Source organism: Henriciella sp. (assembly GCF_029936995.1).
Taxonomy (GTDB): Bacteria; Pseudomonadota; Alphaproteobacteria; order Caulobacterales; family Hyphomonadaceae; genus Henriciella.
Map to the genome: position 1 here is coordinate 1 of NZ_JAPYRE010000010.1, position 54619 is coordinate 54619.

The following is a 54619-nucleotide window of genomic DNA, read 5'->3' on the forward strand; positions in this document are numbered from 1 at the left end:
GAGCGCCTGCATGGCATGCAGGAGGTCAGCGGTTCGATCCCGCTAGGCTCCACCATCATCTTTTTAGTCGCACCGTTGGTATGGCAGATAAGTGGCCGATTGATGCGGTCGGTTTTGATCCTGGAATAATGGCTGTATCCCCCGCCGGAACATGCCACCTTCTTACCTCGTTCCTATCTCGAAGATACGGAGCGAGACGCAAGAATGTCCCACAAACTGACCCTGCAATCTGTCGAAACAGTTACGCATGACGTGAAGCGTTATACGTTCGACAAGCCGTCCGGCATAGCCTACGCGCCTGGACAGGCCTTCAATATAGGTCTGGATCGTGAAGGCTGGCGGGATGACAAGCACCCTTTCACGCCGACGAGCCTGCCATCGGAAGGGGCGCTTGAATTTACAATCAAGATCTATCCAGAGCATGACGGGCTTACAAAGCGTCTGGCAGACCTGAAGCCTGGTGATACAGTCCTTGCGGATGACCCTTGGGGAGCAATCAAGGATGAAGGGCCTGGCTGGTTCATTGCTGGCGGCGCTGGTGTCACGCCTTTCATAGCCATTCTGCGGGAACGACTTGCGCGAGAGGGTACGCTTGAAGGGTGCGAACTTATCTTTTCCAACAAGACCGAAGCTGACATCATCCTGCGTGACACATTTGAAAAGATGCCGGGGTTGAAGGTCTATTTCACCGTTACCGATCAGCCCGACAGCTCGCTTCCGCAGGGCAAGATCGACAAGGCCGTGCTACAACGGCTCATCACGCCGGGTAAAGGCAAGTGCTATATTTGCGGGCCTGATGCCATGCTTGACGATATTTCGGCTGCCCTGAAAGAGATAGGTGTGGAGGAAAAGGATATCATAACCGAGGAATTCGATTGAACCGATATGCAAAGCGCGATGATCGTCTGTTCACCTGGCGCGCATGTATGTGATCAAACGCTCTCTTTTGGTCTGATCGATAGCTTGAAGCGGTGAAGTGCAGCCACCACCTCTATAGAGACACTAGGCCCGGCGCTTAAAAAAGAGTCGCCGAAACCGGGGCTCTGCCGGGCATGATGTGTCGTGGCCCTGTCTTTGAAGGAAGGAGCATGCCATGACGACAGACCTTGAACATCAAGCCGAGCAGCTGTTTTCGGCAAAGGATCTCGTCTATGTCCGCCGTATAGCGGAAGATGAGATCAACGAATTGCCCGAAGAAGCGCTTGAGACGGTTAACGACCGTGCTTCGCTTTTCGTTCTGGCCAATGGCGAAGGCCAGCAGCTAGCCGTTGTCGAGGGGCGCGATGCTGCATTCGCGGCTGCCCGTGCCCATGAAATGCAGCCTGTCAGCGTTCACTAGATTCTGACACAAACAACAAATGACAAGCCCGGCAGGAATGCCGGGCTTTTTTTGACTACAGAATTGCCGGAATCACACGATCCGGCGGCTTATGGCCATCTGCGAGGGTCTTGATGTTGATGATGACCTTTTCACCCATCTCAACGCGGCCTTCTACTGTGGCTGACCCCATATGTGGCAGCAGGATTACGTTTGGCAGGCCGACCAGCTCCGGATTGACGATCGGTTCACGTTCGAAGACGTCGAGGCCGGCACCGCCAATCTTGCCAGCGCGTAAGGCGCGCGCCAGTGCCGCTTCATCAATGACCTCGCCGCGAGCTGTGTTCACGATGAAGGTATCCGGCTTGAGCAGGTCGATGCGACGGGCATTGAGAAGATGGAACGTAGCCGGCGTGTGCGGACAATTCACTGAAATAATATCCATGCGCGCCAGCATCTGGTCGAGGCTTTCCCAATAGGTTGCCTGAAGTTCTTCAGTGATCTGACGGTTGACCGGCTTGCGATTGTGATAATGGATCTGCAGCCCGAAAGCCCTGGCGCGGCGCGCAACGGCCTGCCCAATCCGCCCCATGCCGATAATTCCCAGGCGCTTGCCAGATAGACGGCGCCCAAGCATCCATGTTGGCGCCCAGCCATCGAATTTCCCGGCCTCCAGCAGCTGGATGCCTTCATGCAGACGACGGGGAACTGCCAAGATTAGGGCCATAGTGACATCGGCTGTGTCGTCAGTCAGGACGCCGGGTGTATTCGTGACTGTGATGCCCCGTTTCATGGCGTCTTCAGCCGCAAGGTTATCAATTCCGGCCCCGAACTGGGCGATATGGCGCAGTTGCGGGCCGGCTTCGGCGAGCAGCTCCGCATCCACCACGTCTGTCACTGTCGGTACAAGGACATCGGCGCGCTGGACGGCGTCGACCATCTGTTCCCTCGTAAAGGGAACATCAGTCTCGTTGAGTTCGGTGTCGAACAGTTCTTTCAGGCGGATCTCTACGGGATCCGGCAGACGTCTCGTAACGATCACCTTCAGCCGCTTGGCGGTCATGAACGTTTCCTTTCCTGCAATTGCGCATAGCAGAGCATTTACTGATCGCCAATGCGACGCGGCACGGTTCGCTTTACCGCTGATTCACCATGACGCGCGATGATGACTTCATGAAACTGCTTGCCTGCCTCATCGCTTCGGCCTGCCTTATCCTGACTGTATCCGGCATTGCAACAGCGGCGCCGGAGGCTGAGGCAGTACGAATCAGCCAATTTTCCGGAAAGCCCGTGCCGCGTTTCGAATCGCTTCGCTATTCTGCCGTTCATGGACGTCGCGGTCCGTCCAAGGATCACGAAATCGTCTGGCGCTATGAGCGTCAGGGCATGCCTGTACTTGTCGTGAAAGAGACAAGAGACTGGCGGCAGATACGCGATGCGGACGGTGACGAGACATGGGTGCAGGCACGGATGCTCAACGATTCGCGTCACGTTTTTGTGCTTGCCAAGGCGATTATGCGCAAGCGCCCGAACGAGCTCTCACGCGGGGTCGCCTCGATCCAGAAGGGTGTTGTCGCTGCGCTGGACAGTTGTGAAAATGGCTGGTGCAAAGTGAAGGCCGATGGTTTTCGCGGATGGGTGAAGAAGAGCGCAATATGGGGAATAGAGACCCAGACCAGCGGTCTTTGATGTGTATCGCGAGATAGCGTTTCACGGCCCTGTTTGCTTGACATTCCAGCTTGAGGCAGGCTCATGGCCTGTTTCGAATTAGCCAGTCAGGGGTGCGTATGAGCGGACCACACGAATTCCACACGCCAAAGTCTTCCTATTCGAAGGAAGACCTTCTCGTTTCAGGCCATGGCCAGCTTTTCGGCCCTGGAAATGCCCAGCTGCCTGTGCCGCCAATGCTGATGATGGACCGGATTACCGAGATCACCACAGATGGCGGTGAGTTTGGCAAGGGAAGCGTAGTCGGCGAACTCGACATTACGCCAGACCTCTGGTTCTTCCAGTGCCATTTTCCGGGTGATCCTGTCATGCCTGGCTGCCTCGGGCTTGATGCGATGTGGCAGGCGGTGGGTTACTGGCTCGGCTGGTCGGGCTCCCCGGGAAAGGGCCGCGCGCTCGGTGTCGGTGAAGTGAAATTCACCGGCGAAATTACGCCGGACAACAAGCTTGTACGCTATGTGATCGACATAAAACGCGCCCGCCGCGGGAGGCTGAATCTGGGCATCGCCGATGGCCGGGTCTATGTTGATGGAGAGCACGTATATACCGCGCTGGACATGAAGGTCGGCCTGAAGAACGTGCTGGAAGGCGAAACCGGAATCCCCGGTTCTTGACGCCACGCCCGCCCGGTCCTAGCCCGGAGTGAAACTGGAAATTACGCGAATTATCGCAAGGGAGTGATCATGGCCGACGAGTGGAACATGCCGTCAGGCGAGCTGATGAAGGGCAAGCGCGGCATCGTCATGGGTGTTGCTAACCAGAACTCCATTGCCTGGGGCATCTCCAAGCAGCTTGCAGCCCAGGGCGCGGAAATCGCTTTCACGTATCAGGGAGAGAGCCTCGAGCGCCGTGTACGCCCGCTGGTCGAATCCATCGGCATGGACTTCATGGTCCCGGCCGACGTGACCGATGATGAAAGCATGGATGCCGCTTTTGCAGCTGTGAAAGAAAAATGGGGCAAGATCGACTTTCTGGTTCATTCCATCGCCTTTGCCGGCAAGGAAGAGCTGCAAGGTTCCATGGTCGAGAAGACAAGCCGGGAAGGTTTTCGGCGGGCCATGGACATATCGGTCTATTCCTTTATCGATGCGGCCCGCCGCGGGGCCGAGCTGATGCCGGATGGCGGCGCCATAATCTGCATGACTTATCTCGGTGCGGAACGCACCGTACCTTCCTACAATGTCATGGGCGTCGCCAAGGCTGGTCTCGAAGCCTCGATGCGCTATGCGGCTCGTGATCTCGGGCCACAGGGAATCCGCGTTAATGCCATCTCGGCCGGTGCCATGCGGACGCTCTCCCTGGCGGGTATCAGGGGCGGCAAGGCGCTGATGGGCACCGGGCGTGACTGGTCATTCCTCAAGGAAGACACAAGGATGGAAGGCGTTGCTGGTGCAGCGCTATACCTCCTGTCTGACCTTGGTCACTCGATTGCGGGCGAAGTCATGCACGTTGATGCCGGTTTCCATGCGGTTGGCGTTCCGGACGAACCGGGAGAATAAGGCGCTCAGCCCTGAACAGCTGCCCTTACGCCTGCAAAGACGTCCATGCCAAACGCGCCTTCATAGGCGTCTTCAGGTGTTAGTCGCACAGCGGCGTCTATGGCTTCAGCATCAGGCCCGATGAGAATACGCCATTTTTCTGATCGGACACCGTCCAGAATAGTTGTTGCAGCTTCTTCTGCGCTGGTCAGTCCTGTATCGCGGAACTGTTCGCCGCGGGCTTTGGCTGCTTCGTATTCTTCACCCGCTCCACCTACGCCGGAATTGTCCCCGAATTCCCGTAGCGTATTCAGCGCGATCTGGGTGGCGATGTGGCCCGGCATCACAACGCTGGCCTTGATGTGTGGCGCATTGATCCGAAGATCCGTGATCAGTGCTTCGGTAAAACCTTTCACAGCGAACTTTGCAGCTGAATAGGCTGTATGCGGAGTCTCGGGCCCGAGGCTCGCCCAGAAGCCGTTGACCGAACTGACATTGACGATGTGGCCTTCCTCGGCAGCGAGCAGCATGGGCATGAAGGCGCGCGCATTATTGTAAACACCATACCAGCAGACATTGAAGGTCCGCTCCCAATTGGCGCGTTGGTCGGCCACGAAGCTGCCGCCACCACCAATTCCCGCATTGTTTATAAGCAGGTGGACATGGTCAATCTCGTGGGCCGCACGCACATGCTCGGCGAATGCATTGACGGCAGTTTCGTCTGAGACATCCGCCCTGAAGCTTGTCACACGAACACTCTGCGGCGCATGCTTAATGGCCTCTGCCACCGAGACAGCCATGTCTTCTTCGGAGATGTCACAGATCGCAACGCTGCATCCGGCCTCGGCGAGCTGGCGTGTCATTGCCCGGCCCATACCTGCGCCACCGCCCGTTACGACGGCGACCTTGCCGCTGAAATCTTTCATGATTGTCCTCCCGTTTGATCTTGTTCTTGTTATTGGAGATTACTCTTCCTTCGCCCTCGCGCACAGACGTGACGGCGAGGAAGGCTGACGGGAAAGGAACAAGTCCTGAGCGTGGCGGTTGCCCCTTGCATGGACGAGACTGTCCGGCTGAAGGAGAACATAATGTCCGATATATTCCTGATTGGCGCGACCGGCGGGATCGGCCATCGTCTGGTGCCGATGCTGATAGAGCGGGGACATAGTGTGACCGGGCTTCACAGAAAGCCGGATCAGGCCGAACCTCTTCGCCAGGTGGGTGTCATGCCAGCCCTAGGTGATATTATGGAGCTCAGCGCAGATGATCTTGAGATGATGCTGCAGGGTTCCGATGTGACTGTCTTTTCGGCAGGCGCAGCCGGCAGTGGCTGGGACCGGACAACAGCAATCGACGGTCAGGGCCCGCTCAAGCTCATAGAGGCCGCGCGCAGGACCGGGTTGAAACGTGTCTACCTAGTCTCCGTCTTTCCGGATGCAGGGCGCCGGCGAGACACAAGCGATGGCTTCGAGCATTATATGGAACAGAAGAAGATGGCGGATGTCGCTCTGACCGAAAGTGGACTCGATTATGTCATCCTGCGTCCGGGCACGCTCCAGCATGAGGACGGCGACGGCAGGGTGAAAGCTGGTCACGCTATTCCATACGGTAATGTGGCCCGCGGGAATGTCGCCAGCCTGCTCGCCGAATTGATTGATACTCCTTCTGTGCGCCGGGAGATTATCGAGGTCACGGATGGGGACATGCCTGTTGAAGATGCCGTGAAGGCGCTGGAGCGCCGATAGGCTGTAACGCGCTTGTCCGGGTGGGCAGCAAAGCCTGTGGTCTGCCCTCAGCAGCGGTATCCGGGCCACCGCACTTTCATTAATCATCAGCAGATTTTCTGCTTCGAAGCCTGCGCAAGACAGAAACCTTGCAATTCGCATAATGAATAATTATGAAAATATTCATTATTCATTATGCGGGGTCGCATGAGCATACGCATCTTCATCTGGGTTGGGCATCCAAGTGCCCAATCGCTGTCCCATGGCATGGCAGATGCCTATCAGGTCGCTGCAGAAGCAGAAGGAGCCGAAATCCGGCGGATGCATCTCAACGATATGAGTTTCGATCCCGACCTGACTTACGGCTTTAAACAGAGAAAACCGCTCGAACCATGTTTGGAGACATGGCGTGAAAATATCGTGTGGTCCAATCACCTTTGCTGGGCTTACCCTTACTGGTGGGGTTCAATGCCAGCCAAGATGAAAGGCGTAATTGACCGGGCATATCTGCCGGGATTTGCGATGCGCTATCACGAGAAAGGCCCTTGGTGGGACAAGCTGTTGACTGGGCGCTCAGCCGACATGCTCATTACTGCCGATAGCCCGGCCTGGTATGACCGGCTTGTCTATGGGCGGCCTGGGCGCAACCAGGCGGAAAACCTTGTGCTCAAGTATGCGGGTATCAAGCCTGTGCGGGCGCTGCATGTCGGTGCGGTCAAGCAGGCCCGGCCGGAAAAGATCAAGCATTGGCTGAAACAGGCTGGTGAACGTGGCAGGGTTGCTGGGCGCCGTGTCATTGGTGCATGATTGGCAGAGGTGCTTCCTCTCATTAAGACCTGAAGCATGAAAACGTCATCTGCGACCCACGAACCACTTTCCGGCTACGAGCAGCGACCTGAAGCCGAGATGCAGGCCCGCGCGATCGCGTTTCATCAACAGCTAGAGACCCGCAGGTCCGTGCGGGATTTTTCCGATAGGCTGGTGTCGCGTGAGATCATTGAGGCTTGTGTCAGGGCCGCTGGAACTGCGCCATCGGGGGCCAATCATCAGCCTTGGTTCTTTGCCTGTGTCGGGTCGGCGGAAAAGAAGCGCGAAATCCGGGAAGCTGCTGAAGCGGAGGAGAGAGCATTTTATGCGGGAAAGGCGGGTTCGGAGTGGCTGGACGCACTGGCACCCATCGGTACCGATGCTGAAAAGCCATATATGGAGATCGCTCCCTGGCTTATCTGCATTTTCGCCCAGCGCCGCGGTGGCGCCGAAAGCGGAGAGGACCGGAAGAACTACTACATTCATGAGAGTGTTGGCATCGCAACGGGATTGCTGATCGCCGCCTGTCATGAGGCAGGCCTCGCCACACTGGTTCACACACCCAACCCGATGAGCTTTCTCAATGGTCTATGTGGCCGACCGGCTACTGAGAAACCATTTCTCATCCTTGTGGCTGGCCACCCGGCTGAAAGCGCAATGGTGCCGAAACATGCGCTGAAGAAGAAGCCACTTGGCGAGATTGCGGACTTTCTCTAGCTGGACGACGGCGCCACAATTTCTGTGCGCGGCCCTGTGAAGTGTATGTACAGACGGCTACCTTTTCTGGCACCGGGCTTTTCCCCGCGGACTGTCAGGCTATAGGTGCCGCGCATTGACGTTGGGATGCGACCTGACAGCTTCCCTTCGCTGCCGATCTTTGTCGTCTTGTCACTCTTTCGAACAGCTAGCCCGCTTGCGGCCCAGCCTTTCAGACTGACAGCTTGCTGAATTTCAGATCCTGCCTCTATCCGCAATGGGACGTGCCGGGAGAATTCCCCATCCTGGCGTACGAAGACCTGTGTTACCCAGACCCCATCCCTGCGTGTTATGACGCCAAGCCCGATGTGTGAGATATCGTCGGCCAGAATGGACTGGCGATGGCTTTTGCTGTTCATTAGGCCGTCATGCAGGCGTTTGACGACCGTTTCCGGGTCATATGGCCCGCGGATGGCGGCAATGTTTTCACGCTGAACACTGGAAAGAAGCGTGCGATCAAAGGCTGTGATCCGATGGCCGGCTGAACGTTGGTCACTGCCCTTGTGGCTAAAGAAGTCGTTCGCGGCCATGTCCAGACTGTGCCACCTGGCAGCAGGTGCCAGTTCCGGACGCAATATCAGGGGCGGGAGGTCGCGGGCAAGCCGGGCTTTGTTCACATGCGCAAGGAAGGCGGCTTCCATCACAGGATCTATTCCATACCCGCCAGGCAGGTCTTCCAGGCAGGATTTTCCGTCCTCTACATAGCTGGCAACCGAGACGGCGCGTGACTGTGAGGATAGATCACACGAAGCGTCCGCATGCAGCGCATAGGCGGCGCTCATCAGCGATGCTGCGATCATGAGAGCCAGTGTCTTCATGGCAGGTATTGTAGTGAAAATGGTTGCTATAAGATGTTTGCCGCAGTCAGGCGGGAGAGGACCGGGGCAAGCATTCGCTCGATCGCTGCGTCACTGGGCGTCACATCCCCATAGGCGGGCAGGCCTTCATCAGCAATGACAAGGTCTGCTTCAAACTTGGCTGGGTGGGTGTGGCGATAATGGCTTGCCCGCACGGTCTGTAGATACTGGCTTATGACGCTCTCCACATTCCGTCCGCGTTCAACCACGTCACGTCTGATGCGTCTGGCCAGCCTTAAATCATCGGGCGTATCGACATAGATCGACAGATCGATCAGGGGTCGCAAATCTCGTACTGACAGGGCGTGGATGCCTTCAAGTATGATGACAGGGGCCGGGCTGATCCTGTGCGTTTTCTCAGACCGGTCATGATGGTCATAATCATAAACGGGCTGGTCGATCGCCTGGCCGTCCTTTAGCGCCGAAATGTCGTTGACCATATGGTTCGTGTCTTTCGACGCAGGGTCATCATAATTGACCTGGGCAATAATCGCCGCGCGCTGTTCCTCTGTGTCGCACGGCCCGTAATGGCGCATGGGATGGTAATAGCCATCCTCGTGAAAGATCACGGCGTTTTCCGGTGTCAGTTTGGCGATCAGGGCGTCGGCAAGCGTGGACTTGCCGGATCCTGAACCGCCGGACATGGCAATGAGAAAGGGCGGGGGCTCCATCATATTCCCATTTAGTCGCCTCCTGACCGGATTGGAAACCCGCCTATGATAGCTCGCGCTGCAATATGAACAAAAAGGGCGCCCCTTCAGGAGCGCCCGGAATGTTGTGGCAAGAGCCGGTGATTATGAGCAGCTATTGGCGGCTAACCATGGGTCCACGCAGGACATATGTGTCTGTATCGAGTTCGACGAGTACATCGAGATAGGCCTTGTCATTGAAGTTGATGCTGTCGGCGTGCATCCGCATCAACTTGCCGCCAGCCAGCCGGTTTCCGGCATCATCCGTCAGGTTCCATCCCGCTGTGCGGAAGCTGTCTTCATTGACGTTTGGCGTGAAGCTTGTCGCCTGCGTGATCTGCAAGGGCAGCGGAGATTCAAGCTCTCCGTCGACAGTTGTCAGCATCTGGACGACATAAAGCTTGCCATTACCCTCAGCGATACCAATCCCTGTGTCTGTAAAACCTTCCCGGTTGATATTTGCGCGATTGGCACTGTCTGAACGTATGGCTTCGTAAACTGCTTTCGGACTGGCCGTAGCATCAAGCACGACGATATTTGCGCCCGTCGCGCTGGCCAGGACCTGGCGGTCGAGCGCGCGCATCCTGTAGATGTGGCTTCGTCCTTCAAGGTCGCTATGCCCGGCATAATTGCGTTGAGCCATATCCAGCGCATGAGCACGCGCGGCCTGATCAAGCGAAGCCCGCCGTTCCAGAGGAGTAAGGTCCGCGGCTTCACGTGCCGAGTTGGTCATGGCGAAGACGTCATCTTCTTTCTCGATCAGGAAGGCATCTGCCTGATCGAGGCAGGTTTCGACTTCGGAGACGTATGAGACCAGTGCGTCAGCATAGCCGTCTGACAGGTCGCAACCTTCCTGGGCGGCGGCTGGTAGTGCGGCAAGCGTACTTCCCGCTGCCGCCAGAGCCAGCAGCGGAGAGGTGCGGAGTTTGTCATAAATCTGTAACATGCCCGTCATGAAGCCTTCATGACAGTTTTGTGTCAATTAAAATACGACATGGAAAAGCAGGGAAAATTTTTGTGCGTGTGCTGAACGAGCTGTATTCATTCGAAAATTCAGCCGCACGCATTAAATATTTGTAACAAAAAAGGCCGCCCGGTGAGGGGCGGCCTTCTCTCTATTTACATAAAAGTCTGACGAATCAGGATTTATTCAGTATCCGCACCTTCGGTGGCGGCTTCCTTGTCCTTGCCGGTTTCCTGGTCGACTGCCTTCATGGACAGGCGCACTTTGCCCCGGTCATCAAAACCCATCAGCTTGACCCAAATGGTATCGCCTTCCTTGACGAGATCCTTGGGGTGGCCAACACGCTCGTCTGCCATCTGGGAGACGTGGACGAGGCCGTCTTTTGGACCAAAGAAGTTCACGAAGGCACCGAAGTCCTTGATGGAAACAACCTTGCCTTCGTAGATTTCGCCAGCTTCCGGCTCTGCCGTCAGTTCGCGGATACGCTTCTTGGCGGCATCAATCGACTCCCGATCAAGCGCGGAAATCTGGATCGTTCCGTCATCCTCGACATTGAGCTTGGCACCTGTTGTGTCGACGATATCACGGATCGTCTTGCCACCGGAGCCGATCACATCACGGATCTTGTCGACTGGAATGTTGACGATCTCCATCTGCGGGGCGTTCTGCGAAAGCTCGCCACGCGATTCAGACAGTGCCTTGTTCATCTCGCCGAGAATGTGCGCACGCCCGCCTTTAGCCTGGTCGAGGGCGGTTTGCATGATCTCGCGCGTGATACCGGCGATCTTGATGTCCATCTGGAGAGACGTCACGCCAGCCTCTGTGCCGGCAACTTTGAAGTCCATGTCGCCGAGATGGTCTTCGTCACCAAGAATATCGGACAGGACAGCAACGCCGTCGTCTTCCTTGATGAGACCCATGGCGATCCCGGAAACCGGACGGGAGATCGGCACACCGGCGTCCATCATGGCCAGGGCGCAACCGCATACAGTGGCCATGGAGGAGGAACCGTTTGATTCCGTGATCTCGGAGACCAGGCGGATCGTATAGGGGAACTCTTCCGGCTTGGGCAGAACAGCGCTCAGCGCCCGCCAGGCAAGCTTGCCGTGGCCGGTCTCGCGGCGTGACGTGCCGCCCATGCGGCCTGTTTCACCGACGGAATAGGGCGGGAAGTTGTAGTGAAGCATGAACTTCTCTTTCCGCGTCCCGCCAATGCCGTCGATGAGCTGTTCATCGTCGGAGGTGCCCAGCGTGGCAACGCAGATCGCCTGCGTTTCACCGCGGGTGAAGAGCGCGGAGCCATGCGTGCGTGGAAGGAATCCGGCTTCGGCCGTGATCGGGCGAACCTGGTCGAGGGCACGGCCATCAATCCGTTTGCTGGTCTTGATGATGTCGCCCCGGACCACCTTGGCTTCGGCTTTCTTGAAGGCGGACTTGAAGACCGCTTCGTCCATGCCGTCGGGTTTTTCCTCGGTCGTGACGAGGGCTTCTGCAGCCTTTTCGCGGGCTGCGCCGACAGCTTCCTGGCGTTGCAGCTTTTCGGTGATCTTGTAGGCAGCCGAAAGGTCGGAGCCAACGAGGTCCTGGATCTGCTTAAGTTCGGCGGACAGGTCTTCTGCCTCGAACTCGAACGGTTCCTTGGCAGCTTTCTCAGCCAGCTTGATGATCGCGTCGATCACCGGCTGCATGGCTTCGTGGCCAGCCATGACCGCGCCCAGCATGACGTCTTCCGAAAGCTCCTTGGCTTCGGATTCAACCATCATGACCGCGTCGCCTGTACCGGCAACAACGAGATCCAGTTCGGACTCTTCAAGTTCGTCAACAGTCGGGTTGATGATGTAGTCGCCATCCTTGTAGCCGACGCGGGCTGCGCCGATCGGGCCCATGAAGGGAGCACCGGAGAGTACCAGCGCGGCGGATGCGCCAATCATGGCGAGAATGTCGGGATCGTTCTCCATGTCATAGGAGATCGCGGTCGGTACGACCTGGACTTCGTTCTTGAAGCCCTCCACAAAAAGCGGACGGATCGGGCGGTCGATGAGGCGCGATGTCAGCGTCTCTTTCTCTGTCGGGCGGCCTTCACGCTTGAAGAACCCGCCGGGGATGCGGCCCGATGAATAATATTTTTCCTGATAGTTGACCGTCAGCGGGAAGAAATCCTGTCCCGGTTTGGCCTCTTTGCGGAATGTCGCTGTCGCGAGGACAGTCGTCTCACCGTAAGTGACGAGGACGGCCCCGTCAGCCTGACGAGCGACACGGCCCGTCTCGATCGTCAACGTGCGGCCGGCCCATTCCAGCGACACGGTTTGCTTGTCAAACATGTTCAATCTTTCTCTTGCATACGAAAAGCCCGCCAGGACCGCATGTCCGGGCGGGCTGGTGTGGGGTGCCTAGCGGCGGATCCCCAACTCTGCGATGAGGGCCTTGTAGCGGTCCTCATTCTTCCCCTTCAGATAGTCGAGGAGTTTACGACGCGTGGCGACCAGGTTGAGCAGGCCGCGGCGCGAATGGTGGTCTTTCTTGTTGGTCTGGAAGTGCTCGGTGAGGTTGTTGATCCGTTCTGTGAGGATTGCAACCTGGACTTCCGGAGACCCGGTATCGCCATCGTTCTGGGCGAATTTCTTGATCAGTTCGGTTTTCTTGTCTGCCGTGATCGACATCGTCAAATACTCTCGTTCGTCTGGCCCCAGGGGCCGGTTACATATTGCCCGCTATCCGGGCGCTCTTCAGGGGAGGGCGACGGGGACCAACTGACCGGGATGTCGTCCAGCTGCAGATCAAGTCCAAGACGCTCGCCTCAAGGCCGGCGACATCGCATATCTAGCCGGTTTTGGAAAGGGGCAGGGTGTGGAAATCGCTGTGGGGTTTCGCTGGTCGACGCCACGCTCTACGACCTTGAAGTAGGTATGAATGCAGGAGTGGAAATGGGCCGTCTGTTCGAGGAACTGGACTATCAGGTAACACCAATTGGAGCCATCAGCCTGCGCCGGCGGCATATTCTTTCGCTGGGCTGCGATGTTCATGAGATCATGCTCGGTGACGAGCATCTCATGTCGAGCCTTTTTACCGCATCCGAGATCGCGCTGGCGAAGCTGGGGCTCGCTGCTCTTGCGGACGGGCCATTAGCTGCGTCTGGAGATTGGGACGTTGTCATTGGCGGCCTGGGGCTGGGTTATACGGCTGCTGCCGCTCTTGAAGATCACCGGATTGCCCGCCTCAGGGTCATTGAAATGCTTTCTCCGGTTATAGAGTGGCATGAAAAGCAGCTCGTTCCGATCGAACCACCACTTACGGATGATCCGCGCTGCCAGTTGCAGGAGGGTGATTTCTTCGGACTGGCTGCCTCAGAGGAGGGTTTCTCCATGGAGGAGCCCGGCCGACAGCATGATGCCATCCTCATCGACATCGACCATACCCCCGACTGGTTGCTGGATGAACGCAGCGGAAGCTTCTACAGTAAGTCTGGGCTGGAGAAGCTTTCCCGTCACCTCAAACCGGGTGGAATCATGGGGCTCTGGTCGGACGCGAGTGCCGATAAGGCGTTCATTACTCGCATGAACGGGGTGTTTGCAGACGCATGGAGTGAACCTGTAACCTTTCACAACCCCCTTCAGGACAAGCCATTCACGCAGACAGTGTACCTCGCCAAGAAGGGCGGTTGAGCCTGTTTAGCGAGTGGCCCAGACGCTTTGTTTGTTCGATTGCCACTGCTTGCGGTGCAGGAGAGGCTCAGCGTCAGTGAATGTGGGATAGCCAAGGCAGAGATAGCCTGTGAACCGCCAGCTATCCTCAGCATCGAGGATGCCAGCGAGTTCGCCGGGTTCGAGGATCGAGACCCAGCCGAGCCCGATATTTTCCGCTCGCGCCGCAAGCCATAGTGTATGCATCGCCATGACGGTGGAATAAAACAGCGTTTCAGGCATCGTCTGCCGGCCGAGTCCCCGGCCTTCCTGTGGCTCGGTTTCTGTGAAAAAAGCCAGATGTTCAGGCGCTTCGCGTAATCCGGCGAGCTTGAGTTTGAGATACTCTTGCCGGGCTTCACCGGTATAGCTGGCCGCTGCTTCCTTGTTGCAGCGCTCGAAAAGCTCGGATACGCGGGCACGGCGGTCTTCATCCCTTATGCGCAGTACTCGCCATGGGCGGGAGTTGCCGACCGAGGGCGAGAGTTCCATCGCTTCGCCCAGCCGGGTCATGACATCTTCTGGAATTGGGGTGGATGAGAAATGGCGAACATCGCGCCGCCATTTCATGATCTCAATCAGGGTTTCAGACTGGTCTCTGGAGAATTGCATACCATGCCTTGTGCGCACGGAGTGCAATCTGTCCAGAGCCAGAACTGATTGCGGGTACTAGCTGGCGGTCTCGACTTCATCCAGGAACGGATAGTCAGTGTAGCCTTCTGCTCCGCCGCCATAGAAGGTGTCGGAGTCCGGGGTGTTGAGCGGTGCATCCTTTTCAAGGCGTTCGACAAGATCCGGATTGGCGATGTAAGGGCGGCCAAAGGCAATAGCATCGGCCTTGCCGCTGTTTACGCGTTCAATTGCGAGGCTGCGGCCAAACCCGTTATTGGCGACATATAGGCCGTCGAAATGACGGCGCAGCTCGTCCAGCCCCTCTTCGGGGGCATCCCTGTCACCACCCGTCTGGCCTTCGATGATGTCGAGAAAGCCGAGGCCAGCCTCGTTGGCTATCGTATAGGCACGGGAGAACAGCGCGACTGGGTCGCTGTCGGATACGTCATTGGCGGTGGAATATGGGCCGAAGCGAACACCTACGCGTTTTGGGTTCCAGACACTTGTGACGGTCTCTATGACCTCTTTCAGAAGCCGTGTCCGGTTCTCTATGGAGCCGCCATATTGGTCGGTACGCTGGTTGGAGCTGTCGCGCAGGAATTGGTCGAGCAGATAGCCATTTGCGGCATGGATCTCGACTGCGTCAAAGCCGGCCCTTTTCGCGTTTTCGGCCGCCTTGCGGTAATCTTCCAGAAGGCGCGGAATTTCCTCGGTTTCCAGGGCGCGCGGTGTTGATGTTTCGACAAAGCCCTGCCCGTCAAATGTGCGGGACTTGGCCGCCACGGCGGAGGGTGCAACCGGGGACTGGCCGTCCGGTTGGAGTGACGTGTGTGAAATACGTCCGACATGCCAGATCTGAAGCGCGATGTGTCCACCCTTGGCGTGTACGGCATCAGTGACGAGCTTCCAGCCCTTGACCTGTTCCTCGCTATAGATCCCCGGTGTCCAGGCGTATCCCTTGCCTTCCGGAGATATCTGGGTGGCTTCGGTTATTATGAGGCCGGCGCCGGCACGCTGCGCATAATACTCCGCGTTCAGAGCATGTGGCGCGTCCGTGCCCTCTGTGGACCGGTTACGTGTCAGCGGGGACATGAAAACCCTGTTGGGCAGGGTGAGGTCGCCGAGGGAAATGGGTTCGAAAATTTTCTCGGTCATGTGTTTCAATTATCCTTCCTGTTTCAACGCGCCTTCAGATGGGAAGTCGTAAGCGTGGTGTCGCGCCCTGGTCTGAAAAGACTGCGGTATAAGAGATGTTCCGCAACTGCATGAATGGAAGGCCCGTCATCCGGGGGTGATCAGGCAGTGCGGACCTACATCTGGAAGACGCGCACTGGCTGGAACCGTCCAGCACGGACTTCGCCCATAGCAACTGCCTTGTCGCCGGCCATGGCCAGAGCAAGGCGATCTTCCGGGTCCGGATTCTTCTCTGCGCGCCAGCGTTCGACCACATGCGGCATCAGCATCACTTCACGTCCCTGCTGTATCGCAGCGGCGTCTTCGTCGCTGATCTCGACGTCCGGGACATCCTCCAGGACTTCCTCAACCGGCAGCAAGGTTTCGAGCAGGGCCTCGCGTTCGGTCATGGCTTCCAGTTCGGCCAATGTTATCGCTTCATCCTCATGCATGACGCCGACACGTATCCGGCGCAGCTTTGAGACATGCCCGTCGCAACCAAGCGTACCAGCGAGGTCACGGGCCAGTGCCCGGACATAGAAGCCCTTGCCGGAACGGACATGAAAGACGGCATGGTCAGTATCTGGAATCTCCACAAGCCTGGCTTCGTGAACGAATACCTGACGGGAAGGAATTTCGAATTCTTCGCCATCACGCGCAAGATCATATGCACGTTCGCCATCGACCTTGATGGCGGAATACTTCGGCGGGATTTGATCGATCTCACCTTCGAATTTTTCCAGCGCGGCTTCGATCGCAGCGCGTTCGGGGCGCGTTTCCGAGCTCCGGATGACCTCGCCCTCGGCGTCCAGCGTGTCGGTCGTGCGGCCCCACTCAATGCTGAAGACATATTCCTTGTCGGCATCCATCGCCCATTGCACTGTCTTGGTCGCCTCGCCGAACGCGATCGGCAGGATACCGTCGGCCAGCGGGTCAAGCGTGCCGCCGTGCCCCGCCTTCTGGGCATTGAACAACCGTTTCAGGATGCCGACCACCTGGGTTGATGTGACGTCCACAGGCTTGTCGACATTTAGCCAGCCATGCACTGGCAGGCCTTTCTTCTTGCGGTTGCGCGCCAAGGTATCCTCCGTCTTGCCCGTCTGGCGGTTCGAACGCCGGGGCGGGCTAAATCAAGCAGGTCAACACAAAATCAGGAAAGCGGGCTAGTCGGCCCGGCGTACGGCGTCAATGGGGCGATGAGCGCTTTGTGTCAGCGGCTAGATGCCTTGTGCCAGATGCTGCCAGACGATCAGCGCCCCGATAATGATCAGCACGGCGCCGCCGGTGGCCTCAGCATAGTGGCCCATCCAGCTGCCAGCCTTGCGTCCGATCAATACGCCGAATGTCGCCATGGCCGTTGTGATGATGCCGATGACGATCACGGCGGCAACAATGTTTACATCCATGACTGCGAGGCTGACCCCGACAACGCTGGCATCGATACTGGTTGCTGTTGCCGCAAGGGCGAGCCGGATCCAGCGTGTGCGTCCGGCATCACCTGGGGCGGTTTCTATGGCGGTCACGGCGTTGGCAGCGGTTTCATCCGCGCTGTCACCACGGAAGGCCTCGAAGATCATGTGAAAGCCGACGCCAAACAGAAGCCCGAAGGCAATCCAGTGGTCGATCGGTTGCATCCATGCGGCGAGTACCAGGCCCACCATGTAGCCGATGACGGGCATTCCAGCTTCCATCGCGCCGAAGACAGCACCAATTCTCAGGGCGTCCAGGAAACGTCCGCTTCCGCTGCCTGCGCCCTTGCCGAGGGCGGCAGCGAACGCATCGACAGAAAGGCTGAAGCCAAGCGCTATCAAGGTCAGGAAACCGCTCATGCCGGCAGGTTTAGGCGGGCAATGGTGGCGGGCGCAAGTGGGCCATCGTTTCTTTACAGGAAGATGTGGTTAACGTGACCAGCCTGCACACGTCAGGAGAGTCGATGACTATTGCCTAGTCGTCCAGGTCACGTTTGACTTCGGGACTGTTGAAGATCGCATCCATGTGGCTTGCTTCGTCATAGGAGTGATCTGCAATGAAGTTCAGTCGCGGCGTGAACTTCATGTCAATACGCTGGCCGAGCTTGATACGAACGAAGGAAGAAGCGCGGTTGAGCGCCTTGGCCAGTCGGTCCTGCTCGTTCGGGTCGGTTTCGCCGAGCGGGGAACAGAAGACATTGGCATGTTTCAGGTCGGGGGAGGTGCGAACCTCGCCTATCGTGATGTTCGCGCCATTGAGGTCCGGATCGCGGAACTCCTCACGCATCATAATGTCAGTCAGGGCATGCCGGATCAGCTCACCAGCGCGAAGCTGGCGCTGGGAAGGCTCAAGCGCGGCCGGGTCTTGTCTCTTCCTGTTGCGTGCCATGGGATAATCCTTCCATCAGCCGGCTCCTGAAGGCCTTTGCCGTAGCCTTGTTGCCTGTAAACCACTTGTTCGGCACGATTACCGGGTCGGCACCATAAAAGGTGATAAGCGTATAGCCACGGCGCAATCGCACATCTTTCACCCCAGGCCATGTAATGCGGGTTTCCACCGCACCTCTTTGGATGTGCAGACCTTGTGGGGTCAGGTCAATCTTTGTTTCAGTATCGATCTCACCTGCGCGCCCTGCCTGATGACGATAGGCCCATCTAACAAAGATCAAATACCAGACGATGCCGGCCATCGCAGCCATCATCGTCGAGATAAGCCAGATCCAGTATGCCGAGAAGGGTGCCTGATCCAGCATATGGCGGGAGACCAGAGCCATGCTGGCCGAGATAGCCGGCGCTGTTACACCTGCATAATAGAGCGAGGTCGGCCCGATATTGGAAGAGCGAGTCTCGTTAACCAGGCGCTTCATGTCCTTGTCGCGCAACTGGCCAGAGATGTGTAATGCAGAGGGGCTCTGTTCCATGGGACTACGAACGGCTTTCGCAAGAGATGTCACAAGGCCGAAGTTGCCATGTGAAGTTTAACCGGAAATGGAAAAAGCCGGGAGATTTCCCGGCTTTCACCACGGCTTCAGTCAATGCGTCGATCTGTTAGTCCAGCTTGCGCTCGACCATCTCGACTTCAAAGCACTCAATCTTGTCACCTTCGCGGATGTCTTCATATTTCTCGAAAGCCATACCGCATTCCATGCCGGAGGTGACTTCCTGGACTTCGTCCTTGAAGCGCTTCAGCGTTTTCAGCTTGCCTTCGTGGATAACGACATCATCCCGCAGCAGGCGGACGCCACAGCCACGCTTGACGGTGCCTTCCGACACCTTACAGCCTGCAACCTTGCCAACACGGGTGATGTTGAAGACTTCGAGGATGTCGGCATAGCCGATGAAGGTCTCGCGTTTCTCCGGGGCAAGCATGCCTGAGAGCGTATCCTTCACATCATCGATAAGATTGTAGATCACCGAATAGTACCGGATCTCTACCCCTTCTTTTTCCGCAAGCTCCCGTGCCTGCTTGTTTGCCCGCACATTGAAGGCAAACACAGGTGCATTCGAAGATTTGGCCAGAAGGATGTCGCTTTCGGATATACCGCCAGCGGCACCATAAATGACATTGGCGCGAACTTCGTCATTCGACAGTTGTTCGACAGATTGGGTAATCGCCTCAACAGAGCCTTGTACGTCCGCTTTCACCACCAGCGGCAGATCGGAGACGTCCTTGTCGTCCTTCATCGAGTTCATCAGGGACTCGAGGGAGGCGCGTGCGGAGGCGACACCGGATTTCTGACGCTCAGCGCGGCTGCGATACTCGGTGATTTCGCGCGCGCGCGCTTCGCTGTCGACAACATTGAACATGTCGCCCGGTTCCGGTGCACCGCTGAGCCCCAGGACCTCGGCGGGGATCGCCGGACCGGCTTCCTTCAGCTGTTGGCCACGCTCGTTGATAAGCGCCCGGACCTTGCCCCACTGTTTTCCCGCAACCACGATCTGGCCACGCTTCAGCGTGCCGCGATTGACGAGAACAGTCGCGACAGGGCCGCGGCCCTTGTCTAGCTGGGCTTCTACGACGATGCCGTCGGCATCCCGGTTCGGGTTGGCCTTGAGTTCAAGCAGCTCTGCCTGGAGCGTTACGGCTTCGGCGAGTTCTTCCAGACCAGTCCGTTCGGTCGCAGAGACACTCACGGCCTGCACATCACCGCCCATAGCTTCAACCTGGATGTCGTGCTGAAGCAGCTCCGTCAGGACGTTCTCCGGCTTGGCGTCCGGCTTGTCACACTTGTTGACGGCAATGATGATCGGGACTTCTGCCGCCTTGGCGTGTTTGATGGCCTCGATCGTCTGCGGCATGACGCCATCATCTGCTGCGACTACCAGAATGACGATGTCCGTGACATCGGCGCCGCGGGCCCGCATCGCGGAGAATGCGGCGTGGCCCGGCGTATCCAGGAAGGTGATCCGGTCGCCGGATTCCAGCTGAACCTGATAGGCACCGATGTGCTGGGTAATGCCACCGGCTTCCCCGGCAACAACGTCCGTAGAACGAAGGGCGTCGAGAAGTGAGGTCTTGCCGTGGTCGACGTGGCCCATCACCGTCACAATCGGAGCGCGGGACTCCAGATCCTTCGGATCGTCCTCGTCACCTTCAAGACCGATTTCGACGTCGGATTCGGCAACACGCTTGACCGTGTGGCCAAACTCCTCGGCGATAAGTTCGGCCGTGTCGGCATCGATGATGTCGTTGGCACGCATCATCTCGCCTTGGCGCATCATGTATTTCACGACGTCGGCAACGCGCTCATTCATGCGCTGGGAAAGATCCTGCAGCGTGATGGATTCCGGCAGTGTAACTTCGCGGGAAACCTTTTCGCCTGCTTCGTCGCCGGACTGGCGGCGTTCGCGTTCGCGTTCACGTGCCCGTTTGACCGAAGCAAGGGAACGCTGGCGCTCACCATCGTCACCGAGCGCGCTGGCGATCGTCAGCTTACCCTTGCGGCGTTTGCCGCCGCCTTTGCCCTTGGAAGATCCGCCATCGCTGAAGTCACGGTCATTATTGCCGCCTTTGCGGGATTTCTTTCCGCGGTTCTGTGATGGTTCCGGAATTGGCATGTCAGGCGCAGGTGCGCCCGCTGGAGCGGCGCTGCGGTCCTGGCGAGACTGCTCCTTTTTCTTCTTGGCTTCAGCTTCCTCGCGCGCCTTGCGCTCTTCTTCCTCAGCCTTACGCCGGGCTTCAGCTTCCTCGCGTTCTTTGTCTTCCTGGACTTTGCGCTCTTGCTCGGAAAGCAGGCGCTCGCGAGCAGCTTCCTGACGCTTCTTTTCGGCCTCGCGCTGCTGTTCGGCTTCACGGCGTTGCAGCAGCACTTTCTGGCGCGCAACCAGTTCTTCTTCCGTGATCCCCAGCTTTTTCGCGGCCTCGGCAAGCTTGGACTGCTTGTTGCCGCCAGACGCAGGCGCAGATCCTCCGCCAGCAGGAGCTTTGCCGCCACTGCCCTGACCAGCCCCGCCAGGTCCAACGACGCGGCGTTTCTTGGTCTGTACGATGACCTGTTTGGACCGGCCGTGACTAAAGCTCTGCTTGACCGTACCGCTTGATCCGCGGGACACCGTCAGGGGCTTGCGTCCGCCAGTATTGTTGCCTTTGTCTTTCGTATCGCTCATGCGACTCCGTATACCTGCGTTTTATCCGGCCGGGCCATTCCCTGCCGTTGTGTCTGTTTACCGTTTCCGACCGGAGAACCAGTCTCGTTCCGGTGCTGTCCTGAAACCCGTAAGCCGTTGATAGGCTCTTCCAAACGAGTCCGACAGCGCGCCTTCCTGAAGCAGGGCATGTATCACATGCGCCCTGCCAAAGGCCATGCCCAATTCAGCAGACGTAAGGGCGCCTGCCGTATTGGGCATGTCATACATCGCCTTTGCGAGAAAATGAACCTTGTTCCGTCCATCCTCGCTGCCATCGCTTGCTTCAATCAGATAGCCAGGCGGTTGTTTCCTTAGATAGTCACGAACCTGGTCGAATCCAATGATAGCTGCACCTGCCTTGCGCGCCATGCCAAGATGGCCAATGCAACGCTGAACAAGCTGGGCTTCGACAACCCCCGCCAGATCGTCTGCCGGAACAGTTTTTGTCTTGAAAGCCCTGGAAAAAATATTCCGGCTCGCAGCTTCGTCGACACTCGCACGATCCGCCTTGACCCACGCTCCGCGTCCAGGAAGCTTTCCTGCGACATCGGGAACCGCCACACCATCAGGCGAGCGGACAAAGCGGATCAGCCTGTCCTGTGGCAGGCTTTCACGTGAGACAGCGCACTGGCGGCACGGTGTGCCGCCAGTACCTGATTCAGCGGACGCCTTCAGGCGCCTTGCGGGCTCATTCCTTTGGCTCGGCATCGTCGCCGTCCTCTGGGCCTGCTTCGTCGCCCGTAGCCGTTTCTTCGGCAGCCAGCGCATCAAGATCGAAGATCAGGTCATCTTCGGCTATTTCACCGCTTTCCTCGCTGGACTTGCCGATTTCACCAAGAGCAGCAAGCGCCCGGTCTTCCTCGGAAAGGTTGGATTCTTCACCAGCAGCCTGTGCGGCCATTTCGGCCTGAAGCGTTTCGAGTGCTTCCGGCTCGATCCAGCCGGCTGCGACACGCGCACGCATGATGAAGAGCTGGGCGTCATCCTTGCGCATGTCGCCTTTCTTGAGAATGCCGTCCTGGAAGACCGGTTTGCCGTCCGGACCGGGCTCTCGCCAGCCAGTGATGTCGTCAGGCACGAGACCGGCAACATCTTCGACCGAGGTGATGTCGTTCTCACCGAACTTCACGGCAAAGCCGACTGTCATGCCTTCAAGATTCATCATCTCGTCACTGACGCCCAGCTCCTTGCGCTTGGCGTCCTGCTCTGCGGCAAGATTGTCGAGATACTCGCGGGCACGTTCCTGAATCTCGTTGGCAACATCCAGATCGAAGCCTTCGATGGAGATGAAGTCTTCCGGCGAGACATAGGCGATTTCTTCGACACTCTCGAAACCTTCAGAGGCCAGAAGCTGGGCCAGTGTCTCATCGGCATCGAGGGCTTGCATGAAGAGTTCCGTGCGAGCCTGGAAGTCCTTCTGGTAACGCTCGGAGTCGGCCGTTTCGGTAACCAGGTCGATCTGCCATCCCGTCAGCTGCGAAGCGAGACGGACATTCTGGCCGCGCCGGCCAATGGCCAGCGGGAACTGGTCGTCTGCGACGACGACTTCGACACGCCTCTCATCCTCATCAAGGACAACTTTCGAGACTTCTGCCGGCTGCAGCGCGTTCACGATAAACGTGGCTGCATCGTAATTCCATGGAATGATGTCGATTTTCTCGCCTGAAAGCTCACCGACAACAGCCTGGACGCGTGCGCCACGCATACCGACACAGGCGCCGACCGGGTCGATCGAGCTGTCATTGGAGATAACACCAATCTTGGCGCGCGACCCGGGGTCACGCGAACAGGCACGAATCTCGATGACGCCATCATAAACTTCCGGAACTTCCTGAGCGAACAGCTTGACCATGAAGTCAGGATGGCCGCGCGACAGGAAGATCTGTGGGCCCTTGGTTTCGCGGGAAACCTTGTAGAGATAGGCGCGCACGCGGTCATTCGGCTGGAAGTTCTCGCGTGGGATGCCGTCATTGCGGCGAATAATGCCTTCGGCGCGGCCAAGATCCACGATGACGTGGCCATACTCGACGCGTTTTACGATGCCATTGATGATCTCGCCAACACGGTCCTTGTACTCATCGTACTGGCGCTCACGCTCGGCATCACGCACCTTCTGCATGATGACCTGTTTGGCCGTCTGGGCCGCAACACGGCCAAAATCGAATGGCGGCAGTTCTTCCTTGATCTCGGAGCCGATCTCATAGGCATCGTCCAGCTTCTTTGCATCGCTGAGTGAGACCTGCTGGGCAGGATCTTCGATGTCCTCGTCGGCGACGACAGTCTGGACGCGCCACAGTGTCTGCTCGCCAGTGTCGGCATCGATCAGGGCACGGATATCGTGTTCCTGACCGTAGCGCGACTTCGCGGCCTTCTCGATGGCTTCCTGCATCGCCTCGATGACGATGGTCCGGTCAATCGCCTTCTCCTCTGCGACCGCCTTGGCGATCTGCAGGATTTCCAGCCGGTTGGCTGATACGCCGACTGCGCTCATCTCATTGCTCCACTGTCTTCGTCGTTATTGTTTTCATTCTCGTTATCTCCGGAATCATCAATGTCGAGGCCGGAGAAATTCTCGTCGTCAGGCTGGGGTGGCAGACCGCCTGCAGCCTTTGCCGCCTCGATCAGTTCGTCGGTAAGCACAAGGCTGGCCTTCGACATCTCGTGAACCTGGGCGACAAGTTCGCTTTCATCATCGAGCTCTATCGCCACGCCATTTTCGTCTTCCCGTTGTATCACACCCTGGAAGCGGCGTCGGCCCTCGATTGGCATGGCGAGCTCTACCTTGGCCAGGTGGCCGGTCCAGCGGCCGAAATCGCCGGGTCGTGTAAGCGGGCGGTCAATGCCCGGCGTCGAGACTTCAAGGCGATAGGGGTCAGAGACCGGATCAGCGGCTTCGAGTGCCGGCGAGATTGCGTGCGAAAGCTCCGCGCAATCCTCGACATTCGTTGGGGCGCCGCCGGCTTTTTCTGCCATGATCTGCAATGTTGGGCGCTTGCCGCCCATCAGGCGCACACGAACAACCTCCATGCCGAGCCCTTCAGCAAGCGGCTCGATCAGGGAGAGAATGGTTTTTTCCTGCTGCGTCAGCGCGATCACGGGAAATTGTCTCCGGACAAAAGAAAGCGGCGGACCCGTTTCCGGACCCGCCGCCGATATTTTTCGACTTGGCACCTGAAATAGTCTTTTCAGGCGATTTTGTCTAGAGAAGTTTCAGGTCCACCGCGGAGGTCTTGTTGCGGCGCTCGTCCGTATAGAGCTCGTAGGAAACAGGGGCGTCCTCAGCGAGGGTGCGCATGCCCGATTTCTCAACGGCCGAGATGTGGACGAACACATCAGAACCACCGGCGTCCGGCTTGATGAAGCCATAGCCTTTTTGGTCGTTGAACCACTTAACTTTTCCGGTTGCCATAATGGCTACTCCAGTCTTCTCCCCGTGCCGGACCCGCACCGTGCGGACGGTCACGAAGGGTCTCGAAATAACGGGGGAAGTGAAGTCAGGGCCGTCGGTCCGACGGGGTCTTGGCATTCAGACCGACCGCAATATTCGATTTTCACAGTATGCCTGAAGCAAAAGACCTGTGCAATCACGATTACATGACAGCTGCCTTTAAGTTTCGTTATGAGGCCATCAGGATTAATTCGTGCGGAGCCGGAACTCGTAAAAAACCGGCTTTACATCGCCGAGATTCTTGGTCTCGTAGCGTGTGCGATAGTGGTCTTCGGGTGGTGTACGCCAATCATCAGCCCGGCACGCCAGCCAGTCGAAGCGGTCATCGGCCAGAAACTTCTCCAGTGCCTCGTCGGCGTAGGACCGGACATCCGTGGCAAACCGCAAACGGGCACTCGGCTTCATTACACGGCAGACAGCATCCAGAAATTCCGGCTGGACGATACGGCGCTTGTGGTGCTTTTTCTTGGGCCAAGGGTCCGGAAACAGGATGAAAATCCGGTCCAGACAGGCGTCTGGCAAGCGATCAATCAGCAGTCTGGCATCTTCATTCCAGAGGCGCACATTGGTTAGACCACCTTCTTCAATCCCTGACACACATTTGGCGAGACCTTCTATAAAAACCTCGCTGGCAAGAATGCCTGTCTGTGGGTTGGCTGCTGCCTGTGAAATGACGTGCTCGCCACCCCCGAAGCCGATCTCGAGCCAGAATGTCTCTATGCCGGATGCAAACAGGGTGTCGACCTGCGTGATCTGCCTGGCTTCATCCGGAATGGCCAGTTCGGGCATACGCTCTTCGAGCAGGCGTTGCTGGCGTGGAGAAAGCGGACGACCGCCCGTCCGCCCAAAGGTGCGGATCGCAGGTGTTTCAGCTGAGTTTCGGGGGCCGTCAGACATGGAGGTCTTTTGCAAAGAAGAGGCCGGTTGCGCAAGCACCGGCCTCATTCGCTAAGTCATTGTTGCGGCCGTTTAGCCGGCCAGGTCTTTCAGGTCATTTACAAGGTCGGTCTTCTCCCAGGAGAAAGCACCTTCATTGTCAGGCTGGCGCCCGAAATGACCATAGGCCGCCGTCTGAGCGTAAATCGGACGATTGAGACCGAGCGCGGTACGGATACCGCGCGGGCTGAGGTCCATGACATCCATGAGACGCTTTTCCAGCTTGCGCTCGTCGGTGTTTGACGTGTCGTGCAGATTGACGTTCAGCGACAGCGGCTGGGCCACGCCGATGGCGTAGGACAGTTGCAGCGTGCAGCGCTTGGCGAGACCTGCTGCGACCACGTTCTTGGCGAGATAGCGCGCAGCATAGGCTGCTGAGCGGTCCACTTTGGACGGGTCCTTGCCGGAGAAGGCACCGCCGCCGTGAGGCGCCGAGCCGCCATAGGTGTCCACAATGATCTTGCGGCCGGTAACGCCGGCATCCCCATCGGGGCCGCCGATCACGAAGTTGCCTGTCGGATTGACGTAGAACTTGTCTTCCTTTGGCAGCCAGCCTTCTGGCAGCACTTCTTTTACGATCGGACGGACAAGCTCGCGCATCTCATCGGCCGAGACGCCATCCCTATGCTGGCTGGACACGACAATCGCGTCGATACCGACTGGCAGGCCATCGCGATAGGCCATGGTGACCTGGCTCTTCGCATCGGGCTCGAACTCCGGGCGTTCGCCGGAGTGGCGGAGTTCCGCCATACGCTTGAGAATGCGGTGTGAGAAGGAGATCGGAGCTGGCATGAGCTCGTCGGTCTCATCGCTGGCATAGCCGAACATGATGCCCTGATCGCCGGCACCTTCTTCGGTGTATGTACCAGTGCCCTCGTCAACGCCAGCGGCAATGTCTTCTGACTGCCCATGCAGCCAGTTGTGCAGCTTCAGCTTCTCCCAGTGGAAACCATCCTGCTCATAGCCAATATCCTTGATTGCGTTGCGTACAACGTCTTCGACCATGTCGTCAGTGATGGTGTCGGGACCACGCATTTCGCCCAGCAGCGCGACTTGGTTCGTCGTTGCTGCGGTTTCACAGGCAACGCGTACACGCGATGGGTCATATCCTGCTTTCAACGCTTCCCGGAAATAGAGATCGACGACCTCGTCAGAGACGCGGTCGCACACTTTGTCTGGGTGGCCTTCAGAAACACTTTCGCTCGTGAAAAGAAAATCTGTTGGTGTCAAAACAAATCCCGGTTGTTAGAGTGAATGGATGGGGGCTCCATAGGGGTTTAGGGGCCTCCCGGCTAGACTCACTCAGGAATTAGTTGAGTTGACTGCAGCTGCTGCACGGATTGTGGCCAGTAGCGATTTGCGAAGACTTTCATCCTCAATCTGCTGGAAAGCCGCCAGTAGCTCCATGGCCTCCTGGTCCATAAGGGGCAGGGGAGCTGCAGGTTCCGCGTCTTCATTAAAACCGCCCTCCGGCAGGCCGAGATAGTCCTCTGCGCCCTCATAGAAGTAGAGGACTGGAATATCGAGAACCGTAGAAAGCTCGTAGAGCCGCCCAGCCGAAATCCGGTTGACACCTTTTTCGTATTTCTGGACCTGCTGGAAGGTCAGGCCGAGCTTTTCTCCCAGCTGTTCCTGGGTCAGACGCAACTCCCGGCGTCTCCATCGCAGCCGCTGTCCTACGAGGTGGTCGATCTTGCTGGGCAGCTTACTCTCTGACATTCTGGCCTTCCGCGGGAAACACTACAATCATGTGCTCTCTACCGTCGCCATGACAGGAAGGCCAGTACGGCAAAGCCCGTCAATGTCAGCCAGAACAGTGCCGGCCCGAATTTCTGATAAGGCGTTGTAGATAATGCTTTGGGCAGTGCAGCGCGAACCACTGAAGATTCCCATCCCTGCGGATCATCATCCATGCGTGCGCCACGGGCTGTCTCCCGGCCCATACCGTCCACAACAGCTGTGGCACCGCGGCTCGCAACACGGGCCATCGGCAGGCCGCTTTCGATGGAGCGGTACCTGTTTTGGGCATAATGCTGTGCAGGGCCCATACCGCGCCCGAACCAGGCATCATTGGATATCGTGACAATCCATTCTGCGTCACTTCGCTGAGGTCCGGCTTCCCGGATCACTTCCGGGAAGAGGCCTTCGTAGCAAATCAGAGCGATAAAGGGCGGAAGATTGCCAGGAAGAAGAACCATCGGTTCGGTCCCGGGCGTAAAACCGCTTGTCGCCAGTTGCTGCATCGCGCCTGGCAGGAAACCGGACATTGATTTGCCGAAAGGTACGATTTCGCTGGCAGGAAGCTCGCCGAACGGGACTAGGCGATGCTTGTCATACAGGGCGATCAATTCAGCGCGCCCGTTTTCCGCCTGCAGGACCGCCAGGCTGTTGAAGAATGTACTTTCGTTTCCGTCGAAGCTGCGCCGGTTGGTTCCGGCAATGAGTGTACGCGCTCCAAGATGGGTGGAAATCGTATCGAGGGCATAATTGTTGGAAAGCAGCGCGAAGGGAAGGGCACCTTCGGGCCAGATCACGACATCGCCGGCTTCGCTTTCAACATTTTGAAGAAAACTGCCGTATCGTTGCAGGACCTGTTCGCCGATACCGCTATATTTCTGTGCCTGCGGTACGCCAACGTCCATCAATACGACGTTTTGACGGCTCATTTCAGGGGGCTGCGAAACACGTTGTGCGCCCCATGCCCATCCGAAGCCCAGAAGGATGACAGCAACCATGGCGGGGGTGGTCCGCAGTATTATGCTACGGCTTTCGCGTGTGTCGACCAGGGCTGCCGGTGCCGTGCAGACAAATAGCGTCAACAGGGTCAACCAGTAGACACCCCCAAGGGATGCGGCCTGGGACATTGCACCTCCCGGTGCCCATGTGGTGCCGAAGATGTTCCAGGGAAAGCCGCCGAACAAGTGCCCGCGCAAGAGTTCACAAAGCGCCAGAAAGAGCGCGAGAATGAATATGCGAGACGGTGAGGCAGACCAGAACGCCCCGGCCAGGCTTGTCCCGGCACCCCAGATGAGGGCCATGCCGCCCGGCAGGAGCAATAAGGGCATCCAGAGAAAAACGGCGTGCTTTTCTGGCTCAACGAGAAAGGGTGCGGCTGTCCAGTACATGCCAACCAGAAAGAACCCGAAGCCGAACGCCCAGCCGCGCATGAACATGGCCCGGCCCCAGCGTGGCAGGGTGCGCGCGCCGTCCATCATCCAGATCAGTGCGGTGACGGATATGACAAGTGCTGGTGTGATATGAAACGGCGCAAAGGCCAGCGCTGCGAAAGCCCCCAGCAAGGCGGCAACGCCACAAGCCATCCAGCCAGATAGTCTTGCGAGGGCTTCATGGACGGGCCCTAGCGCTGAAAACCCGTAGCTGCGTATTCTCTCGCTCAAGCAATTTCCTCGGCAGGCAACTGACGCACAATCAAGCGTTCAATACGCCGGGCATCGCCTTCAAGGATCTCGATTTCCGCGCCGTTAGGATGGCGCAGGACTTCTCCCCGAAGCGGTACTTTACCTGCGATCGCGAAAGCGACACCGCCGAGTGTGTCGACCGCGACATCAAGGTCGGGAATATCGAGATTGATGCCAGCCTTGTCCATGAAGTCGGAAATTTCCATACGGGCATCCGCTTCCCATGCATGCCGGCCGCGGCGAACCACCATGGCCGGATTGTCGTCGTGTTCGTCTTCAATGTCCCCGACGATCTCTTCCATGAGGTCTTCAAGGGAGAGCAGGCCGTCGGTGCCGCCATACTCGTCGACAACCAGGGCCATGTGAATCCGGCTGGACTGCATTTTCACAAGAAGATCAGACAGACGCATGGAAGGGGGAACAAACAGAATGTCCCGGCGCAGCCTTTCCAGGGGGCGGTCCATACCGTCGCCCCCGCGCGCGATCTCGCCGACAACGTCCTTGATGTGGACAAGGCCGATCGGGTCATCCAGCGACTCCCGGTAGACGGGCAGCCGTGAATGGGACTCTTCGGCGTACAGCTGAATTAGCGCCGGCAGGTCCGTGCCCAGTTCCACACCCACGATTTCAGCGCGCGGCACCATGACATCGGCGACGCGGGCCTGTTCGAATTCGGCGAGTCGGAAGCGCAATTGCTGGGGCGAATGGCGTGTGGGCATGAATTCCGGAACGTGATGTTCCGGTTCCGGGGTGCGCCGCCTGCGGAAGCTGAATAGCCGCGGACGGCGCCGTCTCTCTCGATCAGTACTGTCGGTCATTTCCCTAACACTCAGGATTGGGGGGAGTATGGATCAGCGATGCCGAGGGTGGCAAGCGCCCTTATTTCCAAATCCTCCATTTCACGGGCTTCTGTGTCTTCCATGTGATCATGGCCGAGAAGGTGCAGGTAGCCGTGGATGAGAAGGTGGCTAAGATGGTTATCGAGCGTGATGGACCTGGTCTCGGCGTCAGAGCTGGCGATGCCCAGTCCGACCGCGATATCCCCCAGGAACGGCGCTTCCAGCGGATCTGCCGGAAAGGAGAGGACGTCGGTCGGCCTGTCCTTGCCGCGCCAGTCCCGGTTGAGCTGGTGCATCTCAGGGTCATCGGTAAGCAGAAGGGCAATCTCGCCGGGTGTGCCTGCGATATCGAAACCGGCAGACAGCGCGTTGAGGCAATGTTCCTCGATCTGCGGGATGGCCTTATGCCAGCCAGCCGCCTCAACGCGCAGATCAAGCATGATGCTCATCGGTCTGGTCCGGAATCCCTGTCATAGGCACGTATGATGCGCGAGACGAGTGCATGACGGCGGACATCACGCGCGCTGAACTCGACAATGCCAACGCCTTCGACGCCTTCCAGTATGCCGAGGGCATGTCTGAGGCCGGAAGGTGTATTCTTCGGCAGGTCGACCTGACCGGGGTCGCCGGTCACGACCATGCGGGAATCACGGCCGAGTCGTGTCAGCACCATTTTTGTCTGGCCAACCGTGGCGTTCTGGGCCTCGTCCATGATGACGAATGCATTCTTGAGTGTGCGGCCACGCATGAAGGCGAGAGGGGCGACCTCGATAATCTTTTTCTCTCGCATGCGCTCTACCTGATCCGGTCCCAGGACTTCGTTGAGCGCATCCCAGATGGGACGAAGATAGGGCTCTACCTTTTCTTCCAGATCCCCCGGCAGGAAGCCGAGATTTTCCCCCGCTTCGACAGCAGGGCGGGTGATGATCAAACGTTCCTTGGTCTTCTTGCGCAGCTCAGCCGCGCCTGCAGCGACAGCCAGGAACGTCTTGCCGGTGCCGGCCGGGCCAACGCCGAACACAAGCTCCGTTTCAGGGCGCGTCAGCTTGTCGATATAGACGGATTGTGTGGTCGTCTGCGGCATGACCGGCACGCGCAGGCCGGTCAGCGAGCCATAGCTTTCTGCTGGGGCGCGAGCCTGGTCGATGGCACCTTCGAAGACATCTTCCCCTGCCTGGGGATTTGTCTTCAGCATGCGCTCGAAGGCTGCGAGTGTGGCTTCGGCAGCGCCAACCGCATCAGCCGAGCCGGACAGCCGTATGCTGCCGCCCTGGCTTTCAGCTTCCAGCTTTCCGTCGATAAGTGCCATCTCCAGCTTCATCAGATTGCGATGCTGGGGGCCGCAGATCGCCGGGAGCTGAGCGGGATTATCCGGTGTATAAAGGCGGGTGACGTTGCCTTTCACTCAGGCGGCCTCCACCGCAGTGGCGTATTCACCTGTCAGTGAATTGAGGGTGGCCCCGACAACTTTTACGTCCACGATCTGGCCAATGAGATGGTCTGGCGCATCGAAGTGAATCGCCTGCATCCATGGGCTGCGTCCGTGCATCTGGCCGGGGTTGCGGCCTTTGCCAGTAACAAGAACCGGAATTGTCTCGCCAATCTTTGAAGCGTTGAATTCGCCCTGTTGCTCACGCAGGAGCGCTTGCAGGCGCTGGAGGCGCTCGTCCTTCACCTCCTCCGGGACGTGGCCGAACATATCGGCTGCAGGTGTGCCGGGACGCGGGGAGTATTTGAAGGAGTAGGCGATTGCATAGCCCACTTCACGCACGAGGTTCATCGTGTCCTCGAAATCCTGGTCGCTTTCACCCGGGAAGCCGACGATGAAATCGCTCGCCAGCGCAATGTCAGGGCGGGCTTCTCGTATACGACGCAGGCTGTCGAGATAGCTTTCAGCGGTGTGGTCGCGGTTCATCGCTTTCAGGATGCGGTTTGAACCGGATTGCACTGGCAGGTGCAGGAAAGGCATCAGCTCCGGCGTATCGCCATGCGCGGCAATCAGGTCATCATCCATGTCGCGCGGGTGGCTGGTCGTATAGCGGATGCGCTCGATTCCGCCGATTTTCGACAGGTGGCGTGCCAGCTGTCCGAGGCTCCACTCGTTGCCACCTTCAATCTCCGGCGGCGCGCCATGCCAGGCGTTTACGTTCTGGCCGAGAAGTGTGATCTCGCGTACGCCCTGCGATGCGAGGCTGCGAGCTTCGGCGACGATGGCATCAACCGGCCGGGACAGTTCTGCACCACGCGTATAGGGCACGACGCAGAAGGTACAGAACTTGTCGCAACCCTCCTGCACGGAGAGGAAGGCGCTCGGACCATCGGCTTCACGCGCTTTGGGCAGCGCGTCGAATTTTTCCAGTGTCTCGAATTCCGTTTCGAGACGTTCTCCCACTGCACGGCTGGCGCGGGCCACCATCTCAGGCAGTTTGTGATAGGCCTGCGGCCCCAGCACGAGATCAACGGCTGGCTGGCGGCGCATGATTTCCGCCCCTTCGGCCTGGGCGACGCAGCCTGCCACCGCCACGGTCATTTTGCCGCCCGCGGCTTCCTTCATCTTCTTGATCTGGCCAAGCTCGGAATAGACTTTCTCGGTCGCCTTTTCACGGATGTGGCAGGTGTTCAGCACGACAAGGTCTGCATTTTCGGCCGTGTCGACGGGTTGGTAGCCAAGCGGGCGCAGCACGTCGCGCATGCGCTCGCTGTCATACACATTCATCTGGCAGCCATACGTCTTGATAAAGAGACGCTTGGGGGTGTTTTGCGAAGTCTGGACGCTCATCCGCGCGCTTATGACTCAAAACCGGCTTCGGGGCCAGAGTTGGTGCCAGTCTTGTTGCAAGTTTGCCTGGCTAGTCTTTCTTGAGCGGTACGCCATAAAGCTCCAGCCGATGGTCGACGAGCTTGTAGCCAAGCTTTTCCGCAATCTCGACCTGAAGGCGTTCAATTTCCTCAGACTGGAATTCAACGACATCCCCATTGCGTACATCGATAAGGTGGTCGTGATGTTCTTCTGGCACTTCCTCGAAGCGGGCCCGTCCATCGCGAAATTCATGCCGCTCGATGATGCCGCTTTCCTCGAAAAGCTTGACCGTACGGTAGACCGTGGCGAGCGAGATCGAATTATCGACTTCATTGGCACGTCGATGCAGTTCCTCCGCATCGGGATGATCTTCAGATGATGACAGGACGCGCGCAATGGTGCGGCGCTGTTCCGTCATTCTCAGGCCTTTTTCGGCGCAAAGCTTTTCTAGGCGTTCCATGATCCGTTCATGCCTCCGATTCCGCAGCGTGTCCAGCCAGAGTGCGTGACATCAGTATGGCATCCACACGCTTCTCACCATGTCGTTGATAATAGTTTTTCCGTCGTCCGTCTTCGCAGAAGCCGTACTTTTCATAGAAGTGTTTTGCGGGGGTATTGTCTGCGGCGACCTCAAGTAGCAGGCGGTCGATGCCATAAGGACCGAGTAGTGGATAGAGGCCGGCGATAAATTGGCCTGCAAGGCCCCGGCGGCGATGCTCAGGGTCAACGGCGAGGGTCAGGATTTCCGCATCTGGCTGCACGCGTTGAACGAGGATCATACCGTGCACTTTCTCATCTTCGCGTTTTGCAAGGGCAAGTACGGATGGAGCGGACAAAGAGTCCCTTAAGGCCGTAACCGTCCACACATCTTCGCTGGCGAAGCACCGTGCATGAAGGGTGTGGGCGTACGGTGCATCTTCAGGTGTCAGCAGGCTCAAGCCCGCATTCATGGCTGCTTTCCGCCAGGCAGGGCAGCATCGGGTGCGCGCACATAGACCGGTTGAGCACGCGGCGCCTCCGTGCCGGTGTCTTCAGTGACCCTCGCGGCATGGCGTGCGGCCGGTCTTGCGCTGTGCACTTCCTGTTCGGGCAATTCTGCCGCCAGTGCTTCAAGGCCTGTGCCGTAGACCATGTGAGGATGCGCCCGCAATTCGTTGACGAGGGCGTCGAGAGCTATTTCCTCTGGTTCGGCCACGGCAGCACCCGTGCGAAATCGCTGGGCCCAGTAACTGATTTCGGGTGGTCGGCGTTTAGCAGGCAGCAGAATGATCGCAGACCCCTGCTGGCCAGAAGGAAGCGCGGCTTCAAGGCTGGTGACGCCGATGCAGGGCACATCGAGTGCCAATGCAAGACCCCGTGCAAAGGATATTCCCACTCTGACGCCGGTAAAACTGCCCGGTCCGGTAACGACGCCAATTCTGTCAATGACGTCCAGGGTTTTTCCGCCTGCCTCGACAGTCTGGGTGACAAGCCCGGGCAGACGGGCATCTTGGCCGCGCACCATCTCTTCCCGTATTTCATACAGGAGTGTGCCGCCTTCAAGCAGGGCGATATCGCAGGCTGGCCCTGACGTATCTATTCCGAGGACCAGCATGAATTCATCCGTTTACAGAATCTGGCAGGCTTCTTCGAAGGCAAGACGAGGGCTGCGTTCGAAAATGGTGCTGTCATCGCCATGTCCGATCGCGCAGAGGAAGTTGGAGCGCCAGTGGTGCGTGCCTTCATTGTCGGCAAAGAATTCCAGGTCGACCCCATCGCGATTGAAGCCGGACATTGGCCCGCAATCAAGGCCAAGGGCGCGGGCCGCCATCATCAGGTAGGCTCCCTGCAGGGTTGCATTTCTCTCAGCATGTTCCTGACGGGCTTCAGGATCGGCAAACCAGTCCTTCGCACCAGGATTGTGCGGAAAGAGCTGCGGAATTTTTTCATGGAACATCAAATCGTTCGCGATGATGCAGACCCATGGTGCCTGCATCGACTTTTCCTGATTGCCTTCCATGAGGTGCGGTTTGAGGCGCTTTTTGGCTTCGTCGGACTGGATGAAGACGAAACGGGCAGGAGAGCAATTGGCGCTGGTGGGGCCCATTTTTGCGAGGTCGTAAACGGCCCGGATCAGGGTTTCCGGTACGGACTTGTCCACCCAGCCATTATAGGACCTGCCATCGCGCCAGATGAGGTCGAGCGCATAGTCGTTGACCGGATCGGACATACCGTTTCTCCTTGCTTTTAATTGGCTTAAAGGGCCGCCTCGACAGCATTTACCTCGGGAACATAGGCTTTCAACATGTTCTCGATGCCCTGCTTCAGTGTCATGGTCGAGGATGGGCACCCTGCACAAGCGCCGCGCATCGTGAGGTGCACGATCCCACCATCAGCATCGTAGCGCTGGAAAGTGATATCGCCGCCATCCTGTGCCACGGCTGGGCGAACGCGCGTTTCGATGAGTTCGAGGATTTCCTCGACGATCTCTGCGGTCTCGCCTTCGTAATCGGAGGCCGTCGTCGCCCCCTCGGCCTGTGGCTGTGGATCTGCGCCGTCGCTGATAACCGGCAGCCCGGCCACATAGTGATCCATGATCGCGGCGAGAACCATCGGGCGAACATGTTTCCAGTCCGCGCCCTCTGTCTTGGATACAGACAGGAAGTCCGCGCCGAGGAATACACGCGTCACATTATCCACCTGGAAAATGGCCTGGGCGAGCGGGCTTGTCCCGGCCTCCGCTTCGCTTGCGAAGTCAAACGGCCCAGCACCCCCAGCGACGGTCTCGCCGGGGAGAAACTTGATCGTGTCAGGATTTGGTGTCGGTTCGGTCTGTATGAACATGCTCTGCCTGTCCTGTCTTGTTCATGAACCAGATGGACTGTGTGGCGGTGGCTTTCAAGCTGCGAGCAGCCTTAGGACTCAGACTCGCCTGCGAAGGCACCTTCTGCAATTTCAGAAGAGGCGCCCTCTGTTGTGTTCCCCTGTTCTGCATGGAGAGAAGTGGCCAGAGCTTTAGTGGCGTCACTCGCCTGGCGCAGGTGATAGGCCATCATCGCAAGGTGGTCTGCCATGAGACGGGCATTTCCGGATTGGCTGGAGACCAGAAGTGGATCAAGCGTGGCCGCGCGGCGCCAGCTTGCCTCGATCCGGTCGAGCTGGTCCATGACTGAAGGCTGGACGGCAATTTCCGGCGCTGCGGCAAGGCTTGCGCCCAGCAGCTGGCTGGCAACCTGCGCACGGGCGCGAGCCTCGAAGAAGGCTTCTATGTCCCCGTCCGATGCAGGCCAGCCATCTCGTGTGCCGATCCTTTCGCCCAGCCGTTCATAGGAAGCGTCAGCCCAGGCCGCGAAAAGGTTCAGCTCTGCAATGACATTCTCTAGCGTCGATGTGTTCGCTGCCAAGTTCCTTTCCAGCCGCCCTTCATAGCGGGCCAGTGCTTCAGCCGCAGCCATGAGCCGGGGAATTTGCTCAAGGCCCGGATCTGGCGACAGAAGCCGGGCGGCGGCAGATAGGTCCGGGTCAGCATTACCCCCGGATGTCTGGGCATTCACCGCCATAAGTCCTGAATACTGGCTAAGCGACTCCGCAATGGATGCCTGCCAGGCCGGCAGACCCGTCAACCGGGCTTGCGGGTGCCAGGCAGAGCGGTCGGACGCCCAGCCTGGACCTTCGACCTCACGTCCGATCAGGGTCATGGCGACACCCGTTTCAGGTGATGCCCATGGAGTCTTGGCCGAGAGGACAATCGGGTCGTCATTGATCTCATGAGATGTGATGACGAGTGCGGGATAAATCCCAAGCAGGAGGAGAATGGCCAGAACCTGCATCGTGCGTACGGCGCGATGCCACCAAAGAGATGCGGTGTGCATAAGTGGGGACGGTTCAGCTTCGTCGAGATACTGAGCGGGCAGATTGGTGCCTATGAGCGTTACAGCGCGAGTATCTTCGCGCGGCTGGACCGGCAATTTCTCTACGTTACTCATACAGTCACCCGGCGGTGTTCCTTCACCCAGAGCGATGAGTGTTGCCGCCAAGACACAGGTTATCAAGTCGTTAATTCACGAAACGGCAAAAAAAGTTGCGTTGGAAAATTATTGTGCAAGGCGTTTCGTGATCCGAATCACGGGCGTCAGAAGGCTCCGAGCGCTGCACCAACGACTTCTCCGGCTTCGCGAATGGCTTCGCGGGCCGGCATCGAAACGGCTGTCAGGTTCATGAAGCCATGAACCATTCCGGAATGCTCGCGGATTGTCACTGGTACGCCGTGGGCAGCAAGCTTCGAAGCATAAGCCCGGCCTTCATCCTTGAGCGGGTCCCATCCGCACAGAACCATGTGGGCTGGCGGCAGTCCGCGAAAATCTGCATCCGGGGCAAATAATGGCGAGACGCGTGGGTCCATCCGGTCTGTGACCTGGTGGATGTAAGCATCACGGAAATAGTCGAACAGGTTTTGCGACAGGAAAAAACCTTCCTGGAAAGTGGATTTCTTCGACCGGATATCGATGAACTGGACAAGCGGATAGAGCAGGAGCTGAAAGGCAGGAGCGGGCCCATCGGTACGGTTCATCTCCTGCGCAAGGAAAGCCGAGAGGTTACCCCCCGCGCTATCACCTGCAACGCAAAGCCGGTCAGGGTCCATCTTGAGAAGGTCGGTTCGCTGGGTCGCCCATTCCCAGACGGCAATGGCATCTTCATGTGCGGCCGGAAAGGGGTGTTCGGGGGCAAGCCGGTAGTCGACTGACAGGACGCGGCAGCGCGATGCAGACGCCAGGCGCCGGCAGATCATGTCGTGGCTGTCGAGGTCGCCAAGGACAAAGCCGCCGCCATGAAAGAAGATGATGCCGGGCCCCGGCCCGATACCAGCGCCAAGAGGGGTATAGAGGCGTGCTTTCAGTGCAGTCTCGGCACCATCGACGGGCAGGGTCGAAATCTCAGCCAGCTCGGGGGCATCACGTTCTACTGAGCGGCTTGCACGGTAAAAGCTGTGGCGCAGGCGATCAGTCGACTGTTTCCAGTCGAGTCCATTAAAGTCCGGGAGCTTGAAACGCTCCAGAAAAGTCCTGATTGCTTCGTCGATTGCCATCAGCCCAACCTATATCCAGAAAATCAGGATCGTAAGGCGTTTGATCGGCAAAATTGCGGCAGCAATCAACTCGTCTGAAGCTGGTACAGGTACCACCGCCATGCACCGCTCTCCAGGAGGCGCATCATGGTGGCCCAGAGGCGGCCTTTCGTGACATCAGGCAGCCTGTCCACTTTCGTGATAATATCCACGCCGAGTACGCAGAAGTCCGTTTCGGAAAAGGCGGCGTCCATCTGTGTCCGGCGCTTGCCTTCTGTCGTCAGTAACCGGCTGAGCCTCATGTCTGTCATCAGTGACAGGCCGAGCTGTTGCAGGGAGGCCTGGTCGGGAGCGGCGATCCCGCTGTGCAGGACCGGATCCTTCCGGGCGTCGCGAACGGCATTCATGAGCAGTGTCTCGGTGGTGGCGGCAAAGTTGTAGAGGGGTGTGCCATGCTCCAGGTGCTCAAAGACGACTTCATAGAACTCCTGCTTTGGTAGGCTGGCATAGGCCAGCAGGTCATCTCCCATGCAGTAAGGCGCGCCTGAGGCTGATAGTCTTTCAAGACCGTTCCTGACGTGGTCGAGAAGGGCATTGAAGTGTTCGGTATCCGCACGGCTTAGCCGGTCGAGATTGTCCCGGATATCTTCAGCCCCGGCATGCAGTAGGACTAATCCAAGTCGAGCATGGCTCCTGCCTGTTCTGGCGTGCGAGATTTCCGTTTCCAGGTCGGCGGCTCTGGCCGGAAATGTATCGCTATAGGCTTCGATAAAGGCCTGCGTAGGCGCGTCATCGAATACGGCTTCCAGCTCCTCCTGGCCGGCTGAAAGTCCCTGCGTCCTGTCCACCTCACTCGTGCCTTGTCCGGTGACGTCCGGCATGAAGACCAGCGCGAAGAAAACGGCTGTTGTAATGCAGGTTGCCACCAGGGCGAGACCAAGCCCGTTCGATGGTTTCCTGCGATGCTCCTGCATGTCAGGCATGGCCCGGCTCATTCGCTATTGTCTGTCAAAGACTTAGCATGGGCTGGACCATAATCATAAGAGCCTTGTTCAGGTTTCCACGACACCTTGTCCCGGGGCTTCGGTGAAAAGACTCCTGACCAGGTCGTCACGCCGGTCGCTGACGGCGCGCTGGTTGACGTAGCCCTTGTCCGTGATTTCCCCGGCATCGATGGAAGGCGGTTCCGTCATCACAAGGAAGCGTTTTATTCGACGCGAAGAACCTTTTTCCTTCGCATTGTAGGCTGCGACTTTTTCCTTCAGTTCGCCTGTCAGGCGGATGAAGGCTTTCTGCATGTCGCCGCCAGCTTCTTGCACATAGGATTCGAATGTAGCCTGTGCAGGCCAGAACATTGCGGCTGCAAAATCCTTGTCCTGCCCGACGAGCACGGCATCGAAGACCAGCGGCGAGCAGGCCGCTACAAGGTCCGGCCGCAGCGTACCGACACTGACCCATGTGCCGCTGGAAAGCTTGAAGTCCTCACCGACACGGCCATCAAAGATGATGCCCTTGTTGGGATCATCTTCATCAACCATGCGTGCAGCGTCCCCGAGCTTGTAATAGCCTTCCTCGTCGAAGGCCTCGGCATTCTTTTCCGGCAGGTTGTGATAGCCATCCATGACGCTCGGGCCTTTTACGCGGACTTCGAGCTTCGCCCCGACGGGTACCAGTTTCAGCGTCATGCCCGGCAAAGGCAGGCCGATCAGGCCGACACGCTCGACCTCCCAGTGAACCACTGTGATACCTTGCGTCTCGGTCGCGCCATACATCGTGACGATCGGAATGCGCTTGCCGGTCGCCTTGATGGCAAGGTTCTGCAAGCGATCATAGAGGTCGTCAGAAAGCGTGGCACCGCCATAGCCGATTGATTTCATATTCTTGAAGAAGGCGTGCAGCAGTTCGTCATCCTTTTCCATCGCGTCAGCCAGCATGGAAAGTGCGATGGGGGCGGTACCGAACGTCGTCGGGCTGACTTCCCGGATATTACGGATCGTCTCTGCGAACAGTTGCGGTGTCGGCTTGCCGCCATCAATCCAGAAGGTTGCCCCGTTCCAGAGGGCCCCGTTGAAGTTCACGTTTGAGCCGGAAATGTGATTCCATGGCAGCCAGTCGAGCACTTGCGGGATTTCGTCCGGATCATGGTCCGGATCACGGCCGTCATCCCGCAGGCCCTCCTGCCCGCCGATCATCGAACACATAGCCCCTTGCGTGGTCGGGACAGGCTTTGGCATGCCGGTGGAGCCTGAGGTGAAGAGATATTTCGCGACCGTGTCGTCGTTCAGGGTCGACATGGCCTTGCTGACCGCGTCGGTAGGCTCGGTCTGTGTCATCGTGTCGAAGGCGCGCACCTCATTGGTCGCGCCGTCCTTGGCGATGACCGTACAGCCATGATCGCCAAGGGCTTCAAGCGCCGGTTTGAAGGTGTCCAGCTCCTGAACGAAGATGACTTTCGGGCTGACCGTATCGAAGCAATGCTTCAGCTTGCCGAAGTCATGCGACATGGTGGAATAGGGCACTGAAATCGGGGCAGCAGGTGCGCCGATTTTCTGTGCGGCAATGATAACCAGCGCGCTCTCGATCGTGTTGCCTGAAAGGATCATGACAGGCGAGGCCGGTCCGGCACCCATGTCGAGAAATGACTGGGCGAGGGCATCTGTCTGCGCCTTGCCTTCTGCGTATGTCAGCATGCGCCAGGCATCTGTCTCTGGATCGCGCTGCTTCAGCCATGGGCGGTCAGGGTGCTCGGCCGCACGCTCATCAAGGCAGTGGGGGATTGTCTTCGGCCGGTCTCCCGGCCCCTGGCGTGGAGTCAGATAGATCGTGCCATCGGGCTTGCGGACCATTTCAATGTCCGGCTCTTTCTGCGGCAAGGGGCGAAAGGGCGGAAGCGCCTGTCCGTCAGCCATTGGTCTCTCCCTCTGGATTTTCTCGTTGGCCGGGATTTTACCCACTCCCCAACCGAATCCAAGCGAAACAGGAAGTTGACTTTGCGTTAGCCGGGGCATGCCCTATCGGAAATGATAGGTCACATGGAATTGAGCCGGTAGGCTGAAATCTGGGTGTGCAGCCGTTGCGCCTTTTCTGCCATCCTGCTGAGGTCGGCAGGTAGTTCAGGCGAACCGGACCGGGGGGCGCCAAACCCCGTTGATTGCCACACCGCGTCATACCAGTGCGGGGCCCATACCCCATCCTCGGGTTTCGGTCCGGCCTCCCAGGAGAGCATGTCATCCGTATAAGGAATGCCGAGTGCGCTGCAAAGTGTTTCCAGCATGCCGGGCGGATCGGCGAGAAGGTCGTCGGAATCAATGACGGGCGGTGCCTGACCGGTCATCTGGCAGACCCGGTCGAACAGTTCTGCCTGCTGTGGCACGCCGATCGCTTCCAGACTGACCTCCTCCATCTTTCTGGCATAGGAGGCGAGCACGCGGGCCGGATCACGAATAAGGAAGGCGTTCCGGACTTTGCCCATCCAGTCGCGGGGAAGGGCATGCGCCATGTGATGCGTCATGTGTTTCTGGTAGAATACAGGCTTATCGTCCGGCACAGGCCCAAGCAGCTGGCGGGCCACGTCCCTGCCATCAGTCGATTGGGCAGCAAGAATGGCATCCTGCATGGGATGGACGGTCCCTGTCGCGCTCAGATAGGCTGCATAGAAAGGCTCATCCACGCAGGCAGTGTCGGTCCGCGCGCCAAAGCTTCGCATCATCGTGGTCGACAGGTTGCGCGGGCCTGACCACATGGCGATACGGGCCGGCTCACTCATGTGATCGGTGTCAGGCTTCGCGAGACGAGCTGCTGATAGAGCGCTGTGATCTTCTGGGCCATCGGCCCCCGACCTGCTCGATCGTCCGTCCATCGACTTCGCGTACAGGTGTGACGCCGGCGAACGTACCTGTCACGAAGGCTTCATCGGCAGAATAAACGTCGAACAGGGAAAACCGCTTCTCCCGGACCGGGATGCCGGCCTCCTGGCAGACCCGTATAATGTTTCCGCGCGTTATCCCGCCAAGGCAATAGTCTGGCGGGGACGTCCAGACCTCGCCATCGCGCACGATGAAGAAGTGCGTCGAATTGCATGTTGCCACGAAACCGTCCGCATCGAGCATCAGCCCCTCATCGGCGCCGGCCTTGTCGGCCTGGATGCAGGCGAGAATACAGTTCAGCTTGGAGTGTGAGTTGAGCTTCTGGTCCTGCTCGGCCGGGCCTGTGCGACGCACGTGCACCGTGAACAGCGACAGGCCCTTCTCGACCACTTCTGGAACGGGCGACTTGTATTCCGGTATGATGACCACGGTCGGCTTGGTGATCGTGAAGCGCGGGCCCTGATAGGGAGTTTTCTTGATCCCGCGTGTGACCATGAGGCGGACATGAACCCCGTCCGTCATCTCCTGCGTTTTCAGACACTCAAACAGGCGCTTTGTGAGCTCTGTTTTCGTGAGGCCGATGTCCATGTCGATGGTCTTTGCGCCGGCGTAAAGCCGTTTCAGGTGCACATCGAGAAAGGCGACGCCACCATCCTTGACACGAAGGCCTTCCCAGACGCCATCGCCCAGCAGGTACCCGCTGTCAAAAACTGAAACGGTCGCTTCGTCGCGATGCTTCAGTTCGCCATTGATGGAGACGAGCACGTCTGCATTGCGTGGATCGTAGACAAAGTCGTGGACGCCGTGGGGTTCATCTTCCATGATGGATCAACCCACCCGGCGCTCGACGCCGTCCCAGTAGGGTTCGCGCAGGTCCTTGCGCAGGATCTTGCCAGACGGATTGCGGGGCAGTCCCTCAATGAAGTCGACGGACTTCGGGCACTTGTAGCCGGCGATCTTCTTCTTCGTCCAGGAGATGATGGCCTCTGCATCTGCTTCAGCGCCTTCTTTCAGGACGATGATCGCCTTGACGGCTTCACCCCATTTTTCGTCCGGAATACCGATCACGGCGACATCGGCAACATCCGGATGGCTGAACAGGGCGTTCTCGACCTCCGCCGGATAGACGTTTTCACCGCCCGAGACGATCATGTCCTTGATCCGGTCATGAATGAAGAGAAAGCCGTCCTCGTCGAAATACCCAGCATCACCCGTATGGAAGAAACCGCCACGTAGCGCTTCCTCTGTGGCCTCTTCCCGGTTCCAGTAGCCTTTCATGACATAGTCGCCCCTGATGACGATCTCGCCGACTTCGCCTTGCGGCACCGGATTGTCTTGCGGGTCGACTACACGCACGACCGACCCCGGATAGGGCACGCCGCAGGAACGCAGTTTGTCCCAGGAAGGATCGTGGGCTTCAGGTGGCAGGTAAGTGCCGAGCCCGACTGTTTCTGTCAGCCCGTAGAGCTGGGTGAACTTGGCTCCGAAGAGATCGACCGCGCGCTTCAGAAGATCTTCGGCGATCGGCGAGGCGCCATAGGAGATTGTCTTCAGGGAGGAGAAATCCCGGTCATCGACGCCCGGATACTGGCTCAGCATCAGGATCACAGCCGGAACCCAGAAGGCGTGATTGATATTGTGCTCCTCAACCAGATCCAGAATTACCTTCGGATCGATTTCGCGCAGGACAACGGTCTTGGCGCCCTGGGCTGTGGCAAGCACACCGATATTGCACCCGGCCACGTGGAAAAGCGGCATGGCATTCATCACTGCGTCGCCTTCATCATAGGCGGCCCAGTCGAGCTTCGAGGCTTCTTCGAACACGGCGTTATAGTTTGCGTTGGTTAGCATCACGCCCTTGGGCAGGCCGGTCGTGCCGGACGTATAGAGCTGGATGACATCATCATTGCCTTGCGGGACAATGCCGGGTGCATCCGCATTCTGCGAGTCACGCCATTCGCGGAAATCCGGCCATTCGGCATGGCCGCCATCTATCGCGATGATCTTTTTCAGTTCAGGGCATTCCCCGGCAATCTCCTGAGCGGCCTCGTAGAAATCCGCCGAAACAAAGAGGACCTTTGCGCCGCTGTCGGACAGGATGAACTGCATTTCCGGTGGTGCGAGGCGGTTGTTGATGCCTGTCATGGCCGAGCGGGATTTCGCGCATCCGAACAGCATCTCGTAATAGACGGCCATGTTCTTGCCGAGATAGGCGACTCTGTCGCCGGGCTTCACGCCGAGAGCAACAAGGCCGTTGGCAATCTGGTTGGCGCGGGTGTCCAGCTGGGCGAATGTCGTGGTCTCGCCTTCAAACCAGAACGCATCCTGTTCAGGAATTTTTTGCGCCTGGACGCGCGGAATGTCGGCGAGGTGCGGCATGGCGACGGGATCGAGCATGATCTGGGCTTCCTCTTGTGCTTCTGTGTATATGCTGTACCGCATGAAGGCGTTTTCAACGCGCGAAGCAAGCCCTCGAAGCTGATAGGGCGGTAACAGAAAAGGGGCTGAACACGATCATGGCTGGTCCGCAATCCATTATCCTTCACCACTATGAGCGATCTCCCTATTCGGAGAAGATCAGGCTTGCCCTGCGTATGAAAAACCTTGGCTGGTCTTCTGTCGAGATCCCGAACATCATGCCCAAGCCCCTGCTTATGCCGCTGACGGGCGGCTACCGGAAAACGCCGGTTATGCAGATTGGTGCGGATGTTTTCTGTGACACGGCCATGATCCTGCGCGTCCTGGAGGAGCGGTTTCCCATGCCTGCGCTGGAGCTGCCCGGGCATGAAGGGCTGTCCAGCATGATCGGGGCATGGACAGATGGAAAATGGTTCCAGACAAGTGTCGGCGTGATTTTTGGTGCCATTGGCGACCATGTGCCCGAAGCTTTCAAGAAAGACCGCGAGGCGCTGTCAGGACGCCCCTTCGACACAAAGGCAATGGCAGCTGTAGCGCCAATGCTGCGCGACCAGTGGCGCGCACAGCTCATGTGGATCGAGGAGCGCCTTGAAGGCGGCCAGGGGGCCGGTGGCGGGCAATGGATAGTCGGCATGAAGCCGGGGCTTGTTGATGTCCACGCGCACATGAATCCGTGGTTCATGGAGCAGAATGTGCCCGATTTCCTCGAAACATGCTTCAGGTCTGCGCCGCGCACGAAGGACTGGTACGAGCGCATGAAGGAAATCAAGGGGCAGACCCCTGAAGAGATTTCAGGTGAAGCCGCCCTCGATATCGCTCTCAACGCTGCCCCCCGTCTGAAAGCGGCCCAGACAGACGGCGAATGCCAGGAATTTCAGCCTGGTGAGCACGTCGCGGTTGCGCCGGACGATTATGGCCGAGACTGGGTCGAGGGCGAGATCGTCATTGCCACCGCGGAGCGCATTATCCTGCATCGCCATGATGACAAGGCCGAGACCATAAACATCCACTTTCCGCGGACGGGCTTCATGGTCCGGCGGGTGGAATAGCGGTTCAGGCGGTCTCAGTCGTCATTGCCACGAAGACATCTTCGAGGTTTGGCTGCGATGTCGCCAGGTCGGCCACTCCGATGCCAGCCTCACGTACCTGTTCGAGCAGGCGGCCGATGCCGGTCTCGCTGTTGCGGTAGGCGATTTCGAGATCACCCGAACTAAGCAGCTTGATGTCGAGAGTCTTCAGGTTCTCCGGCACACTCGTCAGCTCTTCGCGCGGCGTGACCCGCAGGATGCGCTGGTCGAGGCGTTTAAGCAGCTGGGCGGTGGGTTCGGAAGCGATGATGTCGCCATGATTTACGATGGCGATCTGGTCACAGAGCTCTTCAGCTTCTTCGAGATAGTGCGTTGTAAGAATGATCGTCGTGCCGGATTCGTGCAGGCGGCGTACATAACTCCAGAGCGAGCGGCGCAGCTCGACATCGACGCCTGCTGTGGGTTCATCAAGGATTAGGACGGGCGGGTTGTGGACCAGTGCCTTGGCGATCATCAGCCGGCGTTTCATGCCTCCTGAGAGCTGGCGGACATAGGCGTCACGTTTGTCCTCAAGCCCGACAGCCTCAAGAATCTCTGTCGTGCGCCGCTCGGATTTCGGTACGCCATAAAACCCTGCCTGAAGCTCCAGGGCTTCTTCGGGTGTGAAGAACGGGTCCATGGTGACTTCCTGGTTCACCACGCCAATGGCGGCACGGCTGGCACGCGGATGCGCGTCGATGTCCATGCCCCATATGCTGGCCGTGCCATTGGTCTTGGTGACCATGCCGGCCAGGATATTGATGAAAGTCGACTTGCCCGCACCATTGGGGCCCAGAATGCCGAAGATTTCTCCGCGTGGTATCTTCAGGTCAATTCCGTTAAGCGCGCGCTTCTCTGGCATCTTGCCGGATGCGGCATAGACCTTTTCAAGCGCCTTGGCCTCAATGGCATAGTCGGGTGCGGACATGGAGCCTCCGTAATCACGTCGAGCGCGCTATATAGGAAGCCGAAGCCGATAGCTAAACCGCTATCGGTGTGTCTTTTTGTTTTTGCTGTGCGCGCTTGAAGGCGGGACGCTCGCGGAGCCGCTCGAGATAGGATTTGCAGGTCGGGGTAATGCACGGCTCCAGTGGCGGCAGGACGCTCGCAAGCAGGATCGCGTAACCGATGGCGATATCGGCCATGGTGAACCGGTCGCCCACAAGCCACATCGCGTGCTCAAGACGTCGTTCCACAGCCGTCAGCCGTCCGGCGAACCACATCCTGTAATCGTCCGACACCTGCGGCTGACGGCGGTTTTTCGGTTCCAGCATCTCGTAGCGCAAGACCAGTGTCTGCGGAAAAGTGAGCGTCGCGTCGGAGAAGTACATCCAGTTGAGGTAAGCGCCGAAATCAGGCTCGTCCGGCCCGACGACAAGCTCGGTCGGTCCGTGCTTGCGCCCAAGATATTCGCAGATGCCGGTTGATTCCGTCATCTTCGTTTGCCCGTCCGTGAAGAAAGGGATGGTGCCGAGCGGATTTATGTCGAGATAGGGCTTGTGGTGAACGCGGGGTGGGAAGGGCAGATTGATGAGCTCATAGTCGAGCCCCAGTTCTTCCATCGCCCAGAGCGGGCGGAATGAGCGCGCATTGCGGCAATGATAGAGTGTCGGTTTCATGGGTGGGGCCTCCCGCGTCTGGCTGGCCTCATGCCGTGCCTGATTGACCTGATGGCTGGACAGGCTCTACCTATGCGCCACAATGAATGCGGGCAATGCTGACATCGGGGAAGCAGGAAAGATCATGTCGACCAAATCACTGCCGGAAGCGCCGGAAACCATCGTGACAGACGAGCACCGTGTGGCCTGTGATGGCGGCAACGGCCCGCTTGGCCATCCGATCGTCTGGTACGAGATGGGCGACGATGAAATGGTCGAGTGTGGCTATTGCGACCGCCGCTTTGTGCTTGAGGGCGGCCGCTACGACCCGAATTCGCCGGGTATCTAGTTGCCGGAAGTTCCGGTCTTTCTCTGTTTGCGGTCTGCCCGCCAGAGGCTGAAGATCTTCGGTCCGTCAACAAGATAGCGTTTTGCCATGCGCTGCGGCTCGTTTGTCAGCCTGTGCAGCCATTCTAGCCTTGCCTTGCGCATCCACTCCGGTGCGCGCCGGCTTTTGCCTGTCAGGAAGTCCAGGCTCGCGCCGCAGCATAGGCCAACCCCCTGAACGCCACCATGCTCGCGTGCCGCCATGGCCACCATTTCCTGCTGTGGCGAGCCGACACACAGAAAGTGGAAGCGTGCTGGATTGTCCGCCATGAATTCTGAGGCACGCCGGATCGCTTCGGGGTTCTTGCGCAAACCCATCGGTGCGTCATGCCAGCGGACATCGGAAAGCCCGAACTTGGCTTTCAGGGCCGTAATCTCGCTGGCTGTGCAACCGATAACGACGACGGGCTCATCCGTGCTCACCTCTTTCTCGAAGAGCGTCTGCACGACGTCTGCGCCGGGAGAGGCCGGCAGGTGCAGCCCGTCCCACTTTGCGAGGAGTTCCAGGACACGGCTATCGTTCAGGATAAGCCCTGCGGTCTCGTATAGTGTGCGCAAGGCCGGATCGCGGTAAAGCCGGACCATGTGGTCGACATTTGGGGTAACGACGTACCAGAAACCGTCTGAGTCAAGCGCGTTCGCGGCGATTGTGCGCGCAGCGTTGCGGGTCGCCATGGCCTGGAAGTCCAGACCGAGAAATCGCGTGGACTCGCCGCTCTGGGTTGCGGCGGCAAGTTCATTCTGGAGGGCTGTCCGGGAAGCCTGCATGGTGAGCTCCTTTGCAGGTGATGCCTAGTAAGTGCTGCTATGTCTTGTTCTGGTCGTCCGGTTTGCCCGGCTTTTTCCCGTAATCGTGTTTGCGTAGCAATCCGCGTAGCTGATGATAGCTCAGGCCAAGCAGGTCTGCAGCTTTTCCCTGATGGCCATCATGTGCGGCGAGGGCGGCATCGATCAAGGCTGTTTCAAAAAGTTTAGTCTGCTCCTCGAACGGGATGCCGAGTTTCGGTTTTGGGAGTTTCTGATCAAGCGCGTCAGATGGTGGCTCGGGGGTATCTTTCAAGTCCGCTGGCGGGCGGAAAGGAGATGCAAATGGATCAAGGGCTTCCGGTTCGAACCGCACGGGCTCACTTGTCGGCACGCTCAGCGCCCGGGCAGTCACGCGCTGGGCGAAGTTGCGCAGCTCGCGAACATTCCCCGGCCAGTCATGTGCATCAATTGCCGCAACCGCCGATGGCGCCCAGCCGGGAAAGTCTTCCAGCATTTCGCGGGCCATGCGTCGGGCAAAAAAATCTGCCAGCAGGCTGGCATCGCCTTTCCGGTATCTGAGCGGGGGCAATGTGATCACTTCAAAGGCCAGCCGGTCGAGCAGGTCGGCACGGAACCGGCCACGCCTGACGGCTGAAGGCAGGTCGATATTCGTCGCCGCAACCACGCGGACATCGGTGGTGAGGACTTTTTCCCCGCCCAGGCGCTGGAACTCGCCATACTCGATGACGCGCAACAGCTTTTCCTGGACCCGCTGTGAAGCCGTGGCGATCTCGTCGAGAAAAATCGTGCCGCCATCAGCAAGTTCAAAACGGCCCTGGCGGCGTTCGGTCGCCCCGGTAAATGCCCCGCGCTCATGGCCGAAGAGCTCTGAATCGAGAAGATCGTCTGAAAGGGCGGCGCAATTGACCTTCACATATGGCCCGTCCCAGCGCCGCGACAGGAAGTGAAGCCGTTCGGCGATGAGTTCCTTGCCGGTGCCGCGCTCGCCGATCACGAGGGCGGGCCGGTCCAGCGGGGCCAGGCGGGAGACATGTTCCAGCGCTGAAAGCCACTCTGGCGCTTCGCCGATTATCTGGGGAGCATCACCTAACATATAGTCAAAATAACGAAAAGATAAGGCAAATCAATTAAATATAATCGTCAATAATGCTAAATCTTGAATCACAAAGAATACCATTTGGAAAATAATATCAATAATAACAATGCATTATATGGTTCACGCAAAACTGGCACGGTCCTTGAAATAGAAAGGCCATACAGGCGATGGGCGTCGCCAAAATGAAAGAAGGACCGAAAAGACAATGACCGACCGCTCTTATGACACACGCTACTCATCTGGCCGCAGTGATTCAGGCCGTTTTGGCCACTGGCTCGCCACGCGGCCGGCCGAATGCTGGATGTTCTTTGCTGCCGGTGTCTTCCTCGGCGGCTTGTTCTTCTAAGGCCCGTAAGAGACCTGAAGTGTTTCCTCCCCAATTTCACCGAGACTGAAAGGATATAAAAATGGGACTGTTTTCCCGCCTCGGCGACATCATCAACTCCAACATCAACGCGATGCTGGACAATGCCGAAAACCCCGAAAAGATCGCGCGCCTGATCATCCAGGAAATGGAAGATACGCTGGTCGAGGTCCGTACCTCCGCTGCCCGCGCCATGGCCGACAAAAAGGAAATGGAACGCGAGATCGACTATTACACCCGCGTTCGCGATGACTGGGACAAAAAAGCCGGCGTTGCTGTCGACAAGGGCCGTGAGGACCTTGCCCGTGGTGCACTGGTTGCCAAGCAGAAAGCTCAGGGCGAGATCGAACGCCGTCAGCACGCCATGCAGGCTGCTGAAGAAGCTTTCGAGAAGCACCAGGACGACCTGTCCAAGCTTCAGGCGAAGCTCGATGAGGCCAAGGCCAAGCACCGCGCCCTCATGATGCGCCGGGAAGCTGCTGAGCAGCGTATCCGCATGCGTTCGCAGACCCACGATGGCAAAGTCGATGATGCACTGGCCCGCTATGCCAGCGTGGAGCGCAAGGTCGACGAAATGGAAGCCTATGCCGACACGATCAAGGGACGCGAGCCGACCCTGGAAGCCGAGTTTGCCGCTCTCGAGCGTGATGAGGCTGTCGAGAAGGAGCTTGAAGCCCTCAAGAAGTCGCGGGCCGGTGCTGCTTCGCAGGCATCCGACACCCAGAATAAAGAGGAGTAGACCGCAATGATTTCCTCCCTGATTGTACTCGCGGCAATTCTGTCAATTATCATCGTGCCGGGGCTGATCCTCCAGAACATGGAAGACCGGGCACAGGCTGAAAAGGGCTAGGCATGGACATAGCACTCATCATTCCGATCGTTGCGATTGTTTCGATCTTCATCGTCTTCCCCGGCATGGTGTTTCACTACATCACGCTGTGGCGGAAGCAGAAGACCCTGGAGCCCGACGACGAACGGATGCTCGAAGACCTGTGGCGCTCCGCCAAAGCCATGGAGCGCCGCATCGAGACCCTCGAGAAACTCGTCGATACACACCCGGAAGACGGGATGCCGGCCTCTCGCCCGTCCCGCTCCGCATTTGACCAATAGGATAGAACTGAAATGACCCACCCACATGATCGTCACCGTGAAGATGGGGCTGGCAGCCGGGATGACATGTTTGCCTCCCCCAACCCCAAGCGGCTCTACCGCTCGCGCAATGAACGCCTCCTCGCGGGTGTCTGTGGCGGGATCGGTGAGCGCTATGGCTGGGATCCGATTGTCGTTCGCCTCCTGGCGCTTGCAATCTTCTTCTTCCTGGCAGGCCCGCTGATCTTCATCGGCTATATCGTGATGTGGCTCGTCGTGCCCAAGGCTCCGAAGAGCTATCGTCATCTGCCACCGGAAGAAGAGGCCTTCTGGCGCGGCGTGTCGGATCGGCCGAAGACTACCTATTCCGGGCTCAAGTACACATTCATGGACCTGGAAGACCGTCTTCAGAACCTTGAACGCAGTGTCACCTCGGATGAATGGCGTCTTCGCCGTGAATTCCGCAACCTCGAAAAGAACTGATCATGTCGGCTCTCATCCTTGCCCTGCCCGACCGGCATCAAAGGTCAGAGCCGCTTAACTTCAACGTCCAGACTCAGGGGACAGAACCAATGCCAGCCAAACTTCAGACAGGTGGATGGATCGCTTTCACAATCGCGCTCGGCGCACTCGCCGTCACAGCTCTGGCGAGCTTTACCGGAGGGCTTCATGTCGAAGCTGGCGGTGTCCAGATGACGATGCAGGCCGATCTTGAATCCGGCATCCAGCTCATCTTCGCGGCGGCGGCAGAAAGCTAGCCGCCCCGCTTCAGGCTTCTCAGGATCTGCCGCATCGGCGAAACAGCCTGCAATGACTTCTCACTTGCTGGCGCAGGCTCCCCCAGGAGCTGCGCCGCGAGAACTTCCCCGGCCCAGGGCCCCCATGTGAAGCCCCGGGATCCAAACCCTCCCGAAACAAGAAGATTGTCAGACAGTGGCGCGTTCGCCTTCGCCGGGCGCCCGTGGCGGACATCATCAAACACGGTCATGGCGCGCTCATGATCCGGTACACGGCCAATGAGCGGCAGCCTGTCAGGCGTTGTTGCCCTTACGCCGGCGCGGTTTTCTGCGGGGGCCTTGCGGGCGTCCTGGCGCCAGAATGGGTTGAGCCGCTCAAGCGCGGCCATATTGGCGTCGCGGGCTCCAGGGTGCGTCTCGATCCTACCTCCATTCCATCTCTCAAATGTAGCGCCCCAGAGGCGTTGTTTGCCGCTAGCCAGGGCATAATCGCCGCTCGCCAGCGCTGAAGCTGGTGTGTCGACATCGCTTCGGCAAAACTCGACCTGGCCCATCCGCCCCTCGATCTCAAGCCATGGCAGGAGTTCGCGGATTTCATGACCTGCCGCGAGGATGGTCGGGACGCCGTCCTGCAGGTCCTCCGGCTCGAGAGTCTGCTCGAAATGAAGCTCGGCCCCTTCCAGAAGGAGCGGGATCAGCTTGTGCGGTTCCAGAATGAATGCGCCTTTGTGCAACTGGCCGCCACCGGCAAGCGCTTCCAGGTTTTCCAGACCGAGTGGCGGCTCGGCCAGAACCTTGGCGATGCGTTCGGCTTCCTTTTCATCCTTCGGCCTGTGGGTCACATCGGAGAAATGGGCACCTTCGAGGCCAGCATAGAAGTGCCGTGCAGCAATATACGCATCCAGAAGCAGGCGCGCCTGCACAGTGTCGCCAGCATCAAGACGCGGCATGACCAGGGCGAGTGGATTGCCGCTTGCTGCATGTGCGGCATTCTTTGCAGAATCGACCACCTCGACGCTTACGCCGCGATCCATCAGCACACGTGCAGCACAAGCCCCGGCAATGCCGGCCCCCACAACGCGCACATGTTCAGCGCGTGTGCCGAGCGGTCGCAGGCCATAGGGATCCGGGTTGCGGGAAGGCAGCTCCCCGGCGCGCACTTCAAGCCTCTCCCGCTTGCGTCCGAAACCGGGCTTCTTCTCGACGGCAAACCCGGCCTCGGCAAGACCGCGCCGGACCGCACCTGCAACCGTGAATGTTGCCGCAATTGCACCTTCCTCACACCGCTGGCGGACCATTGGCCACAGGGTGGGGGCCCACATGTCCTCGTTTCTTGCGGGCGAGAAGCCGTCGAGAAACCAGGCATTGGCCCTTAGAACGGCGCCCGGCAGCATCTCTTCGATATCGCCGGTATGAAGCGTCAGGGTAAGGTGGTCCCCGGGCCAGACGAGCCGCTGGACGCCATGGGCGCGCACGGGCCATTTCGCAAGCAATCGTTGTGACAGGTCTTCAAGCTCTGGCCAGCTTGCCAGCGCCCGGGCGGCTTCTTCCCGGTCCAGCGGATAGCCCTCAAAGCTGACGAAATGCAGCCATGCCCGTTTGCCGCGCTGTGATTGTTGCCAGGCTTGCCATGTGGCGAGAAAATTTAGGCCCGTGCCGAAGCCTAGCTCGCCGATCGTGAACTGGTCGTGCCCGTCCCAGCGTTGTGGCAGGCCACAGCCTGCAAGGAAGACTGCACGTGTTTCCTCCAGCCCGTCATGGCGGGAGAAATAGACATCGCCCACCCGTTCATCGACAGGAGTGCCATCTTCCTTCCAGGCAAGATCCGGTTTTGGGGGCAAACGGGTCATGGCGCTGACCTAGCATGCATTGTGAAATATGCGAGAGCCCGGAACGTGTGCCTCTCTCTGCGTGTTTATCATACTGGGTGAAGCAAGCACCCTGAAAGGAAATTGTGATGAGTAAGGACAAGGCAAAAGGCCTCGCAAAACAGGCGGAAGGCAAGGCCAAGGAAGTGGCCGGCGTTGTATCAGGCAACCGCAAGCTCGAAGCTGAAGGCAAGCTGAAACAGGCAGAAGGCAAGGGCCAGGAAACGGTTGGCGACGTCAAGGACGAGATTGACAAGTCCACCAAAGACCGGGCCGAAGACGAGCGGAAATAGCTGCCGCCAATCTCTGCGGGCGAGTTCCAGCTTGCCCGTCTCCTGTTTCGGCGGGGTGATTGAAGGACATGGGGACATGCCATGACAGAAACTACCGAAGTCCAGCATGAGGCCACCTCTGATGGCGGACGCTACATATCCATCATTGATGGGTATGAGGCTGAAATGACCTATAAGCGTTCAGAGGACGGCACGATGATCATTGACCATACGCAAGTGCCTGAGGCGCTCGGCGGGCGTGGTATCGGCAAGACGCTGGTCAAGCGGGCTGTCTATGATGCGCGCAAGGCAAACAAGAAGATCGTGGCCAATTGCCCTTATGCGAAAGCCCAGATCGAGAAGAATGAAGACTGGCGGGATGTTCTGAAATGACTGATCTTACATTGGAGGACAACGGCAAGGAACTGACCACGGAGGTGGACGGTCGTGAGCTCGTCATCCGGTATGGTTGGATGAAAGACGGTGTTATGCGCGTCGATTTCGTAGGTGTGCCGGACGAGCTCGGCGGTCGCGGTCTTGGCACACGGCTGGTGGGCAGGCTGGTGGAGAAGGCCCGTGCGGAAGAATTTTCCCTAGTGCCGGTGTGTGGATTTGCCCGTGCGCAGCTACAACGTCATCCGGAGTGGCATGACGTCCTCGCCTGAGCGAGAATGGCTGGCATGAACAAGCCTTTCTGGGAAACGAAACATCTTGAGGACATGACCCCCACCGAGTGGGAGTCCCTTTGCGATGGCTGTGGCAAATGCTGCCTTCTCAAGCTGGAGGATGAGGATTCCGGTGACGTGGCCTACACGCGTCTTCATTGTCGTTTGCTGGATGCCGGGCTTTGTCAGTGCTCTGACTATGAAAACCGCAAACAAAAAGTGCCTGACTGCGTGATCCTGACCCCTCAGAAGGTTTCAGAACTAAAGTGGATGCCGAAAAGCTGCGCCTATCGGCGCGTCCATGAGGGCCGGGGGCTGGCGGACTGGCATCACCTTGTGTCTGGCAATCGTGAGCGCATCCATGAGGAGGGGCGCTCAATTCGCGGCAAGACGGTCAGTGAAGAGACAGTGCTGGATGAAGACCAGATCGACTGGATCATCGACTGGGACGGTAACCCGCCGGACTAGGATTTCTACGGTCCTTCGACCTCGTAGCCTTCGTCCCTCAGCATGGTGATGACGCTGTCAGGGCCTGCAAGATGTCCGGCACCCACA

General features: G+C 58.4%; 64 protein-coding genes (1 of these 64 cut by a window edge). 20 read left to right on the forward strand and 44 right to left on the reverse strand.

The annotated features are described in order from the left end of the window. Positions 1–204 precede the first annotated feature (204 nt). Positions 205–879, forward strand: a complete 675-nt coding sequence (locus tag Q1K31_RS15685; RefSeq protein WP_300381636.1) for an FAD-binding oxidoreductase — start codon at positions 205–207, stop codon at positions 877–879. A gap of 214 nt (positions 880–1093) precedes the next feature. After that, entirely contained in the window at positions 1094–1339 is a 246-nt protein-coding gene (locus Q1K31_RS15690) for a DUF1150 family protein (RefSeq protein ID WP_300381639.1), read from the forward strand. 55 nt (positions 1340–1394) lie between these two features. Here the strand turns inward: Q1K31_RS15690 and Q1K31_RS15695 are convergent, their stop codons facing one another. Further along, positions 1395–2381, reverse strand: a complete 987-nt coding sequence (locus Q1K31_RS15695) for a D-glycerate dehydrogenase (protein ID WP_300381642.1) — start codon at positions 2379–2381, stop codon at positions 1395–1397. A gap of 89 nt (positions 2382–2470) precedes the next feature. Here Q1K31_RS15695 and Q1K31_RS15700 point away from each other — a divergent pair, with 89 nt between their 5' ends. The 3 genes from Q1K31_RS15700 (at position 2471) to Q1K31_RS15710 (ending at position 4545) form a co-directional block, all read left to right on the forward strand. After that, positions 2471–3007: an SH3 domain-containing protein gene (locus Q1K31_RS15700; RefSeq protein ID WP_300381645.1), complete on the forward strand. Its 537-nt coding sequence runs from the start codon at positions 2471–2473 to the stop codon at positions 3005–3007. Positions 3008–3105: 98 nt separating this feature from the next. Beyond that, positions 3106–3660 carry a bifunctional 3-hydroxydecanoyl-ACP dehydratase/trans-2-decenoyl-ACP isomerase gene (fabA, locus tag Q1K31_RS15705; protein ID WP_300381649.1) on the forward strand — a complete coding sequence of 185 codons (555 nt, stop codon included), beginning with the start codon at positions 3106–3108 and terminating at the stop codon, positions 3658–3660. A 69-nt stretch (positions 3661–3729) separates the two neighbouring features. Then, positions 3730–4545 (forward strand): enoyl-ACP reductase, encoded by an 816-nt coding sequence (locus Q1K31_RS15710; RefSeq protein ID WP_300381652.1) that lies wholly within the window; start codon positions 3730–3732, stop codon positions 4543–4545. 5 nt (positions 4546–4550) lie between these two features. On the opposite strand, the gene Q1K31_RS15715 is transcribed toward Q1K31_RS15710, so the two are convergent. Next, a complete protein-coding gene (locus Q1K31_RS15715) occupies positions 4551–5450 on the reverse strand; it encodes an SDR family oxidoreductase (protein WP_300381655.1) in 900 nt (299 codons plus the stop codon). Between the two features lie 162 nt (positions 5451–5612). Between Q1K31_RS15715 and Q1K31_RS15720 the strand changes: the two genes are divergently transcribed. The 3 genes from Q1K31_RS15720 (at position 5613) to Q1K31_RS15730 (ending at position 7772) form a co-directional block, all read left to right on the forward strand. After that, entirely contained in the window at positions 5613–6269 is a 657-nt protein-coding gene (locus Q1K31_RS15720; protein WP_300381658.1) for an SDR family oxidoreductase, read from the forward strand. Positions 6270–6455: 186 nt separating this feature from the next. Continuing rightward, on the forward strand, positions 6456–7055 hold the full coding sequence (locus Q1K31_RS15725) for an NAD(P)H-dependent oxidoreductase (RefSeq protein ID WP_300381659.1): 600 nt from the start codon (positions 6456–6458) through the stop codon (positions 7053–7055). A gap of 36 nt (positions 7056–7091) precedes the next feature. Continuing rightward, positions 7092–7772, forward strand: a complete 681-nt coding sequence (locus Q1K31_RS15730; protein ID WP_300381662.1) for a nitroreductase family protein — start codon at positions 7092–7094, stop codon at positions 7770–7772. Here Q1K31_RS15730 and Q1K31_RS15735 read toward each other — a convergent pair. From Q1K31_RS15735 to rpsO, 5 genes are all read right to left on the reverse strand, one after another. Then, complete coding sequence (locus Q1K31_RS15735) at positions 7769–8629, reverse strand: CAP domain-containing protein (protein ID WP_300381665.1); 861 nt, start codon at positions 8627–8629, stop codon at positions 7769–7771. The two genes, Q1K31_RS15730 and Q1K31_RS15735, sit on opposite strands and share 4 nt — an antisense overlap. Before the next feature lie 26 nt (positions 8630–8655). After that, positions 8656–9342 (reverse strand): uridine kinase, encoded by a 687-nt coding sequence (gene udk, locus Q1K31_RS15740; RefSeq protein WP_300381668.1) that lies wholly within the window; start codon positions 9340–9342, stop codon positions 8656–8658. 130 nt (positions 9343–9472) lie between these two features. Beyond that, the gene (locus Q1K31_RS15745) at positions 9473–10312 is read right to left on the reverse strand and encodes a CAP domain-containing protein (RefSeq protein ID WP_300381670.1); all 840 of its coding nucleotides are present in this window, start codon (positions 10310–10312) and stop codon (positions 9473–9475) included. A gap of 191 nt (positions 10313–10503) precedes the next feature. Beyond that, positions 10504–12642 carry a polyribonucleotide nucleotidyltransferase gene (gene pnp / locus Q1K31_RS15750; protein ID WP_300381674.1) on the reverse strand — a complete coding sequence of 713 codons (2139 nt, stop codon included), beginning with the start codon at positions 12640–12642 and terminating at the stop codon, positions 10504–10506. A gap of 69 nt (positions 12643–12711) precedes the next feature. After that, a complete protein-coding gene (gene rpsO / locus Q1K31_RS15755) occupies positions 12712–12981 on the reverse strand; it encodes a 30S ribosomal protein S15 (protein ID WP_300381677.1) in 270 nt (89 codons plus the stop codon). Positions 12982–13245: 264 nt separating this feature from the next. Here rpsO and Q1K31_RS15760 point away from each other — a divergent pair, with 264 nt between their 5' ends. Then, positions 13246–13983, forward strand: a complete 738-nt coding sequence (locus tag Q1K31_RS15760; protein ID WP_300381681.1) for a spermidine synthase — start codon at positions 13246–13248, stop codon at positions 13981–13983. Positions 13984–13989: 6 nt separating this feature from the next. On the opposite strand, the gene bluB is transcribed toward Q1K31_RS15760, so the two are convergent. The 31 genes from bluB to Q1K31_RS15920 form a co-directional block, all read right to left on the reverse strand. Further along, the gene (gene bluB / locus Q1K31_RS15765; protein WP_300381684.1) at positions 13990–14613 is read right to left on the reverse strand and encodes a 5,6-dimethylbenzimidazole synthase; all 624 of its coding nucleotides are present in this window, start codon (positions 14611–14613) and stop codon (positions 13990–13992) included. A 57-nt stretch (positions 14614–14670) separates the two neighbouring features. Then, the gene (locus tag Q1K31_RS15770; RefSeq protein ID WP_300381687.1) at positions 14671–15768 is read right to left on the reverse strand and encodes an alkene reductase; all 1098 of its coding nucleotides are present in this window, start codon (positions 15766–15768) and stop codon (positions 14671–14673) included. Between the two features lie 155 nt (positions 15769–15923). Continuing rightward, positions 15924–16865, reverse strand: coding sequence for a tRNA pseudouridine(55) synthase TruB (gene truB, locus Q1K31_RS15775; RefSeq protein ID WP_300381690.1), 942 nt, complete (start codon positions 16863–16865; stop codon positions 15924–15926). Between the two features lie 138 nt (positions 16866–17003). Beyond that, positions 17004–17615 carry a manganese efflux pump MntP family protein gene (locus Q1K31_RS15780; RefSeq protein ID WP_300381693.1) on the reverse strand — a complete coding sequence of 204 codons (612 nt, stop codon included), beginning with the start codon at positions 17613–17615 and terminating at the stop codon, positions 17004–17006. A gap of 115 nt (positions 17616–17730) precedes the next feature. Next, positions 17731–18144, reverse strand: coding sequence for a 30S ribosome-binding factor RbfA (gene rbfA, locus Q1K31_RS15785; protein WP_300381696.1), 414 nt, complete (start codon positions 18142–18144; stop codon positions 17731–17733). After that, on the reverse strand, positions 18104–18676 hold the full coding sequence (locus Q1K31_RS15790; protein WP_300381699.1) for a YcxB family protein: 573 nt from the start codon (positions 18674–18676) through the stop codon (positions 18104–18106). Before Q1K31_RS15790 ends, rbfA begins: the two co-directional genes overlap by 41 nt. Positions 18677–18803: 127 nt before the next feature. Then, complete coding sequence (infB, locus tag Q1K31_RS15795; RefSeq protein WP_300381702.1) at positions 18804–21362, reverse strand: translation initiation factor IF-2; 2559 nt, start codon at positions 21360–21362, stop codon at positions 18804–18806. Between the two features lie 57 nt (positions 21363–21419). Continuing rightward, on the reverse strand, positions 21420–22091 hold the full coding sequence (locus tag Q1K31_RS15800) for an RNA-binding protein (protein WP_300381705.1): 672 nt from the start codon (positions 22089–22091) through the stop codon (positions 21420–21422). Then, positions 22072–23874: a transcription termination factor NusA gene (gene nusA / locus Q1K31_RS15805; RefSeq protein WP_300381708.1), complete on the reverse strand. Its 1803-nt coding sequence runs from the start codon at positions 23872–23874 to the stop codon at positions 22072–22074. The genes Q1K31_RS15800 and nusA overlap by 20 nt, the downstream gene beginning before the upstream one ends. Continuing rightward, the gene (rimP, locus tag Q1K31_RS15810; protein WP_300381711.1) at positions 23871–24479 is read right to left on the reverse strand and encodes a ribosome maturation factor RimP; all 609 of its coding nucleotides are present in this window, start codon (positions 24477–24479) and stop codon (positions 23871–23873) included. The genes nusA and rimP overlap by 4 nt, the downstream gene beginning before the upstream one ends. A gap of 103 nt (positions 24480–24582) precedes the next feature. Then, positions 24583–24792 carry a cold-shock protein gene (locus Q1K31_RS15815; RefSeq protein WP_300381714.1) on the reverse strand — a complete coding sequence of 70 codons (210 nt, stop codon included), beginning with the start codon at positions 24790–24792 and terminating at the stop codon, positions 24583–24585. Between the two features lie 225 nt (positions 24793–25017). After that, on the reverse strand, positions 25018–25728 hold the full coding sequence (gene trmB, locus Q1K31_RS15820; protein ID WP_300381717.1) for a tRNA (guanosine(46)-N7)-methyltransferase TrmB: 711 nt from the start codon (positions 25726–25728) through the stop codon (positions 25018–25020). Positions 25729–25800: 72 nt separating this feature from the next. Then, positions 25801–26997 (reverse strand): methionine adenosyltransferase, encoded by a 1197-nt coding sequence (gene metK / locus Q1K31_RS15825; RefSeq protein WP_300381720.1) that lies wholly within the window; start codon positions 26995–26997, stop codon positions 25801–25803. Positions 26998–27069: 72 nt separating this feature from the next. Further along, a complete protein-coding gene (locus Q1K31_RS15830; RefSeq protein WP_300381723.1) occupies positions 27070–27486 on the reverse strand; it encodes a helix-turn-helix domain-containing protein in 417 nt (138 codons plus the stop codon). A 38-nt stretch (positions 27487–27524) separates the two neighbouring features. Then, a complete protein-coding gene (gene lnt, locus Q1K31_RS15835) occupies positions 27525–29165 on the reverse strand; it encodes an apolipoprotein N-acyltransferase (protein ID WP_300381726.1) in 1641 nt (546 codons plus the stop codon). Next, complete coding sequence (locus Q1K31_RS15840) at positions 29162–29905, reverse strand: hemolysin family protein (protein ID WP_300381729.1); 744 nt, start codon at positions 29903–29905, stop codon at positions 29162–29164. Before Q1K31_RS15840 ends, lnt begins: the two co-directional genes overlap by 4 nt. A gap of 110 nt (positions 29906–30015) precedes the next feature. Beyond that, positions 30016–30474 (reverse strand): rRNA maturation RNase YbeY, encoded by a 459-nt coding sequence (gene ybeY / locus Q1K31_RS15845; RefSeq protein WP_300381731.1) that lies wholly within the window; start codon positions 30472–30474, stop codon positions 30016–30018. Next, entirely contained in the window at positions 30471–31430 is a 960-nt protein-coding gene (locus tag Q1K31_RS15850; RefSeq protein WP_300381734.1) for a PhoH family protein, read from the reverse strand. Before Q1K31_RS15850 ends, ybeY begins: the two co-directional genes overlap by 4 nt. Then, positions 31431–32804, reverse strand: coding sequence for a tRNA (N6-isopentenyl adenosine(37)-C2)-methylthiotransferase MiaB (miaB, locus tag Q1K31_RS15855; RefSeq protein ID WP_300381737.1), 1374 nt, complete (start codon positions 32802–32804; stop codon positions 31431–31433). Positions 32805–32874: 70 nt separating this feature from the next. Continuing rightward, complete coding sequence (locus Q1K31_RS15860) at positions 32875–33285, reverse strand: Fur family transcriptional regulator (RefSeq protein WP_300381739.1); 411 nt, start codon at positions 33283–33285, stop codon at positions 32875–32877. 7 nt (positions 33286–33292) lie between these two features. Beyond that, positions 33293–33775 carry a GNAT family N-acetyltransferase gene (locus tag Q1K31_RS15865; protein WP_300381741.1) on the reverse strand — a complete coding sequence of 161 codons (483 nt, stop codon included), beginning with the start codon at positions 33773–33775 and terminating at the stop codon, positions 33293–33295. After that, positions 33772–34419, reverse strand: coding sequence for a tRNA (adenosine(37)-N6)-threonylcarbamoyltransferase complex dimerization subunit type 1 TsaB (gene tsaB / locus Q1K31_RS15870; protein ID WP_300381744.1), 648 nt, complete (start codon positions 34417–34419; stop codon positions 33772–33774). The genes Q1K31_RS15865 and tsaB overlap by 4 nt, the downstream gene beginning before the upstream one ends. Positions 34420–34431: 12 nt before the next feature. Further along, on the reverse strand, positions 34432–35034 hold the full coding sequence (locus Q1K31_RS15875; protein ID WP_300381747.1) for a malonic semialdehyde reductase: 603 nt from the start codon (positions 35032–35034) through the stop codon (positions 34432–34434). A 26-nt stretch (positions 35035–35060) separates the two neighbouring features. After that, the gene (locus Q1K31_RS16695; protein ID WP_367187598.1) at positions 35061–35648 is read right to left on the reverse strand and encodes a NifU family protein; all 588 of its coding nucleotides are present in this window, start codon (positions 35646–35648) and stop codon (positions 35061–35063) included. A 71-nt stretch (positions 35649–35719) separates the two neighbouring features. Further along, complete coding sequence (locus Q1K31_RS15890) at positions 35720–36790, reverse strand: hypothetical protein (protein WP_300381750.1); 1071 nt, start codon at positions 36788–36790, stop codon at positions 35720–35722. Between the two features lie 146 nt (positions 36791–36936). Then, positions 36937–37890 carry an alpha/beta hydrolase gene (locus Q1K31_RS15895; RefSeq protein WP_300381752.1) on the reverse strand — a complete coding sequence of 318 codons (954 nt, stop codon included), beginning with the start codon at positions 37888–37890 and terminating at the stop codon, positions 36937–36939. 65 nt (positions 37891–37955) lie between these two features. After that, positions 37956–38852 carry a hypothetical protein gene (locus tag Q1K31_RS15900; protein WP_300381755.1) on the reverse strand — a complete coding sequence of 299 codons (897 nt, stop codon included), beginning with the start codon at positions 38850–38852 and terminating at the stop codon, positions 37956–37958. 69 nt (positions 38853–38921) lie between these two features. Continuing rightward, a complete protein-coding gene (locus Q1K31_RS15905; RefSeq protein ID WP_300381757.1) occupies positions 38922–40778 on the reverse strand; it encodes an AMP-binding protein in 1857 nt (618 codons plus the stop codon). 119 nt (positions 40779–40897) lie between these two features. After that, entirely contained in the window at positions 40898–41635 is a 738-nt protein-coding gene (locus Q1K31_RS15910; RefSeq protein WP_300381760.1) for an HAD family hydrolase, read from the reverse strand. Between the two features lie 10 nt (positions 41636–41645). Further along, the gene (locus Q1K31_RS15915; protein WP_300381763.1) at positions 41646–42557 is read right to left on the reverse strand and encodes an aminotransferase class IV; all 912 of its coding nucleotides are present in this window, start codon (positions 42555–42557) and stop codon (positions 41646–41648) included. 6 nt (positions 42558–42563) lie between these two features. Then, positions 42564–44132 (reverse strand): fatty acid--CoA ligase, encoded by a 1569-nt coding sequence (locus Q1K31_RS15920; protein WP_367187599.1) that lies wholly within the window; start codon positions 44130–44132, stop codon positions 42564–42566. 119 nt (positions 44133–44251) lie between these two features. Here Q1K31_RS15920 and Q1K31_RS15925 point away from each other — a divergent pair, with 119 nt between their 5' ends. Beyond that, positions 44252–45202: a glutathione S-transferase gene (locus tag Q1K31_RS15925; protein ID WP_300381768.1), complete on the forward strand. Its 951-nt coding sequence runs from the start codon at positions 44252–44254 to the stop codon at positions 45200–45202. 4 nt (positions 45203–45206) lie between these two features. Here Q1K31_RS15925 and Q1K31_RS15930 read toward each other — a convergent pair whose 3' ends face one another. Both Q1K31_RS15930 and Q1K31_RS15935 read right to left on the reverse strand, forming a co-directional pair. Beyond that, positions 45207–46148 carry an ABC transporter ATP-binding protein gene (locus Q1K31_RS15930; RefSeq protein ID WP_300381771.1) on the reverse strand — a complete coding sequence of 314 codons (942 nt, stop codon included), beginning with the start codon at positions 46146–46148 and terminating at the stop codon, positions 45207–45209. Positions 46149–46200: 52 nt separating this feature from the next. After that, positions 46201–46839, reverse strand: a complete 639-nt coding sequence (locus tag Q1K31_RS15935; protein ID WP_300381774.1) for a glutathione S-transferase family protein — start codon at positions 46837–46839, stop codon at positions 46201–46203. Between the two features lie 124 nt (positions 46840–46963). Between Q1K31_RS15935 and Q1K31_RS15940 the strand changes: the two genes are divergently transcribed. Beyond that, the gene (locus tag Q1K31_RS15940; RefSeq protein ID WP_300381777.1) at positions 46964–47167 is read left to right on the forward strand and encodes a zinc-finger domain-containing protein; all 204 of its coding nucleotides are present in this window, start codon (positions 46964–46966) and stop codon (positions 47165–47167) included. Here the strand turns inward: Q1K31_RS15940 and Q1K31_RS15945 are convergent. Both Q1K31_RS15945 and pspF read right to left on the reverse strand, forming a co-directional pair. Beyond that, a complete protein-coding gene (locus tag Q1K31_RS15945) occupies positions 47164–47973 on the reverse strand; it encodes a WecB/TagA/CpsF family glycosyltransferase (protein WP_300381780.1) in 810 nt (269 codons plus the stop codon). The two genes, Q1K31_RS15940 and Q1K31_RS15945, sit on opposite strands and share 4 nt — an antisense overlap. A 37-nt stretch (positions 47974–48010) precedes the next feature. After that, positions 48011–49066: a phage shock protein operon transcriptional activator gene (pspF, locus tag Q1K31_RS15950; RefSeq protein ID WP_300381784.1), complete on the reverse strand. Its 1056-nt coding sequence runs from the start codon at positions 49064–49066 to the stop codon at positions 48011–48013. Between the two features lie 208 nt (positions 49067–49274). Here pspF and Q1K31_RS15955 point away from each other — a divergent pair, with 208 nt between their 5' ends. The 5 genes from Q1K31_RS15955 (at position 49275) to Q1K31_RS15975 (ending at position 51280) form a co-directional block, all read left to right on the forward strand. Beyond that, positions 49275–49415, forward strand: a complete 141-nt coding sequence (locus tag Q1K31_RS15955) for a hypothetical protein (protein ID WP_300381786.1) — start codon at positions 49275–49277, stop codon at positions 49413–49415. Between the two features lie 61 nt (positions 49416–49476). After that, positions 49477–50172, forward strand: a complete 696-nt coding sequence (gene pspA / locus Q1K31_RS15960; protein WP_300381789.1) for a phage shock protein PspA — start codon at positions 49477–49479, stop codon at positions 50170–50172. Positions 50173–50285: 113 nt separating this feature from the next. Further along, the gene (gene pspB / locus Q1K31_RS15965; RefSeq protein WP_300381792.1) at positions 50286–50543 is read left to right on the forward strand and encodes an envelope stress response membrane protein PspB; all 258 of its coding nucleotides are present in this window, start codon (positions 50286–50288) and stop codon (positions 50541–50543) included. Positions 50544–50555: 12 nt separating this feature from the next. Next, complete coding sequence (pspC, locus tag Q1K31_RS15970; protein ID WP_300381796.1) at positions 50556–51005, forward strand: envelope stress response membrane protein PspC; 450 nt, start codon at positions 50556–50558, stop codon at positions 51003–51005. An 89-nt stretch (positions 51006–51094) separates the two neighbouring features. Then, complete coding sequence (locus Q1K31_RS15975) at positions 51095–51280, forward strand: hypothetical protein (protein ID WP_300381798.1); 186 nt, start codon at positions 51095–51097, stop codon at positions 51278–51280. Here the strand turns inward: Q1K31_RS15975 and mnmD are convergent. Beyond that, positions 51277–53109: a tRNA (5-methylaminomethyl-2-thiouridine)(34)-methyltransferase MnmD gene (gene mnmD, locus Q1K31_RS15980; RefSeq protein ID WP_300381801.1), complete on the reverse strand. Its 1833-nt coding sequence runs from the start codon at positions 53107–53109 to the stop codon at positions 51277–51279. The two genes, Q1K31_RS15975 and mnmD, sit on opposite strands and share 4 nt — an antisense overlap. 107 nt (positions 53110–53216) lie before the next feature. Between mnmD and Q1K31_RS15985 the strand changes: the two genes are divergently transcribed. The 4 genes from Q1K31_RS15985 to Q1K31_RS16000 all read left to right on the forward strand — a co-directional run bounded on the left by Q1K31_RS15985 (position 53217) and on the right by Q1K31_RS16000 (position 54532). Beyond that, on the forward strand, positions 53217–53420 hold the full coding sequence (locus Q1K31_RS15985) for a CsbD family protein (protein ID WP_300381804.1): 204 nt from the start codon (positions 53217–53219) through the stop codon (positions 53418–53420). Positions 53421–53501: 81 nt separating this feature from the next. Next, positions 53502–53792, forward strand: coding sequence for a GNAT family N-acetyltransferase (locus Q1K31_RS15990; protein WP_300381806.1), 291 nt, complete (start codon positions 53502–53504; stop codon positions 53790–53792). Then, a complete protein-coding gene (locus Q1K31_RS15995; protein WP_300381809.1) occupies positions 53789–54064 on the forward strand; it encodes a GNAT family N-acetyltransferase in 276 nt (91 codons plus the stop codon). The genes Q1K31_RS15990 and Q1K31_RS15995 overlap by 4 nt, the downstream gene beginning before the upstream one ends. A gap of 15 nt (positions 54065–54079) precedes the next feature. After that, positions 54080–54532 carry a YcgN family cysteine cluster protein gene (locus tag Q1K31_RS16000; RefSeq protein ID WP_300381812.1) on the forward strand — a complete coding sequence of 151 codons (453 nt, stop codon included), beginning with the start codon at positions 54080–54082 and terminating at the stop codon, positions 54530–54532. A 5-nt stretch (positions 54533–54537) separates the two neighbouring features. Here the strand turns inward: Q1K31_RS16000 and Q1K31_RS16005 are convergent, their stop codons facing one another. Next, positions 54538–54619, reverse strand: partial view of a TraB/GumN family protein gene (locus Q1K31_RS16005; protein WP_300381814.1) — the 3' portion only. It continues 965 nt past the right edge of the window; the window shows 82 of its 1047 coding nt (coding positions 966–1047); its start codon lies off the right edge, out of view; it ends in the stop codon at positions 54538–54540.

Coding starts and splice junctions, on each gene's coding strand:
- pspB (WP_300381792.1), top strand. CDS start 50,286: ATGGACATAGCACTCATCATTCCGATCGTTGCGATTGTTTCGATCTTC.
- Q1K31_RS15715 (WP_300381655.1), bottom strand. CDS start 5,450: ATGAAAGATTTCAGCGGCAAGGTCGCCGTCGTAACGGGCGGTGGCGCA.
- Q1K31_RS15735 (WP_300381665.1), bottom strand. CDS start 8,629: ATGAAGACACTGGCTCTCATGATCGCAGCATCGCTGATGAGCGCCGCC.
- Q1K31_RS15905 (WP_300381757.1), bottom strand. CDS start 40,778: ATGGCTGACGGACAGGCGCTTCCGCCCTTTCGCCCCTTGCCGCAGAAA.
- Q1K31_RS15895 (WP_300381752.1), bottom strand. CDS start 37,890: ATGGCAATCGACGAAGCAATCAGGACTTTTCTGGAGCGTTTCAAGCTC.
- Q1K31_RS15730 (WP_300381662.1), top strand. CDS start 7,092: ATGAAAACGTCATCTGCGACCCACGAACCACTTTCCGGCTACGAGCAG.
- Q1K31_RS15695 (WP_300381642.1), bottom strand. CDS start 2,381: ATGACCGCCAAGCGGCTGAAGGTGATCGTTACGAGACGTCTGCCGGAT.
- Q1K31_RS15685 (WP_300381636.1), top strand. CDS start 205: ATGTCCCACAAACTGACCCTGCAATCTGTCGAAACAGTTACGCATGAC.
- Q1K31_RS15860 (WP_300381739.1), bottom strand. CDS start 33,285: ATGGAACGCCTAGAAAAGCTTTGCGCCGAAAAAGGCCTGAGAATGACG.
- Q1K31_RS15985 (WP_300381804.1), top strand. CDS start 53,217: ATGAGTAAGGACAAGGCAAAAGGCCTCGCAAAACAGGCGGAAGGCAAG.
- pspC (WP_300381796.1), top strand. CDS start 50,556: ATGACCCACCCACATGATCGTCACCGTGAAGATGGGGCTGGCAGCCGG.
- Q1K31_RS15995 (WP_300381809.1), top strand. CDS start 53,789: ATGACTGATCTTACATTGGAGGACAACGGCAAGGAACTGACCACGGAG.
- Q1K31_RS15955 (WP_300381786.1), top strand. CDS start 49,275: ATGACCGACCGCTCTTATGACACACGCTACTCATCTGGCCGCAGTGAT.
- Q1K31_RS16695 (WP_367187598.1), bottom strand. CDS start 35,648: ATGTTCATACAGACCGAACCGACACCAAATCCTGACACGATCAAGTTT.
- rbfA (WP_300381696.1), bottom strand. CDS start 18,144: ATGGCACGCAACAGGAAGAGACAAGACCCGGCCGCGCTTGAGCCTTCC.
- pspA (WP_300381789.1), top strand. CDS start 49,477: ATGGGACTGTTTTCCCGCCTCGGCGACATCATCAACTCCAACATCAAC.
- Q1K31_RS15800 (WP_300381705.1), bottom strand. CDS start 22,091: ATGCCGAGCCAAAGGAATGAGCCCGCAAGGCGCCTGAAGGCGTCCGCT.
- Q1K31_RS15940 (WP_300381777.1), top strand. CDS start 46,964: ATGTCGACCAAATCACTGCCGGAAGCGCCGGAAACCATCGTGACAGAC.
- udk (WP_300381668.1), bottom strand. CDS start 9,342: ATGATGGAGCCCCCGCCCTTTCTCATTGCCATGTCCGGCGGTTCAGGA.
- Q1K31_RS15920 (WP_367187599.1), bottom strand. CDS start 44,132: ATGCTCGATCCCGTCGCCATGCCGCACCTCGCCGACATTCCGCGCGTC.
- Q1K31_RS15945 (WP_300381780.1), bottom strand. CDS start 47,973: ATGCAGGCTTCCCGGACAGCCCTCCAGAATGAACTTGCCGCCGCAACC.
- Q1K31_RS15760 (WP_300381681.1), top strand. CDS start 13,246: ATGGGCCGTCTGTTCGAGGAACTGGACTATCAGGTAACACCAATTGGA.
- bluB (WP_300381684.1), bottom strand. CDS start 14,613: ATGCAATTCTCCAGAGACCAGTCTGAAACCCTGATTGAGATCATGAAA.
- Q1K31_RS15900 (WP_300381755.1), bottom strand. CDS start 38,852: ATGCCTGACATGCAGGAGCATCGCAGGAAACCATCGAACGGGCTTGGT.
- nusA (WP_300381708.1), bottom strand. CDS start 23,874: ATGAGCGCAGTCGGCGTATCAGCCAACCGGCTGGAAATCCTGCAGATC.
- Q1K31_RS15790 (WP_300381699.1), bottom strand. CDS start 18,676: ATGGAACAGAGCCCCTCTGCATTACACATCTCTGGCCAGTTGCGCGAC.
- Q1K31_RS15935 (WP_300381774.1), bottom strand. CDS start 46,839: ATGAAACCGACACTCTATCATTGCCGCAATGCGCGCTCATTCCGCCCG.
- pnp (WP_300381674.1), bottom strand. CDS start 12,642: ATGTTTGACAAGCAAACCGTGTCGCTGGAATGGGCCGGCCGCACGTTG.
- Q1K31_RS15915 (WP_300381763.1), bottom strand. CDS start 42,557: ATGGAAGATGAACCCCACGGCGTCCACGACTTTGTCTACGATCCACGC.
- Q1K31_RS15840 (WP_300381729.1), bottom strand. CDS start 29,905: ATGCCCACACGCCATTCGCCCCAGCAATTGCGCTTCCGACTCGCCGAA.
- ybeY (WP_300381731.1), bottom strand. CDS start 30,474: ATGAGCATCATGCTTGATCTGCGCGTTGAGGCGGCTGGCTGGCATAAG.
- fabA (WP_300381649.1), top strand. CDS start 3,106: ATGAGCGGACCACACGAATTCCACACGCCAAAGTCTTCCTATTCGAAG.
- Q1K31_RS15700 (WP_300381645.1), top strand. CDS start 2,471: ATGACGCGCGATGATGACTTCATGAAACTGCTTGCCTGCCTCATCGCT.
- Q1K31_RS15745 (WP_300381670.1), bottom strand. CDS start 10,312: ATGACGGGCATGTTACAGATTTATGACAAACTCCGCACCTCTCCGCTG.
- rpsO (WP_300381677.1), bottom strand. CDS start 12,981: ATGTCGATCACGGCAGACAAGAAAACCGAACTGATCAAGAAATTCGCC.
- infB (WP_300381702.1), bottom strand. CDS start 21,362: ATGAGCGATACGAAAGACAAAGGCAACAATACTGGCGGACGCAAGCCC.
- Q1K31_RS15890 (WP_300381750.1), bottom strand. CDS start 36,790: ATGAGTAACGTAGAGAAATTGCCGGTCCAGCCGCGCGAAGATACTCGC.
- Q1K31_RS15875 (WP_300381747.1), bottom strand. CDS start 35,034: ATGTCCGATCCGGTCAACGACTATGCGCTCGACCTCATCTGGCGCGAT.
- miaB (WP_300381737.1), bottom strand. CDS start 32,804: ATGAGCGTCCAGACTTCGCAAAACACCCCCAAGCGTCTCTTTATCAAG.
- Q1K31_RS15830 (WP_300381723.1), bottom strand. CDS start 27,486: ATGTCAGAGAGTAAGCTGCCCAGCAAGATCGACCACCTCGTAGGACAG.
- Q1K31_RS16000 (WP_300381812.1), top strand. CDS start 54,080: ATGAACAAGCCTTTCTGGGAAACGAAACATCTTGAGGACATGACCCCC.
- mnmD (WP_300381801.1), bottom strand. CDS start 53,109: ATGACCCGTTTGCCCCCAAAACCGGATCTTGCCTGGAAGGAAGATGGC.
- Q1K31_RS15910 (WP_300381760.1), bottom strand. CDS start 41,635: ATGAGTGAGCCGGCCCGTATCGCCATGTGGTCAGGCCCGCGCAACCTG.
- Q1K31_RS15770 (WP_300381687.1), bottom strand. CDS start 15,768: ATGACCGAGAAAATTTTCGAACCCATTTCCCTCGGCGACCTCACCCTG.
- Q1K31_RS15725 (WP_300381659.1), top strand. CDS start 6,456: ATGAGCATACGCATCTTCATCTGGGTTGGGCATCCAAGTGCCCAATCG.
- Q1K31_RS15720 (WP_300381658.1), top strand. CDS start 5,613: ATGTCCGATATATTCCTGATTGGCGCGACCGGCGGGATCGGCCATCGT.
- Q1K31_RS15815 (WP_300381714.1), bottom strand. CDS start 24,792: ATGGCAACCGGAAAAGTTAAGTGGTTCAACGACCAAAAAGGCTATGGC.
- Q1K31_RS15975 (WP_300381798.1), top strand. CDS start 51,095: ATGCCAGCCAAACTTCAGACAGGTGGATGGATCGCTTTCACAATCGCG.
- Q1K31_RS15990 (WP_300381806.1), top strand. CDS start 53,502: ATGACAGAAACTACCGAAGTCCAGCATGAGGCCACCTCTGATGGCGGA.
- pspF (WP_300381784.1), bottom strand. CDS start 49,066: ATGTTAGGTGATGCTCCCCAGATAATCGGCGAAGCGCCAGAGTGGCTT.
- Q1K31_RS15930 (WP_300381771.1), bottom strand. CDS start 46,148: ATGTCCGCACCCGACTATGCCATTGAGGCCAAGGCGCTTGAAAAGGTC.
- Q1K31_RS15780 (WP_300381693.1), bottom strand. CDS start 17,615: ATGAGCGGTTTCCTGACCTTGATAGCGCTTGGCTTCAGCCTTTCTGTC.
- tsaB (WP_300381744.1), bottom strand. CDS start 34,419: ATGCTGGTCCTCGGAATAGATACGTCAGGGCCAGCCTGCGATATCGCC.
- Q1K31_RS15690 (WP_300381639.1), top strand. CDS start 1,094: ATGACGACAGACCTTGAACATCAAGCCGAGCAGCTGTTTTCGGCAAAG.
- trmB (WP_300381717.1), bottom strand. CDS start 25,728: ATGTCTGACGGCCCCCGAAACTCAGCTGAAACACCTGCGATCCGCACC.
- Q1K31_RS15925 (WP_300381768.1), top strand. CDS start 44,252: ATGGCTGGTCCGCAATCCATTATCCTTCACCACTATGAGCGATCTCCC.
- Q1K31_RS15865 (WP_300381741.1), bottom strand. CDS start 33,775: ATGAATGCGGGCTTGAGCCTGCTGACACCTGAAGATGCACCGTACGCC.
- Q1K31_RS15710 (WP_300381652.1), top strand. CDS start 3,730: ATGGCCGACGAGTGGAACATGCCGTCAGGCGAGCTGATGAAGGGCAAG.